This is a genomic window from Actinomadura rubteroloni (assembly GCF_002911665.1).
Classification (GTDB): Bacteria; Actinomycetota; Actinomycetes; order Streptosporangiales; family Streptosporangiaceae; genus Spirillospora; species Spirillospora rubteroloni.
This window is the reverse complement of sequence record NZ_MTBP01000001.1, coordinates 2,403,114-2,459,119: the sequence shown is the minus strand read 5'-3', so window position 1 is coordinate 2,459,119 and position 56,006 is coordinate 2,403,114. Positions and strand designations below refer to the sequence as shown.

At 73.7% G+C, this 56,006-nt stretch carries 53 protein-coding genes and 1 tRNA gene; 18 read left to right on the top strand and 36 right to left on the bottom strand.

Features of this window, described 5'->3' with window-relative positions; all coding sequences use genetic code 11:
* Window positions 1-583 precede the first annotated feature (583 nt).
* The 5 genes from cas3 to BTM25_RS10930 form a co-directional block, all read right to left on the bottom strand.
* Window positions 584-2,794 carry a CRISPR-associated helicase Cas3' gene (cas3, locus tag BTM25_RS10950; RefSeq protein ID WP_168212078.1) on the bottom strand — a complete coding sequence of 737 codons (2,211 nt, stop codon included), beginning with the start codon at window positions 2,792-2,794 and terminating at the stop codon, window positions 584-586.
* Between the two features lie 214 nt (window positions 2,795-3,008).
* Complete coding sequence (locus tag BTM25_RS10945; RefSeq protein WP_103562558.1) at window positions 3,009-3,662, bottom strand: response regulator transcription factor; 654 nt, start codon at window positions 3,660-3,662, stop codon at window positions 3,009-3,011.
* The gene (locus BTM25_RS10940) at window positions 3,659-4,849 is read right to left on the bottom strand and encodes a sensor histidine kinase (protein ID WP_103562893.1); all 1,191 of its coding nucleotides are present in this window, start codon (window positions 4,847-4,849) and stop codon (window positions 3,659-3,661) included. The genes BTM25_RS10945 and BTM25_RS10940 overlap by 4 nt, the downstream gene beginning before the upstream one ends.
* A complete protein-coding gene (locus BTM25_RS10935) occupies window positions 4,846-6,438 on the bottom strand; it encodes a carboxylesterase/lipase family protein (protein ID WP_103562557.1) in 1,593 nt (530 codons plus the stop codon). Before BTM25_RS10935 ends, BTM25_RS10940 begins: the two co-directional genes overlap by 4 nt.
* An 83-nt stretch (window positions 6,439-6,521) precedes the next feature.
* Window positions 6,522-7,742, bottom strand: a complete 1,221-nt coding sequence (locus BTM25_RS10930) for an acyl-CoA dehydrogenase family protein (RefSeq protein WP_103562556.1) — start codon at window positions 7,740-7,742, stop codon at window positions 6,522-6,524.
* A 160-nt stretch (window positions 7,743-7,902) separates the two neighbouring features.
* Here BTM25_RS10930 and BTM25_RS10925 point away from each other — a divergent pair, with 160 nt between their 5' ends.
* Window positions 7,903-8,490 carry a DUF6221 family protein gene (locus BTM25_RS10925; RefSeq protein WP_103562555.1) on the top strand — a complete coding sequence of 196 codons (588 nt, stop codon included), beginning with the start codon at window positions 7,903-7,905 and terminating at the stop codon, window positions 8,488-8,490.
* Here the strand turns inward: BTM25_RS10925 and BTM25_RS10920 are convergent.
* Window positions 8,478-9,317, bottom strand: coding sequence for a helix-turn-helix transcriptional regulator (locus BTM25_RS10920; RefSeq protein ID WP_103562554.1), 840 nt, complete (start codon window positions 9,315-9,317; stop codon window positions 8,478-8,480). The two genes, BTM25_RS10925 and BTM25_RS10920, sit on opposite strands and share 13 nt — an antisense overlap.
* Window positions 9,318-9,405: 88 nt before the next feature.
* Here BTM25_RS10920 and BTM25_RS10915 point away from each other — a divergent pair, with 88 nt between their 5' ends.
* Window positions 9,406-10,104 (top strand): SDR family NAD(P)-dependent oxidoreductase, encoded by a 699-nt coding sequence (locus BTM25_RS10915; protein ID WP_103562892.1) that lies wholly within the window; start codon window positions 9,406-9,408, stop codon window positions 10,102-10,104.
* Between the two features lie 33 nt (window positions 10,105-10,137).
* On the opposite strand, the gene BTM25_RS29615 is transcribed toward BTM25_RS10915, so the two are convergent.
* Window positions 10,138-10,305 (bottom strand): hypothetical protein, encoded by a 168-nt coding sequence (locus BTM25_RS29615; protein ID WP_168212077.1) that lies wholly within the window; start codon window positions 10,303-10,305, stop codon window positions 10,138-10,140.
* Between the two features lie 56 nt (window positions 10,306-10,361).
* Window positions 10,362-11,585, bottom strand: a complete 1,224-nt coding sequence (locus BTM25_RS10910) for an MFS transporter (RefSeq protein ID WP_205648025.1) — start codon at window positions 11,583-11,585, stop codon at window positions 10,362-10,364.
* 108 nt (window positions 11,586-11,693) lie between these two features.
* Here BTM25_RS10910 and BTM25_RS10905 point away from each other — a divergent pair, with 108 nt between their 5' ends.
* Entirely contained in the window at window positions 11,694-11,990 is a 297-nt protein-coding gene (locus BTM25_RS10905; protein ID WP_103562553.1) for a YiaA/YiaB family inner membrane protein, read from the top strand.
* Between the two features lie 4 nt (window positions 11,991-11,994).
* On the opposite strand, the gene BTM25_RS10900 is transcribed toward BTM25_RS10905, so the two are convergent.
* Both BTM25_RS10900 and BTM25_RS10895 read right to left on the bottom strand, forming a co-directional pair.
* Window positions 11,995-12,318, bottom strand: coding sequence for a DUF3140 domain-containing protein (locus BTM25_RS10900; RefSeq protein WP_103562552.1), 324 nt, complete (start codon window positions 12,316-12,318; stop codon window positions 11,995-11,997).
* A gap of 34 nt (window positions 12,319-12,352) precedes the next feature.
* The gene (locus BTM25_RS10895) at window positions 12,353-13,606 is read right to left on the bottom strand and encodes an MFS transporter (protein WP_235828337.1); all 1,254 of its coding nucleotides are present in this window, start codon (window positions 13,604-13,606) and stop codon (window positions 12,353-12,355) included.
* A 141-nt stretch (window positions 13,607-13,747) separates the two neighbouring features.
* Between BTM25_RS10895 and BTM25_RS10890 the strand changes: the two genes are divergently transcribed.
* Window positions 13,748-13,824: transfer RNA gene (locus BTM25_RS10890), tRNA-Pro, on the top strand.
* A gap of 99 nt (window positions 13,825-13,923) precedes the next feature.
* On the top strand, window positions 13,924-14,598 hold the full coding sequence (locus BTM25_RS10885; RefSeq protein ID WP_103562551.1) for a hypothetical protein: 675 nt from the start codon (window positions 13,924-13,926) through the stop codon (window positions 14,596-14,598).
* Window positions 14,599-14,605: 7 nt separating this feature from the next.
* Here the strand turns inward: BTM25_RS10885 and BTM25_RS10880 are convergent, their stop codons facing one another.
* The gene (locus tag BTM25_RS10880) at window positions 14,606-15,751 is read right to left on the bottom strand and encodes an FAD-dependent oxidoreductase (RefSeq protein ID WP_103562550.1); all 1,146 of its coding nucleotides are present in this window, start codon (window positions 15,749-15,751) and stop codon (window positions 14,606-14,608) included.
* 115 nt (window positions 15,752-15,866) lie between these two features.
* Here BTM25_RS10880 and BTM25_RS10875 point away from each other — a divergent pair, with 115 nt between their 5' ends.
* Complete coding sequence (locus tag BTM25_RS10875; protein ID WP_103562889.1) at window positions 15,867-16,418, top strand: TetR/AcrR family transcriptional regulator; 552 nt, start codon at window positions 15,867-15,869, stop codon at window positions 16,416-16,418.
* 318 nt (window positions 16,419-16,736) lie between these two features.
* On the opposite strand, the gene BTM25_RS10870 is transcribed toward BTM25_RS10875, so the two are convergent.
* Window positions 16,737-19,067 carry an ATP-binding cassette domain-containing protein gene (locus BTM25_RS10870; RefSeq protein WP_103562549.1) on the bottom strand — a complete coding sequence of 777 codons (2,331 nt, stop codon included), beginning with the start codon at window positions 19,065-19,067 and terminating at the stop codon, window positions 16,737-16,739.
* A gap of 60 nt (window positions 19,068-19,127) precedes the next feature.
* Between BTM25_RS10870 and BTM25_RS10865 the strand changes: the two genes are divergently transcribed.
* Together BTM25_RS10865 and BTM25_RS10860 are read left to right on the top strand one after the other, a co-directional pair.
* Entirely contained in the window at window positions 19,128-20,111 is a 984-nt protein-coding gene (locus BTM25_RS10865) for an LLM class flavin-dependent oxidoreductase (RefSeq protein WP_103562548.1), read from the top strand.
* Between the two features lie 52 nt (window positions 20,112-20,163).
* Entirely contained in the window at window positions 20,164-21,591 is a 1,428-nt protein-coding gene (locus tag BTM25_RS10860) for an aldehyde dehydrogenase family protein (protein ID WP_103562547.1), read from the top strand.
* On the opposite strand, the gene BTM25_RS30325 is transcribed toward BTM25_RS10860, so the two are convergent.
* From BTM25_RS30325 to BTM25_RS10845, 3 genes are read right to left on the bottom strand one after another with little or no spacing between them, the layout of a single operon-like run.
* On the bottom strand, window positions 21,572-22,738 hold the full coding sequence (locus BTM25_RS30325) for a PP2C family protein-serine/threonine phosphatase (RefSeq protein WP_103562546.1): 1,167 nt from the start codon (window positions 22,736-22,738) through the stop codon (window positions 21,572-21,574). The two genes, BTM25_RS10860 and BTM25_RS30325, sit on opposite strands and share 20 nt — an antisense overlap.
* Window positions 22,739-22,746: 8 nt before the next feature.
* On the bottom strand, window positions 22,747-23,100 hold the full coding sequence (locus tag BTM25_RS10850) for a barstar family protein (protein WP_103562545.1): 354 nt from the start codon (window positions 23,098-23,100) through the stop codon (window positions 22,747-22,749).
* A gap of 15 nt (window positions 23,101-23,115) precedes the next feature.
* Window positions 23,116-23,526, bottom strand: coding sequence for a ribonuclease domain-containing protein (locus tag BTM25_RS10845; RefSeq protein ID WP_103562544.1), 411 nt, complete (start codon window positions 23,524-23,526; stop codon window positions 23,116-23,118).
* Between the two features lie 188 nt (window positions 23,527-23,714).
* Here BTM25_RS10845 and BTM25_RS10840 point away from each other — a divergent pair, with 188 nt between their 5' ends.
* Entirely contained in the window at window positions 23,715-24,158 is a 444-nt protein-coding gene (locus tag BTM25_RS10840) for a MarR family winged helix-turn-helix transcriptional regulator (RefSeq protein ID WP_235828336.1), read from the top strand.
* Here BTM25_RS10840 and BTM25_RS10835 read toward each other — a convergent pair.
* The gene (locus BTM25_RS10835) at window positions 24,155-24,745 is read right to left on the bottom strand and encodes a TetR/AcrR family transcriptional regulator (RefSeq protein WP_103562542.1); all 591 of its coding nucleotides are present in this window, start codon (window positions 24,743-24,745) and stop codon (window positions 24,155-24,157) included. The two genes, BTM25_RS10840 and BTM25_RS10835, sit on opposite strands and share 4 nt — an antisense overlap.
* A 78-nt stretch (window positions 24,746-24,823) precedes the next feature.
* On the opposite strand from BTM25_RS10835, the gene BTM25_RS10830 reads away from it, so the two are divergent.
* Both BTM25_RS10830 and BTM25_RS29610 read left to right on the top strand, forming a co-directional pair.
* Window positions 24,824-25,714 carry an alpha/beta fold hydrolase gene (locus BTM25_RS10830; RefSeq protein WP_103562541.1) on the top strand — a complete coding sequence of 297 codons (891 nt, stop codon included), beginning with the start codon at window positions 24,824-24,826 and terminating at the stop codon, window positions 25,712-25,714.
* The gene (locus tag BTM25_RS29610; RefSeq protein ID WP_168212076.1) at window positions 25,711-26,634 is read left to right on the top strand and encodes an alpha/beta fold hydrolase; all 924 of its coding nucleotides are present in this window, start codon (window positions 25,711-25,713) and stop codon (window positions 26,632-26,634) included. Before BTM25_RS10830 ends, BTM25_RS29610 begins: the two co-directional genes overlap by 4 nt.
* Here BTM25_RS29610 and BTM25_RS10820 read toward each other — a convergent pair.
* The 14 genes from BTM25_RS10820 to BTM25_RS10760 form a co-directional block, all read right to left on the bottom strand.
* Window positions 26,570-30,946, bottom strand: a complete 4,377-nt coding sequence (locus tag BTM25_RS10820) for a hypothetical protein (protein ID WP_103562540.1) — start codon at window positions 30,944-30,946, stop codon at window positions 26,570-26,572. The two genes, BTM25_RS29610 and BTM25_RS10820, sit on opposite strands and share 65 nt — an antisense overlap.
* Window positions 30,947-30,991: 45 nt before the next feature.
* Window positions 30,992-32,503 (bottom strand): carboxyl transferase domain-containing protein, encoded by a 1,512-nt coding sequence (locus BTM25_RS10815; protein ID WP_103562539.1) that lies wholly within the window; start codon window positions 32,501-32,503, stop codon window positions 30,992-30,994.
* Between the two features lie 15 nt (window positions 32,504-32,518).
* Window positions 32,519-33,922, bottom strand: a complete 1,404-nt coding sequence (locus tag BTM25_RS10810; protein WP_103562538.1) for a sensor histidine kinase — start codon at window positions 33,920-33,922, stop codon at window positions 32,519-32,521.
* 110 nt (window positions 33,923-34,032) lie between these two features.
* Complete coding sequence (locus tag BTM25_RS10805; RefSeq protein WP_103562537.1) at window positions 34,033-34,560, bottom strand: flavin reductase family protein; 528 nt, start codon at window positions 34,558-34,560, stop codon at window positions 34,033-34,035.
* Window positions 34,557-35,087 carry an NADPH-dependent FMN reductase gene (locus tag BTM25_RS10800; protein WP_202420714.1) on the bottom strand — a complete coding sequence of 177 codons (531 nt, stop codon included), beginning with the start codon at window positions 35,085-35,087 and terminating at the stop codon, window positions 34,557-34,559. Before BTM25_RS10800 ends, BTM25_RS10805 begins: the two co-directional genes overlap by 4 nt.
* Window positions 35,088-35,323: 236 nt before the next feature.
* A complete protein-coding gene (locus BTM25_RS10795; RefSeq protein WP_103562536.1) occupies window positions 35,324-36,490 on the bottom strand; it encodes a PP2C family protein-serine/threonine phosphatase in 1,167 nt (388 codons plus the stop codon).
* A gap of 195 nt (window positions 36,491-36,685) precedes the next feature.
* Complete coding sequence (locus BTM25_RS10790) at window positions 36,686-37,159, bottom strand: ribose-5-phosphate isomerase (protein WP_103562535.1); 474 nt, start codon at window positions 37,157-37,159, stop codon at window positions 36,686-36,688.
* 43 nt (window positions 37,160-37,202) lie between these two features.
* Window positions 37,203-37,961, bottom strand: coding sequence for a hypothetical protein (locus BTM25_RS10785; RefSeq protein WP_103562534.1), 759 nt, complete (start codon window positions 37,959-37,961; stop codon window positions 37,203-37,205).
* 56 nt (window positions 37,962-38,017) lie between these two features.
* A complete protein-coding gene (locus BTM25_RS10780) occupies window positions 38,018-38,953 on the bottom strand; it encodes an ATP-binding protein (RefSeq protein WP_103562533.1) in 936 nt (311 codons plus the stop codon).
* A gap of 86 nt (window positions 38,954-39,039) precedes the next feature.
* Window positions 39,040-39,795, bottom strand: coding sequence for an energy-coupling factor ABC transporter ATP-binding protein (locus BTM25_RS10775; RefSeq protein WP_103562532.1), 756 nt, complete (start codon window positions 39,793-39,795; stop codon window positions 39,040-39,042).
* Window positions 39,792-40,556 carry a cobalt ECF transporter T component CbiQ gene (gene cbiQ / locus BTM25_RS10770; protein ID WP_103562531.1) on the bottom strand — a complete coding sequence of 255 codons (765 nt, stop codon included), beginning with the start codon at window positions 40,554-40,556 and terminating at the stop codon, window positions 39,792-39,794. The genes BTM25_RS10775 and cbiQ overlap by 4 nt, the downstream gene beginning before the upstream one ends.
* Entirely contained in the window at window positions 40,557-40,862 is a 306-nt protein-coding gene (locus BTM25_RS29940; protein WP_205648024.1) for a PDGLE domain-containing protein, read from the bottom strand.
* Window positions 40,863-40,870: 8 nt separating this feature from the next.
* The gene (locus BTM25_RS10765) at window positions 40,871-41,557 is read right to left on the bottom strand and encodes an energy-coupling factor ABC transporter permease (protein WP_207656997.1); all 687 of its coding nucleotides are present in this window, start codon (window positions 41,555-41,557) and stop codon (window positions 40,871-40,873) included.
* Window positions 41,558-41,659: 102 nt separating this feature from the next.
* Window positions 41,660-42,274, bottom strand: a complete 615-nt coding sequence (locus BTM25_RS10760; protein WP_103562530.1) for a mycothiol-dependent nitroreductase Rv2466c family protein — start codon at window positions 42,272-42,274, stop codon at window positions 41,660-41,662.
* A 148-nt stretch (window positions 42,275-42,422) separates the two neighbouring features.
* Here BTM25_RS10760 and pepN point away from each other — a divergent pair, with 148 nt between their 5' ends.
* Together pepN and BTM25_RS10750 are read left to right on the top strand one after the other, a co-directional pair.
* The gene (gene pepN, locus BTM25_RS10755; protein WP_103562529.1) at window positions 42,423-44,957 is read left to right on the top strand and encodes an aminopeptidase N; all 2,535 of its coding nucleotides are present in this window, start codon (window positions 42,423-42,425) and stop codon (window positions 44,955-44,957) included.
* Window positions 44,958-45,040: 83 nt separating this feature from the next.
* Entirely contained in the window at window positions 45,041-46,015 is a 975-nt protein-coding gene (locus BTM25_RS10750; RefSeq protein ID WP_103562528.1) for a hypothetical protein, read from the top strand.
* Between the two features lie 6 nt (window positions 46,016-46,021).
* On the opposite strand, the gene BTM25_RS10745 is transcribed toward BTM25_RS10750, so the two are convergent.
* Window positions 46,022-47,452 carry an amidase gene (locus BTM25_RS10745; RefSeq protein ID WP_103562527.1) on the bottom strand — a complete coding sequence of 477 codons (1,431 nt, stop codon included), beginning with the start codon at window positions 47,450-47,452 and terminating at the stop codon, window positions 46,022-46,024.
* 207 nt (window positions 47,453-47,659) lie between these two features.
* Between BTM25_RS10745 and BTM25_RS10740 the strand changes: the two genes are divergently transcribed.
* A complete protein-coding gene (locus tag BTM25_RS10740) occupies window positions 47,660-48,457 on the top strand; it encodes a nuclease-related domain-containing protein (RefSeq protein WP_103562526.1) in 798 nt (265 codons plus the stop codon).
* 218 nt (window positions 48,458-48,675) lie between these two features.
* A complete protein-coding gene (locus BTM25_RS10735; protein WP_103562525.1) occupies window positions 48,676-50,277 on the top strand; it encodes a M4 family metallopeptidase in 1,602 nt (533 codons plus the stop codon).
* 66 nt (window positions 50,278-50,343) lie between these two features.
* Here the strand turns inward: BTM25_RS10735 and BTM25_RS10730 are convergent, their stop codons facing one another.
* The gene (locus BTM25_RS10730) at window positions 50,344-50,592 is read right to left on the bottom strand and encodes a DUF397 domain-containing protein (protein ID WP_103562524.1); all 249 of its coding nucleotides are present in this window, start codon (window positions 50,590-50,592) and stop codon (window positions 50,344-50,346) included.
* Window positions 50,589-51,443: a helix-turn-helix domain-containing protein gene (locus tag BTM25_RS10725; protein WP_103562523.1), complete on the bottom strand. Its 855-nt coding sequence runs from the start codon at window positions 51,441-51,443 to the stop codon at window positions 50,589-50,591. Before BTM25_RS10725 ends, BTM25_RS10730 begins: the two co-directional genes overlap by 4 nt.
* Before the next feature lie 218 nt (window positions 51,444-51,661).
* Between BTM25_RS10725 and BTM25_RS10720 the strand changes: the two genes are divergently transcribed.
* From BTM25_RS10720 to BTM25_RS10710, 3 genes are all read left to right on the top strand, one after another.
* A complete protein-coding gene (locus BTM25_RS10720; RefSeq protein WP_103562522.1) occupies window positions 51,662-52,102 on the top strand; it encodes a hypothetical protein in 441 nt (146 codons plus the stop codon).
* A 412-nt stretch (window positions 52,103-52,514) separates the two neighbouring features.
* Window positions 52,515-54,371 (top strand): dihydroxy-acid dehydratase, encoded by a 1,857-nt coding sequence (gene ilvD, locus BTM25_RS10715; protein ID WP_103562521.1) that lies wholly within the window; start codon window positions 52,515-52,517, stop codon window positions 54,369-54,371.
* A 100-nt stretch (window positions 54,372-54,471) separates the two neighbouring features.
* The gene (locus tag BTM25_RS10710) at window positions 54,472-54,819 is read left to right on the top strand and encodes a DUF1330 domain-containing protein (RefSeq protein ID WP_103562520.1); all 348 of its coding nucleotides are present in this window, start codon (window positions 54,472-54,474) and stop codon (window positions 54,817-54,819) included.
* Here BTM25_RS10710 and BTM25_RS10705 read toward each other — a convergent pair.
* Genes BTM25_RS10705 through BTM25_RS10695 form a run of 3 tightly spaced genes read right to left on the bottom strand, consistent with a single transcriptional unit; the run spans window position 54,816 to window position 55,850 of the window.
* Window positions 54,816-55,025 (bottom strand): FmdB family zinc ribbon protein, encoded by a 210-nt coding sequence (locus tag BTM25_RS10705; protein ID WP_103562519.1) that lies wholly within the window; start codon window positions 55,023-55,025, stop codon window positions 54,816-54,818. The genes BTM25_RS10710 and BTM25_RS10705 overlap by 4 nt on opposite strands.
* A gap of 12 nt (window positions 55,026-55,037) precedes the next feature.
* Window positions 55,038-55,334: a VOC family protein gene (locus BTM25_RS10700; RefSeq protein ID WP_103562518.1), complete on the bottom strand. Its 297-nt coding sequence runs from the start codon at window positions 55,332-55,334 to the stop codon at window positions 55,038-55,040.
* Window positions 55,335-55,340: 6 nt separating this feature from the next.
* Window positions 55,341-55,850 carry an HNH endonuclease gene (locus BTM25_RS10695; RefSeq protein ID WP_103562517.1) on the bottom strand — a complete coding sequence of 170 codons (510 nt, stop codon included), beginning with the start codon at window positions 55,848-55,850 and terminating at the stop codon, window positions 55,341-55,343.
* Window positions 55,851-56,006 lie beyond the last annotated feature (156 nt).

Here is a 56,006-nt window from a genome sequence, read left to right as displayed (position 1 = left end):
ACGGCAGTTCGTGGATGCTAGCCAGCTTTGTCCTGATCGGGACTTCGACTTGCGAAAACCCGATCAGGACATACGGCGCCACATGTTGTCAACCGGGCGAAAAGTTGCGACCCTCTCCCGCATGGGCGGAAGCCACATCACTCACTGAACATCTCCCGACCGCCAGTCGATCAACGCCCGCGAGCGATGTAAACAACCACCATACACGGCGGCCATTGCGCAACTATGTGCCAGTTTTGCGGACTTTGAGAAAATCGCCCACAGGCATGCGAGGGTTCTTTTCCCTTGGCTGGTCTCTATGTTGCGCCTACCCAGTGCTACCGTCATTATTAAGCCCCACAAGCGCGTGGGAGAAATACCCAATGCGAAAGGATGGCCCAATGTCCGAAAACGGCGGCTATGGTTGCAGTCGGCGCAGTTCCTGGCGGATCGAGTTTCGGATCCGCATGGGCCGTTGGCACATGTCACTGAGGCGGTCTGTCTAGAACCCTCCGCAACGGAGTAACCGAAGCTCCTCGCGCAGGCAGTGCCAGTGGTGCCACCTGGCAGGGTTGGACGCTCCCCAGCCAGGTGGCTTCAGGCCCTAAAAAATGTAGGTGTTCGAGTCGGCTAGTTCGATGCCGCGCTCGGGGTGGTAGTCGCCGAGCCAGTGGATCAAGTCGCCGATCACGGGCTCGGCGAGGCCGTCGTCGACGGCTTTTCGGGCAGTGCCGCGCGGGATCGCCGCCATGTAGGGGCGAAGTTCTCGGAGCAGGGCGCCCGCGTAGGGGACGCCTCGGCGGATCTCGTGGATGGCCGCCAGGCAGCGGTCCTGGTCGCGTTCGTCTCCCCACGGGACGACGACCGGCGCGGTGTGCTCTTCGATCATCTTGAACCGGCGGGCTACTTCGGGGAAGTCGTACTTCTCGCGGTACTTCTGGATCTCTCGGCCCGTGGTTTCGACGCCCTTCAGCGTGAAACGGTCGGTGTAGTAGGAGTCGAGCGCCTTCAGGTCGTCCGGATCGGCTCGGTCCTCGCCGATGTGGCAGTCGCTGGCGTAGGCCGCCTGTCCGTAGACCTTCGTCTCGCTTTCATCGTCGTTCATCTGGAACACGACGACTTTGCCCACGGCGAGTCGGCCACTTCGGTTACAGCGGCCGGCCGCCTGCTGGAGGGAGTCGGCGGGCGCTTTCGCGCGATAGACGACGGGGAGGTCCAGGTCGACTCCGGCTTCTACGAGCTGTGTGGAGACGACCGCGACCGGCTCGTCGTCGTGCAGCTTCTCCTTGATGTCGTGCAGGACTTGTTTCCTGTGCAGCGCGACCATGCGTGTGGAGAGGTGGAAAACGCTGTTCGGGCCCTGCTCGCGTTCGCTCGTCACGAGTTCATGGAGTTCTTGGGCCTTGCGGGTGGTGTTGACGATGGCGAGGACTTGGCGCTCTTGGGCGATCTCGGCCGCGATTTCTTCGGCGGTGGGCTGTGGGTCTACGCGCCACTGGTACTCGACGCGGCGCAGATCGGTGTAGAGGCGCTCGGGTTCGGCGATGACGTCGCGCAAGGGAACGTCCTTGAACGGGCTGAGCTTCCAGAACGTCGGCTGCGTTGCGGACGCCAGGAGGACGGACGCGCCGAAGTGGTCCGTGAGGCTCCGCAGTGCGGACAGGATCGGGATCAGCATCGCGTCCGGAAGGGCTTGGACCTCGTCCAGGACGATCACCGAGCCCGCCAGCCGGTGCAGGCGGCGCATCGCCGAGGGACGTCGGCCGAAGAGCGACTCGAACAAACGCACCGTGGTCGTCACGACGAACGGGGAGTCCCAGTTCTCGGCCGCCAGCTTCTGCCAGGGAAGTGTCGGCGCTCGGAGGTCCCCTCGCCCTCCCGGAGCGTCGATCTCTACGCCGCTGTGGTGTTCCAGGACGACCGGCTGCTCGCCGTCCCGTTCGAGAACCCTGCGGAACACGCCCGCGTTCTGGTCCGTGATGGAAAGGAACGGCACGGCGACGACCACGCGGCGCAGGCCGTGCGCGCGGGCGTGGTGGAAGGCGAAGCCGCCGGAGGCAAGCGTTTTCCCGGCTCCGGTCGGAGCGGGGAAACGGTAGATCCCGCGTTCGCCCTCCGCTGCGGCGCGGGCCTGTTCGTAGACGGCGCGGCGGATCTCGTCCACCGGGGACGGGTCGTTGCCCGCCAGTAACGCGGCACGGCCCTGCTCGAAACGTTCGGCCATGGCCGCCGCCAGGAGCGGGTGTGGCGGTCTGGAACGTCCGTCGGCGAAGTGCTGTTCGGTGTCGAGGAAGTCCGCGTCCACGACGGTGCTGAAGACCATCCGGACGAGCATTTCGATATCGTCCGATGCCGCGCCCCCGGTCCATGCGGGCCACTCGGGGGCCGGGGACGAGGCGATCTCGGGGACGAGCGCCGACGCGCGTTCGATCGCCTCATCAACCACCGCGCGTTCCCTTCCCGTGGCCCGGCGGAGCGCTTCTTTCAGCGAAGTGAGGGACGGTAGTCCGCCGTGGTGGCCGAGCACGACGGCCGACAGGACGTCGAGACCTCGGGTTGAGGCGAGCAGGGTTCCCGCGCCCTTGTGGTCGATGCCCACCGGGCCGTCGTGTTGCTGTGCCTTTCGCAGGCCGTCCTGCCATGCGCAGGACGCCTTGCCGACGTCGTGGACGAGCGCGAGGTATTCGGCGACCGCGCGGGCTTGAAAGACGTCGGCGAACTTCCCCGCTCGATCCGCCGTTCCCCGGAGATGCTCGGCGAGCCCGTGCCGGCGCCCCGTCTCATTCGCACTGTGCGCCCAGATGTCGTCGTCCACCCGTAACCCCCAGTCTGGTCACGCTTCGTAGCGTTACGTTGCCGTCGGTGAAAACAGGTTCGCATCGAAGGGGTGCACGGCACCGACCGAAGACCGAAGCGTCCACATGCGGACAAGCGCTTTCGCCTTCATGGACGTCTCCGCGGACCACGAATCCTGCGGCGGTATCCGTCCAGGGGACCATGCGCGGCGAGGCCCGATGGCCGGACTCTCGTCAGCGGGCGTCGTGGACGAGGAGGGCGAGTTGGGTGCGGTTGTCGACGTTGAGTTTTGTGAGCATCCGGGCTATGTGCAGTTTCACGGATGCGATGCTCATATAGAGTTCGGCGGCTATTTCGGCGTTGGTCCGGCCGCGGGCGACGATCGCGGCTACGGCCCGTTCGGAGTCGGTGAGGCGGTCCAGGGCGTCGCGGGCTTGTTGGCGTTCGGATTGGCGGGACGGGGCGGTGAGCTGGTCGATGAGGCTGCGTAGCGCGGACGGTGACAGTACTGGTTCGCCGGACGCGGCGCGGCGGATTGCGGTGACGATTTCTGCGGGCGGTGTGTGTTTGACGATAAAGCCGCCTGCCCCGGCGCGTAGGGCGGCTAGGACGTTTTCGTCGGCGTCGAATGTGGTCAGCATGATGATTGCCGGGGGTGCGGGGCGGCGGCGGATTTCGGCGGTGGCGGCTACGCCGTCCAGGACGGGCATGCGCAGGTCCATCAGGATCACGTCGGGGGCGTGTTCGGCGGCGAGCGCGGCGGCTTCGGCGCCGTCCGCGGCCTCGGCGACGACCGTGATGTCGGGGAGGCCGTCCAGCATCGTCGTCAGGCCCAGGCGGACGAGGGCGTCGTCGTCGGCGATGACGACACGGATCGGCGCGGTCACGGTGCCGAGGGTAGCCAGGCCGACAGTGTGAAGGTCCCGTCGGGGCGCGGTCCGTGGTCGAGGCGCCCGCCCGCCAGTTCGACCCGCTCGGCGACGCCGATCAGGCCGAAGCCGCCGCCGGGGATCGGGTTGTCGTCCGGCGCGGCGCGGAGCGGGTTGCGGACGGTGATCCGGACGCCGTCGTCCGCGTGCTCGACCGCGACGGTGACCGGACGGCCCGGCGCGTGCTTGCGGGCGTTCGTCAGGGCCTCCTCGAGGATGCGGCAGACGTCGCGTCCCACGGCGGCGGGCAGTTCGTCGGGGAAGCTCTCGACCTGGACGGACGTGCCGGCGCGGCGCGCGTCGTCGATCAGCGCGCGGGCGGCGGCGAGCGTCGGCGGCGGGCCGGGCGGCTCCCCGGCGCCGTCGTCGCGCAGGACGCCGATCACCTCGCGGAGTTCCACGAGCGCGTCGTGCGCGGCGGCGCGCAGGATCTCGGCGGTGCGGGCGACCTGGTCGGCGGGCGCGCCGGGCCGGAACGCCAGCGCCCCCGCGTGGACGCTCATCACCGAGATCCGGTGGGCCAGCACGTCGTGCATCTCCCGGGCCAGCCGGGCGCGTTCGGCGCGGCGCGCCTCCCCGGCCCGCCGCCGCTGCTCGGACTCCGCGCGGATCGCCCGGTCCCGGAGCGAGACCACGAGGTCGCGCCGGGCGCGTGCGAACAGACCGGCCGCGAGGCCCGCCGCGCACAGCAGGACGGCCGCCGCGAGCAGCGGCCCGCTCGCCAGGCCCGGGTGGCGGACCGTGATGTCGAGGACGTTCGCGCAGGCCAGCAGGGTCGCAACGGCCACGGCCGTCCGGGTGCGGCAGCGCAGCGCGACGCCGAACGCCGCGACGCCCGCCGGGACTCCCGCCGTCCGGGCGACCGCGTACGCCGCCACCAGCGCCAGCGCGACCGCCAGGGGCCACCGCCGCCGGAGCAGCAGCGCGGCCGGGGCCAGCACGCCGACCGCCGCGTCCAGCGCGAACCATGCGGGAGCGGGGCGTTCGGTGGTGAAGTGCTCGCCCGCGAGGACGGCGCCCGCGACGCAGAGCGAGAGCAGCGCCAGGGACAGGTCCGCGCACCAGTCCCGGACCGTCCGGCGGCCGGGCGCGTCGTCGCGCAGGTCCGCCGGGAGCAGCCACGACCGTTCGATCCCCGCGCTCATCGCCGGTCGGCGACCGTGCGCCAGAAGCCGCACCGGTGCTCCGCCGCGCCGTCGACCGTCGCGGTCGCCGCGCCCGGGGCGAGGACGAGTTCCGACGAGCCGCCGCCGCGCCGCCATCCGCCGCCGGGCCGTCCGGTGCGGGCGAAGGACGTCCAGTAGTCGATCATCGTGGTGGCGAGGGCGCGCTGCGCCGGCGTGTACGTCAGCGGACGGCCCGCGAAATCGACGGGCTTGCCCTTGATGTCGAACAGGTAGAGCAGCTCGGCGGCGTGCGTGGCGCCTGCGGGGAAGTCCGTCGGCGTCGGCGAATAGGGCGGCGCCTTCTCGTCGGCGAACTCATAGCTGTAGACGGGGACGCGGCGTGCCAACGCGTCACCGGTCTCGATCTGCGAGCAGACGAACATGCGGTCACCGTAGGCGCGGTACAGCGGCACCCACGCGTCGCCCTTCGCGGGCGGCGGGTAGAGGGCCGCCACGCGCCGCGCTCCCCCGGTCCCGAATCCTTCGGCGAGCCGCGCGAGATACCGCCTCCGGCCCAACGGCAGGCCCTGGACCCGCATCAGCGCGGCCAGGAACGTCAACTCGTCCCGCGTGTGGCCGGAGATCGCCGGGACGGGGTGGAACCGGCCCGCGTGGATCGCTGCGGCGGGCTCCTCCGGCAAAGTGGGCGTGCCGGTCGCGGCGGCGGTGAACTCACCGTTGTGCGCCAGGACCTTCGTCATCGGCACCCGGCGCAGGCACGCCAGGTCGGCGGGCGCGCAGCCGAGCGCACGCGCCGCCGCGCCGCCGCTGCGGGCCACGTCGGCGACGGGCCGGAAGAACGACCCCGCCGGGGTGCCCGTGCCCATGCCGCCGGCCGGCCAGCGCACCGCGCACGACCCGCTCTGCAGGATCACCTTGTCGAACAGGCCCGCCGCGGGGGGCGAGGTGAGCTGCGCGCAGGCGCCCACGGCACCGCCGGACTGGCCGAACAGCGTGACGTTGCGGGGGTCGCCGCCGAACGCGCCGATGTTCGCCCGCACCCACCGCAGCGCCGCCTGCTGGTCCTGGAGGGTGAACGTCCCGGATCCGGGCAGTCCGGGGAGGCCGAACAGGCCGAAGATCCCCAGCCGGAAGTCGACCGAGACGACCGCGACGCCTCCCCGGACAGCCATCCGCGCCGGGTCGATCTCGCTGCCGGTGCCGCCCTGGAAGCCGTCGCCGTGCAACCACACCAGCACCGGCCTGCCGCCCCGCGCCGGACGCGTCCGGGGGACGGTCACGTCGAGGTGCAGGCAGTCCTCGGCGTCACCGGCCCCGGTCCCCTGCGGGCACGGCCTGCCCGGCCGGAGCGCCGGGCGCACGCCCGCCCACGGCGCGACCGGCGCGGGCGGTCGCCACCGCCGCGCGCCCGTGGGCGGCGCGGCGTACGGGACGCCGTAGTAGCGCAGGACCGCGCCGCTCGCGGCGCCCCGGACGAGTCCGCCCGTCGTGCGGACGACGGCGTCCGGGGCTTGTGGCGTCCCGGTGCCGCAGGCGAGCGTCCCCGCGAGCGGCAGGGTCGCGAGGACGATCGCCGGACGGCGCTGTGCCCAGGTGAGTCGGCTCATGCCCGGAAAGCTACGGGCGCGGCCGTTCCCGCAGGCACTGGCCGAACGGCCAATCGACGCGCCGATCGGCCAATCCGGAGCGACTAGCGGAGGGGCAGGCCGGTGATGGTCCGGCCTATGACGAGACGCTGGATCTCGCTGGTGCCCTCGAAAATGGTGAAGATCTTGGCGTCGCGGTGCATGCGTTCGACGGGGTAGTCGCGGGTGTACCCGTTGCCGCCCAGAATCTGGATGGCTTCTTCGGTCACTCGGACGGCCACTTCGGATGCCAGGAGTTTGGCCTGAGAACCTTCGGCGTGAGCGAAGTCCTTGCCGTTGCGGGCCATCCAGGCGGCCCGGTGGACCATCAGGCGTGCCGCGTCGATCTGCATTCTCATGTCGGCCAGTTTGAAGGCCACGGCTTGGAAGTCGCCTATTTTGCGGCCGAACTGCTCGCGTTGCTGGGCGTATTCCAGCGCGTACTCGTAGGCCGCTCGCGCCACGCCGAGGGCCTCGGCGCCCACGCTGGGACGGGTCGACTCGAAGGTGCGCATCGCCGCTTGGCCTCGGCCGCGTTTGCCTTCGCGGACGCGGGCGATGCGCTCGTCGAACTTGTCCTTGCCGCCCACGATGAGGCGGGCGGGGATGCGCACGTCGTCCAGGATGACTTCGGCCGTGTGGGACGCCCGGATGCCGTGCTTCTTGAACTTCTGGCCTTGTTCCAGGCCGGGGGTTCCGGGCGGGATGATGAAGCTGGCCTGGCCTCGGCTGCCCAGGTCGGGATGGACGGAGGCGACCACCACATGGACGTCGGCTATGCCGCCGTTCGTGGCCCACGTTTTGGTGCCGTTCAGAACCCACTCGTCGTTGGACTCGTCGTAGACGGCTCTCGTGCGGATCGATCCCACGTCGGAGCCCGCGTCGGGTTCGGACGCGCAGAAGGCGCCCAGTTTCACGTCGTCGGCCGTCCCGAACATCAGCGGGACCCATTCGGCGATCTGCTCGTGCGTGCCCACCGCCGCGACGGAGGCGGCGGCCAGACCCGTTCCCACGATCGCCAGGCCGATGCCGGCGTCGCCCCAGAAGAGTTCCTCGAAGGCCACCGGGATGCCGAGGCCTGACGGCTCCAGCCATTGGGTGGCGAAGAAGTCCAGGGAGTAGATGCCGATTTTGGCGGCCTCCTGGATGATCGGCCAGGGCGTCTCTTCGCGTTCGTCCCATTCGTGGGCGGCCGGGCGGATGACGTCCCGCGCGAACTCGTGCACCCACTGCTTGACCTCGCGGACGTCCTCGCTCAAATCCAGCGAGTAACCGGTGTTCGTCATTCGGCGACCTTCCCCGACGGCATGGGGTCCGCCGCCCCGACCGGCGGCGGACCGGCACCATGTCTGACCGCCCAAGGATCCCGGAAAGCGCTCGGGGCGGCTGTGCCGCGGACGCGCAACTCCGGTCCCGTGATCCACTCGGGGCTGACAAACTCTGCCCATGACCCGCGTCGTGGAGCGATTCCTGGATCCGTTGCTGGCGCGCGATGCCCGGTTCTCCGAAGACGACCTGGACGACCTCCTCGCCGACGCCGATCCCGTCCCGGACGCGCTGGAACGCCACCTCAGGATGTGCGCGCGGCTCGGCGCGGCGTGGCATCGGACGCGACAGGCCGTCCGGGCGCGGGCGAACGGGGAAGTCCTTCGGCTTCTCGCCTTCAGATATGCCGACGAGCCCGGGTACCGGCCTTCGTGGCGGCCTCCGCAGCGTCAGATCACCGCCGATGATGATGCCGTGCGATTTCTTCGCGAGCGCTGGGACGAAGAACGCTCGGTAGCGGAAGAAGCCGAATGCGTGAGCGGCGCTGATTTCCTTTGGAAGGAAATCGAGGTTCAGGACGGTCAAGGGCTCGTTCTCGACGGCGACGGGCGGAGTGTGTTCGGCTGCGCCGTCTATCCCGAGGTCGGCCGGGGAATCGTCCAGCACGCCCCGGGACGCGTCCTGCGCGACATCGCCGCCCGTGAGGGAATCCTCGCGCGGGCCGATCCCGCGCTCCGCGAGCTGCTCCTCGGAACCTACGCGTCCTGACCGGCGAGGTCCTGCGTGCCGAGGACGCCGAGGAGCGCGAGGCGTTCGGCGTCCTCGGTGCCCGGCTCGGCGGTGTAGACGATCACGTTCAGGTCGCCGTTCTCGACGTGCAGCATGTCGCAGTCCAGCGTGATCGCGCCGGCCAGCGGATGGTGCACGGTCTTCTGCGACACCGCGTACCGTCCGACGGTCCCCGCGTCCCACAGCTCGGCGAACCGCGCGCTGCCCGCGTGCAGGTCGGCGACGAGACGGCGCAGCCGCCGGTCCGCCGGGTAGCGGAGCGTCGCCGTCCGCAGCGCGGAGACCTGGGCGGCCTCCAGCGCGCGGCGCGCGTCCGGCGTGTAGTGGACGCGGCCGACCGCGCCGAGGAACGTCCGCCAGACCGCGTTGCGCTCCCGGCCGCGCCGCTCCCCCATCAGCGCGACGTGCGGCGGGTTGGCCAGCAGCAGGTTCCCCGCCGCGTCGGACACGGCGACGGGCGTCCCGGCGAGCCGGTCCAGCATCCGGTGGACGCCCGGCGTGATGTGGACGGGCACCGTCCCCTCGCCGGGCGGGGCGAGCCTGGCGAGGCGGTAGAGATGCGTGCGCTCCTCGTCGGTCAGCCGCAGCGCGCGGCCGAGCGCCGCCACCACCTGCTCGGACGGACGGGCGGCGCGGCCCTGTTCCAGCCGGGTCAGGTAGTCCACCGAGATCCCGGCCAGCAGGGCGAGTTCCTCGCGGCGCAGGCCGGGCGCGCGGCGGCGTCCGCCGGCGGGCAGGCCGGACGCGGACGGCGTCGTCCGGTCCCGCCAGCGTCGTACCGCCTGCCCGAAATCGGTTCCCGTCATGACTTCCACTGTGCCCGCTCACAGGCGGAAACGTCCTGGTACCGCCAGGGCCAGGCTAACCGGAACGATGTACCGGATGCTGGTGGACATGACGACGACACTGATCACCGGAGCGAACAAGGGCCTCGGCTTCGAGACCGCGCGGCGGCTCGTGGCGGCCGGGCACAGCGTCCTGCTCGGCAGCCGGGACGCCGAGCGCGGGCGGCGCGCGGCCGAGCGGATCGGCGCCCGCCCGATCCGGATCGACGTGACCGACGACGCGTCCGTCCAGGCCGCGGCGGCGGCCGTGGGCGACCTGGACGTCCTGGTCAACAACGCGGGCGCCCAGTGGGAGATGACCGAGGACGGCATCATCGGCGCGCCCGGCCTGACCGCCGACATCATGCGCGACACCTTCGAGACCAACGTGTTCGGCCCCGTCCGCGTCCTCCACGCGTTCCTGCCGCTGCTGCGGCGGTCGGCGGCGCCGGTCGTGGTCAACGTCAGCAGCGGCCTCGCGTCGCTGACCAGCGTCACCACGCCCGGCCACCCGGCGCACGCGTATCCGGGCGTCGCGTACCCGGCGTCGAAGACGGCACTGAACATGGTCACCGTCCAGTACGCCAAGGCGTTCCCCGAGTTCCGGATCAACGCGGTCGAACCGGGCTACACCAGCACGGACCTCAACGGGAACCAGGGGCACCAGAGCGTCGAAGAGGGGGCCGAGATCATCGTCCGAATGGCGTCGATCGGTCGCGACGGCCCCACCGGCGGCTTCTTCGACGCCAACGGGACGCTGCCCTGGTAGACCCGGTCGCCCGGACGAGCCCACGCCCACGGGTCAGCGCGCGACGTCCCCGGCCTGCTGCGGGGCACGTGCGCGGACGCCGAGGACCAGCGCGGCGCGGCGCTCGCCGCCCTGCGCGCACGATCGGCAGGACGTCGGCTCCGCGACGTCGTTCGTGCCCGGCGTGTCCCAGCAACCCGCGCTGGACGACAGGCCGATCAAGCTCCGCGCGGTCGTTCGCCCGGCGTCCCGGCAACCCGCGCTGGACGACAAGCCGATCAGGCTCCGCGCGGTCGTTCGTGCTCGGCGTCCCCCGGACGACCGGGACGCGTTCCGTCCCGGCGCCGGGCTCGCCGGAGCGCGGCCCACGTCGCCGCCGTGACGGCAAGGCCGCCCGCGCCCGCCACGACGAACGCGACGCGCGGGGACGTCGCGTCCAGCAGCAGGCCGCCGCCGATGTAGGAGAGCGCGGCGGCCGCGCTGATCCCGCCGTGGAACGTGCCGAAGACGCGGCCGAGGCGGTCGGCCGGGACGGTCCGCTGGATCAGGGTGTTCGCCGCGACGTCCATGCCCGCGAGGCCCGCGCCCCGGGCGGCCTGCGCGGCGAACACCGCCCCGGCCGCCCACGCGAAGCCCGTCAGCAGGTTCCCGAGGCTGCTCACCGCGAACCCGAAGGCGAGCAGCGCGGCCCCCGCCGAGACACGCGCGACCACCGCGTATCCGACGAACAGCCCGATCCCGACGGCGGACAGCACGACGGCCACCACCGCGTCGCCGCCGTGCAGGTCGTCCTTCACCAGGAAGACGAGCGCGACGTCGTCGATGCCGTTGAACAGCACGACCAGCACGAAACCGAGCACGACCGCGCGCAGGAGCGGGCTCGCCCGGACGTGCCCGAGCCCCGCACGCGCCGCGCGGAACGGGTTAGCGTCCGGCAGCCGCTCACGGGGCGCGGCGGGAAGGAAGGCCAGCAGCACGGCCGAGACCAGGAACGTCGCGACGTCGAGCAGCAGCACGCCCCGGATGCCGAGCAGCGGCAGCAGACCGGCGGCGACCAGGGGTCCGAGCGTCTCGCCGGCGTTCGTGCCGAGCCCCACCAGGGAGTTGGCGCGTTCGAGGTCCCGGTCGTCCACCAGGGCGGGAACCATGGCCCGGGACGCGGGCTGGAACACCTGCCCCGCGAGCGCCCGCACCGCGACGAGCGGCAGCAGCACCGCCAGCGGCGGCAGCCACAGAGCCACGACGAGCATCACGGCGCCCTGCGCCAGCTCGCAGCCGACCATGACCTTCCGCAGGTCGAAACGGTCGCTGACGACCCCGGCCAGCGGCCCGAGCAGCGCGGGCGCCAGCTCGGCGGCGAGCAGCAGCAGCGCGACCGACAGCGCCCGCCCGGTGCCTGACGCGACGAAAAGCAAAAGCGCGACGAGACTCAGCGCGTCGCCGAGGAACGAGCACGTCCTGGCGCACCACAACAGCCGGAAGCCCGGATTCGTCCTCAGCACCCGCCGACCCTGCCGAACACCGGCCCGCGACCGCAACCGGATTTTGAGTAGGTGAATTGAGCACGCGTACTCACGACCGGAAAGCCCCGATCCGCGACACTCGGCGACATGGCGAACTCAGCGCCGGTCAAGCCGGCCAACACCACCGCGTTCCTCGTCCAGGCGGCGATCTCGTTTCTCGTGTCCGCCGTGTCCGTCGCCGCCGGAATCGTCTACCTGCCCGTCAACGGCTGGGTGCGGGCGTTCCTCGCGATCGGCCTCCTCTACGTGATCACCTCGACGTTCACGCTCGCCAAGTGCGTCCGCGACAAGCAGGAGGGCCTGGCGCTCAGCAGCCGCGTCGACCAGGCGCGGCTGGACAAGCTGCTCGCCGAGCACGACGTCTTCGCGACGCCGAAACTGTGACGGCTCACTTCAGCGGGTCGTGGCCCCAGTTCATCAGCGAGTAGCGCCAGCGGGTGTCCCGGACGTCCCCGGACGGCCGCTGCGCGAGGTGCCGGTGCACGTACCCGACGACCTTGTTCATGTGCGCGTAGTCGTCGTCGGTGCGCTCGGCCTTCCGCTTGCGCAGCAGGTCGATGATGCGGCGGCCGGACGCGTGCCCGACCGACTCGCCGCCGCCGTCCTTCTGCCCGACGGCCCGGGATTCGCCGCTGTCGAGCCACCGTTCCAGTTCTTTGGGCGTCATATTGACGGCCTTGCCGAACTCGTCCGTCACCGTGCGTTGGTCCATGGGCCTCGCGATACCCGATGACCTGCACCGATAGTCATGCGGCGGCGGGTTCGGGCGCGGCGGGGACGGCCGGCGCGACCGCGTCCCGCTCGGGCCGGACGGTCAGCGCCGCCACCGCCCCGCCCGCCAGCAGCAACACGGCCGCGAGGTCGAAGGCCCGTGAGAAACCCGACGTGTCCACGATCCGGCCCGTCACGGCGGGCGCGAGGACGCTGGCCGCCGCCGCGACCGCGTAGGACGCGCCGAGCGCCGCGCCCCGCTGCCCCGGCGGGCACACGCGGGCGATCGCGGCGTTCGTCAGCGGCGCCTGCGCGTTGCCCGCCGAGAACGCGACGGCCAGCAGCGGCAGCATCAGCGCGACCGGCCCGACCCGCGTCATGCCGAGCATGCAGACCCCGGCGACGGCCGCGACCGCCCCGCCGAGCAGGCCCTGCGCCGCGCGGTGCGAGACGCCGCGCCGGATGAGCCGCTGCGCGAGCGTTCCGGTCGCGAGGACGAACACGATCCCGGTCACGCTCGGCAGCCCGATCACGCCGCTGACCGCCGCGTCGCCGAACCCGGCGTCGTCCTTGAGGTAGGTGGGGATCCAGGTGAGCCCGAGCGCCAGCGACCACATGACGGTGAACGACGCGAACGTCCCGCCGAGCCACGTCCCGGTCAGCAGGACGCGGCGGTACGGGACGCGCGGGGACGCTTCCGGCTCCTCGCGGGCACTGTAGGGCCCCTCGGCGCCGCGCCGCAGCCACAGCGGCAGCCACAGGACGCCCGCGAGGCCGAGCACGCCGAACGCCGCGCGCCAGCCGAGCGCCCCGGTGACGGCGAGGATCAGCGGCCCGCCGAGGATCGCGCCCGCCGCGCCGCCGACCGAGACCAGCGCGGACGGCAGCGACCGGCGCTCGACCGGGTACCAGGTGAAGACGGTGTGGTTGGCCAGCGGGAACGCCGGGCCCTCGCCCGCGCCGAGCACGACGCGGGTCGCCAGCAGCAGCCCGAACCCGGCGGCGGGCGCGAGGACGGCGAGTTGCGCGGCGGACCACACCACGACCAGCGCGGCCAGCAGCGGACGTGCGCGCAGCCGGTCGCCGAGGAACCCGACGCCGAGCGAGGAGAGGCTGAACAGCAGGTAGAAGGCGCCCGCCATCGTCCCGAACCGGGTCGCCGACAGGTGCAGGTCGTCGCGGATCGGGTCGGCGACCAGCCCGAGGACCGCCTTGTCGGCGAAGTTGACGGCCATGAAGACCATGAGCAGGACGAGCACCGCCCGTCCGCCGCCGCGCGGCTCGTCCACCGGCACGCTCCTCTCGCCCTCGGGTCCGTCGGACGCCACCGTGCCGGGAGCGCCCAAAGCGCGGCTTAGGCCGGGGTCGCCGGACGCCTTCCCTGGTAGGCTCGGCAGCGTTCCGGGCGCCGTGGCGTCCGGGTTCGTCGACGGGCTGTAGCGCAGCTTGGCAGCGCGCCGCGTTTGGGTCGCGGAGGCCGGGAGTTCAAATCTCCCCAGCCCGACCAAAGGAAAGCCCCGGTCACGGGCGGCGTGCCGCGCGGGGCCCGGGCGTCCCCGCCCCCGATCGTGGTCCCCGACGGTTTCCGCGGCTCGGGGAGGAAGCGGTGCGGACGGTCCTGGCGGCGGGGGCCGCGCTGGCGGTCACGGCGACGGCGGGCGCCGCCCCGAAGGATCCGGTGGTCACGGTGGGTCCGCCCGTGGTGCGGCTGGTGCCCGGCACGAGCGCCCCGGTGACGGTCGCGGTCGATTTCGGGACGTGCATGGACGAAACGCTCATCGAAGTCGAGGCCGCCGAAGGCCACGGCTATGACTATGTGTCGTCCGGGGAACGGATCGATGGCCGTGCGACCGCGTCCTTCGCCTTCGACGGCATCGAGACGCGCGGCCGGTGGACGGTCGCGGTCAGCGGCAGCGTCTGCGGCACGTCGGCGCCGGTGCGGCGGGAGGCGGCGGCGAGCTTCGAGATCAAGCGGGACACCCGGATCACGGGGTTCGGCGTCCGGGCGCGCGGCACGGGCGCCGAGGTCGCCGGACGGCTGACGCGGCTGGACCCGTGGGCGAACCGGTACGTCCCCTACGGCGGGGCGCGCGTTCAGATCGAGTCGCGCCCGGACGGGACGAAACCGTGGACCGTCCGCGACACGGCCGTCACCGCGCGGAACGGGGGCTTCGCGGTGCGCGTGCCCGGCGCGGCGGACGGCGCGTGGCGCGCGGTGTTCCCCGGCACCCGGCACCACGCCGACGCGACCGGCGGGGCCGATCGCGTCGCGGCGCGCTGAGCGTCCGTCACCGGTACACCAGCCCCGACAGGCGCAGGGCCAGCCCGCGCCGGACGGCGGGCACGTGCCCGGCGGCCCGGAGCAGCAGGTTGCGGACGGGCCGGACGCGCGGCCCGACGGTCGCGAGCCTGGTCAGCCGGTCCGCCAGCCCGACGACCTGCTCGGCGACCGGACGGCGCGCTGCGGCGTAGGCGTCCAGCGGCGCGTCATCGCCGCTGGTCAGCGCGGTGTGCAGCGCGTCCGCGAGCGCCACGGCGTCCTGGATGCCGGTGTTCATGCCCTGCCCGCCCGCCGGGCTGTGGACGTGCGCGGCGTCGCCCGCGAGCAGGATCCGCCCGCTGCGGTACCGGTCGGCGACGCGGTGGTGGACGCGGAACCGCGAGCTCCACACGACGTCCTCGACGACGGCGCGGACGCGGCGCGGGCCCCGCTCGTCCAGCAGGGCCTGGACGAACGCGGCGTCCGGGTGCTCGGGCGCGGCGTCCACGGTGGCGACGACGCGGTGGGTGCCGCCGGGCAGCGGCGCGACGACGACCATCCCGGCGGTGGCGAAGTAGAGGACGACCTCGTCGGCGGGCAGCGCGCCGCCGCGCAGCCGGACGTCGGCGAGCACGAACGACTCGGCGTAGTCGCCGCCGCCGAACCCGATCCCGGCCTGCTCGCGGACCGTGCTGTGCATCCCGTCGGCGCCGACGACGTACTGCGCGCGGATCGGTTCGCGGCTCTCGAACTCGGCGGTGATCCCGGCGGCGTCCTCGGTGAGCGCGGTGAGCCGGACGGGCCGCAGCACGCGTCCGCCGAGGTCGGTGAAGCGGCGCAGCAGGACGGCCTCGGTCTCGGCCTGCGACAGCATCAGCGTGTACGGGTGGGCGGTCGGCAGCCCGTCGAACGGGACGGGCACGAGGACCCGGTCCCGGTCGCGGACGGTGAACCGGCCCGCCTCGATGCCCCGCGCGACGAGTTCCCCGGTGACGCCGAGCGGCTGGAGGACCTCCAGGCTGCGCGCGTGGACGACGGCGGCGCGGGAGGTGTTGGCGCCCTCGGCGGCGGCGTCCACGACGGTGACGTCGTGTCCGGCGAGGGTGAGCGCGACGGCGGCGGTGAGCCCGGTGGGGCCGGCTCCGACGATGAGGATCCCGGTCTGCTCGGTCATGGCGTCCTCCATGTCAACGTTTGTTGGCCAACGGCCGTTGGCCAACAGCATGGAGCGGCGCCGACCGCAATGTCAACACTTGTTGGCCAACGGATGTTGGCCTACGATGCGGCGCATGAGAAGGACATCCGAGGAGACCCGGGGCGTGATCCTCGCCGCCGCGCGCAGCCGCTTCGCCGCCGACGGCTACGACCGCGCGACGATCCGCGCCATCGCCGCCGACGCGCGCATCGACCCGTCGATGGTCATGCGCTACTTCGGCAGCAAGCAGGGCCTCTTCGCCGCCGCCGCCGACCTGGACCTGCGGCTGCCCGACCTCGCCGCCGCGCCGCGCGCCGACATCGGCCGCGTCCTCGCGGGCCACCTGCTGGACCTGTGGGACGACGACGAGAACCTGCGCATCCTGCTCCGCACCGCCACGACGGACGAGGACGTCGCCGAACGCGTCCGGGGCGTCCTCGCGGCCCAGCTCGTCCCGGCCGTCGCGGCCGTCACCGGCGACCCGTCCACCGCCGCCCCGCGCGCGGGAATGGCCGCGTCACAGGCCCTCGGCTTCGCCCTCTGCCGCCACGTCCTGCGGCTGCCGCCGGTCGTAGCGCTCAGCCGCGACGACGCCGTGGCCTGGCTAGCCCCGACCTTCCAGCGCTACCTCACCGGCCCACTCTGACCGACCCGCGCACCAGGCCACCGCACCCGGCGCCCGCCACCCGACGCCCGGTTCCCGCACGCCGCGCTGCGCCTGGCCGGCTCGATCCGAGCGGGCCCGGTGGCGAGCCACTCGCGCCCGGTTCCCGCACGCCGCGCTGCGCCTGGCCGGCTCAATCCGAGCGGGCCTGGTGGCGAGGCACTCGCGCCCGGTTCCCGCACGCCGGCCGCACGGCCCGCCGCGCTGCTCGGCGTTCCGCACCCGCCCGGCGCCGCGACGGCCGTCGCCCCGGTGTCCACCGCGCGGGAGGTCGTCGCGGTGCTGCTCGACGCGGCGGGCCTAGCCGACCAGCCGGGGGCGCAGATAGGGCGCCGTGCGGCTTTCCGGGGACGCGGCGACCTGTGCCGGGGTGCCGGCCGCGACGATCCGGCCGCCGTCGTCCCCGCCGCCCGGTCCGAGGTCAAGGACGAAGTCGGCGGCGGCCACCGCGTCCATCGCGTGCTCGGCCGCCACGACCGTCGCGCCGCCGTCGACCAGCGCGTGCAGGCGCGCCATGAGCAGGTCGGCGTCGGCGGGGTGCAGGCCGGTCGTCGGCTCGTCCAGCAGGTAGAGGGTGTCGCGGCGGCGGGCGCGGCGCAGTTCGGCGGCCAGCTTGATCCGCTGCGCCTCGCCGCCGGACAGTTCGGTCGCGGGCTGGCCGAGCCGCAGGTAGCCGAGGCCGACGCCGCGCAGCGTCCGCAGCGCGCGGGCGGCGGCGGGGATCTCGGCGAGGACGGTCGCCGCGTCGTCCACAGTCAGGCCGAGGACTTGCGCGATGTCCAGGCCGTTCCACCGGACGTCCAGTGTCTCGGGGTTGTAGCGGGCGCCGTGGCACACCGGGCACGGCGCGTAGGTGGACGGCAGGAACAGCAGCTCCACCGATACGTATCCCTCGCCCTGGCAGTGGGGGCAACGCCCGCCTTCCACGTTGAAGGAGAACCGTCCGGCGTCGTAGCCGCGCGCCTTCGCCGCGTCGGTGGCGGCGAACACGCGGCGCACGGCGTCGAACAGGCCGGTGTAGGTCGCGAGGTTGGAGCGCGGGGTGCGGCCGATGGGTTTCTGGTCGACCCGGACGATCCGCTCGAACTCCGGCGTCTCCGCGAGCACGTCCAGCAGCGTGGACTTCCCCGACCCGGACACGCCCGTGATCGCGGTGAACACGCCGAGCGGGACGTCCACGTCGAGTCCGCGCAGGTTGTGGCGGGCGACGTCGCGCAGCCGCAGCCACCCGGACGGCTCGCGCGGTGTCCGGACCGGTCGTTCTACCTCACCGAACAGATAGCGGCGGGTCACGGACTCGGCCGCCTTGCCGAGGCCGTCCACCGGCCCGCTGTAGAGGACGCGCCCGCCCGCCGCCCCGGCGCCCGGCCCGACGTCCACGATCCAGTCGGCGCGGCGCACGACGTCCAGGTCGTGCTCCACGAAGAACACGCTGTTCCCGGCCGCGCGCAGCCGCCCGAGCACCCCGGTCAGCGCCTCGGTGTCGGCGGGGTGCAGCCCGGCGGACGGCTCGTCCAGCACGTACACCACGCCGAACAGGCCCGACCGCAGTTGCGTCGCGAGCCGCAGCCGTTGCAGTTCCCCCGCCGACAGCGTCGGGCTCGTCCGGTCCACGCTGAGGTAGCCGAGGCCGAGTTCGGTCAGCACCGCGATCCGCGCCACCAGATCACGCGTCAGGACCCCGGCCGGCTCGTCGCCCCCGGTGTGCGGACGCAGCAGATCGGCCAGCTCCGTCAGCGGCAGCGCGGCCAGCTCGGCGATCGAGCGGCCGGCGAACGTCACGGCGAGCGCGTCCAGGCGCAGCCGCCGCCCGCCGCACAGCGGGCAGACGCGCGCGGCGAGGAACGACGCCGCCTTCGCGCGCCGCGCCTCGCTGCGCGACTCGGAGTACGCGCGCAGCACGAGCCGCCGCGCCGACGAGTACGTCCCCTGGTACGGCCGCTGGATCCGGTGCGCCTCGCGCTCGGGATGGACGGTCACGACGGGCTGGTCCTCGGTGAACAGGATCCAGTCCCGCTCGTCCTGCGGCAGGTCCCGCCACGGCCGGTCGATGTCGTACCCGAGCGCCGCGAGGACGTCCCGGAGGTTCTTGCCCTGCCATGCGCCGGGCCAGGACGCGATCGCGCCATCCCGGATGCTCAGCGACGGATCCGGGACGAGCGACTCCTCGGTGACCTCGTGCACCTCGCCGAGCCCGTCGCAGCGCGGGCACGCCCCGACGATCGTGTTGGGCGAGAACGCGTCGGAGTACAGCGTCTCGGCGCCCGGCGGGTAGTCGCCCGCGCGCGACATCAGCATCCGCAGCGAGTTGGACAGCGCGGTGACCGTCCCGACCGACGACCGCGACGACGGCACCGACCGCCGCTGGCCGAGCGCGACCGCCGGGGGCAGCCCGGTCACGTCGCCGACGGCGGGCGTCCCGGCCTGGTCCAGGAGCCGCCGCGCGTACGGCGCGACCGACTCCAGGTAGCGGCGCTGCGCCTCGGCGTAGATCGTCCCGAACGCCAGCGACGACTTGCCCGACCCGGACACGCCGGTGAACGCCACGAGCGCGTCGCGCGGCACGGCGACGTCCACGTTCCGCAGGTTGTGCTCCCGCGCGTCCCGGACCCGGACGAACCCGTCCTCCATGATCGGGACCGTACCCCGGACGGCGGGAAGACCCGCGCGGACGCACGGGTTGCAGAGAACATGACCGTTCCCTTCTCCGTCCTCGACCTCGCTCCCGTGGCGTCCGGCTCCACGTCCGGGCAGGCGCTGCGCAACACGCTGGACCTCGCCCGGCGCACCGAGGCCCTCGGCTACCACCGGTACTGGCTCGCCGAGCACCACGCGATGCCCGGCATCGCCAGCTCCGCGACGGCCGTCCTCATCGGCCAGGTCGCGGCGGCGACGGAGCGGATGCGGATCGGGTCGGGCGGGATCATGCTGCCCAACCACGCGCCGATGGTCGTCGCCGAGCAGTTCGGGACGCTCGAAGCGCTCTATCCCGGCCGCATCGACCTCGGCCTCGGCCGCGCGCCCGGCACCGACCAGGCCACCGCGCGGGCGCTGCGCCGCTCCCCCGAGGCCCTGTCGGCGGACGACTTCCCCGAGCAGGTCGCCGAGCTGAACGGCTACTTCGACGACAAGAGCGTGATCACCCCGGCGGCGGGGAACGGGCCCCCGGTGTGGCTGCTCGGATCCAGCGGGTACAGCGCGCGGCTCGCCGGGCTGCTCGGGCTGCCGTTCGCGTTCGCGCACCATTTCATGGCGCGGAACACCCTGCCCGCTCTCGCTTTGTACCGGGAGTCGTTCCGTCCGTCGTCGGTGCTGAGCGAGCCGTACTCGATGATCGGCGTGTCCGTCATGGCCGCCGAGACGGACGAGAAGGCGCGGGAGATGTCCCGTCCGCAGGCGCTTCAGTTCTTGCGGCTGCGGCAGGGGCTGCCCGGGCCGCTGCCGACGCCGGAGGACGCCGCGGCCCAGGTGTTCTCGCCGGTCGAGGCCCAGATGGTCAAGGACCGGCTCGCCGACCAGGTCATCGGGAGCCCCGCGACCGTCCGGGCGGAGCTGGACGCGCTGCTGGAACGCACCGGCGTGGACGAGGTCATGGTCGTGACGTCGGTGTACCACCACGAGGACCGGGTGCGGTCCTACGAACTGCTCGCCGATCCCTACGACCTCGCCCGATGACGGGCGCGGGCGCCGGGATAGCGTGGATCGACGCGAGAAGGAGTGCAGACGGATGAACGTGACACCTTTCTGGCTGGCCGGGCGTCCGGCGACCGGGGACGAGTCCATCGAGGTCACCAACCCCTTTGACGGGCACGTGGTCGGGGCGGCGTCCGTCCCGACGCCCGCGCAGGTCGAGGAGGCGGTGGCCGCCGCCGACGCGGTGCGCCGCCAGGCCGCCGCCCTGCCGCTGCACGTGCGGGCCGAGGCGCTGCTGCACGTGTCGCGGCGGCTGGCCGAGCGCGCCGACGAGGTCGCCCGGCTGATCACCGCCGAGAACGGCAAGCCGCTGCTGTGGGCGCGCGGCGAGGTGGCGCGGGCGGTCGCGACGTTCCGGTTCGCGGCCGAGGAGACGCGCCGCTGGAGCGGGAACGTGCAGCGGCTCGACACCGAGCCCGCCGCCGCCGGACGTGTCGCCTACGTCACCCGCGTACCGCGCGGCCCGGTGCTCGGGATCTCGCCGTTCAACTTCCCGCTCAACCTGACCGCGCACAAGATCGCTCCGGCGATCGCGGTCGGGACGCCCATCATCGTCAAGCCCGCGCCCGCGACGCCGCTGTCGGCGCTGCTGCTCGGCGAGCTGCTGGCCGAGACCGACCTGCCGGTCGGGATGTTCTCGGTGCTGCCGGTGCCCAACGACCGGGCGGGTGGTCTCGTGGACGACCCGCGCCTGCCGATCGTGTCGTTCACCGGCTCGGTGCCGGTCGGGTGGTCCATCAACGACCAGGTCCCGCGCAAGCACGTCACTCTGGAACTCGGCGGGAACGGCGCGGCGGTCGTGCTGCCCGACGCCGACCTGGACTGGGCCGCGTCCCGGATCGGGCTGTTCGCCAACTACCAGGGCGGGCAGAGCTGCATCGCCGTCCAGCGCGTGTACGTCGACCGTTCGGTCTACGAGGAGTTCCTGCCCAAGCTCATCGACGCCGTCAACGGCCTGGTCACCGGGGACCCGTGGGACGAGCGCACCCAGGTCGGCCCGCTGGTCAGCACCGACGCGGCCGTCCGGGTGGAGACCTGGGTGAACGAGGCCGTGGACGCGGGCGCCAAGGTCCTCGCCGGCGGCTCGCGCGACGGCGCGGTCTACGCCCCGACGATCCTGTCCGAGGTGCCCGCCGACGCCAAGGTCGCGCGCGAGGAGGTCTTCGGGCCCGTCCTGCTCGTCCAGCCGGTGGACGGCGTGGACGACGCGTTCGCCCACGTCAACGACTCCGCCTTCGGCCTCCAGGCGGGCGTGTTCACCCGCAGCCTGGACGTCGCGTTCCGCGCGCACCGCGAACTGGACGTCGGCGGCGTGATCATCGGCGACGTCCCGTCCTACCGCGCCGACCAGATGCCCTACGGCGGCGTGAAGGACTCCGGCGTCGGCCGCGAGGGTCTCCACTCGGCGATGAACGACTACACCGAGGAGAAGGTGATGGTCCTCACGGGCCTCCAGCTCTGATCAGCACGGCCGTGACGTTGTCGTGGCCGCCCGCCGCGAGCGCGTGCCCGACGAGCGCCCGGGCGTCCGCGCGCAGGTCGCCGCCGCCGAGCCGCGCCCGCAGCTCGGCGGCGCCCGGCAGGTAGCGCCAGAGGCCGTCCGTGCACAACAGCAGCCGACCCGGCCCGGACGGGCGCAGGAACCGGATCCGCACGCGCGGCTCGTCCGCGTCCGCGCCGAGCCAGGCGGCGAGCGCCTCGTGCGCGCCGTGGTCGTCCCCGGTCAGGCGCAGCGCGGTCCCGTCGTCGGGGAGCCAGTAGGCGCGGCTGTCGCCGATCCAGCCCGTCCACAGCCCGGACGGCCCGGCGATCGCGGCGACGAACGTGCACGCCGGCGCCGGACCCGCCCCACGACCCGCCTCGCCCAGGGCCGCCGAAACCGTCTCGCACCCGCCCACCGTCAGACCGGCGGCCAGGGACGCGGCGCGGCCGGGCACGACCGGACTGGTGGCCCGTGACGTGGCGCGGGCGACCACAACTGGGGCGGCGGCCGGACGCGTGGCGCGGTCGGCCCCGGCCGGGTCGGCGGCCGGGGACGCGGCGCGGCCGGTCACCCCCATGGCGGCAGCCGGGGACGAGGCGCGGCCGGGCACGGGCGAGGCGGCCGACGGGGACGCGGCGTGAGCCGTCCCGGGCGGAGCGACAGCCGGGAGCGCGGCGCGGGCGGCCTCCGGCGAGGCGGCGGACGGGGTCGCGGCGCGGCCGGGCACGGGCGGGGCGGCAGCAGGAGTGGCGGACGTGGCCAGGGCGGTCACGGCGCGGGCCGCGCGGACGGCGGCGGCGTCGAGGGCGTCCTCGGGTTCGGTGCCGGCGTGCAGGCGGGTCGTCAGTTCGGCGGCGGCCGTCTCGGCGGCGATGCGGGCGGCGCGGTCGGCGCGCGGGGTGAGTGAGACGCCGTCGCAGACGACGGCGATCGTCCAGGCGCCGGCGGTCGCCAGGGCGAGCGCGTCGGCGTTGGCGCCGGGGCGGGTGCCGCGGTCGCTGACGCCGGCGGCGCGGTCGGCGAGGACGGTTTCGAGGTGGGCGCGGAAGGACGGCTGGGGCGTGCCGCAGTCCCAGCAGCGGCCGTCGGGGGCGACCACGCCCCCGCAGGAGGAACAATCGGGCATCGTGCCCGTCAGGTTAGAGCGGCGGCGATGCGGTTCTCCAGCTCGGGTTCGCGGTCGGCGCGGACCAGGAAGGTGGTCGTGAGGCCGTCGGCGGATGCGTCGGCGAGGACGTCCAGCAGGATCGCGAGCTGGCGCGGGTCCTCGTCGGCGAGCAGTTCGTCGGCGTGCGCGACGGTCAGGGACGAGCGGTCCAGGTCGCGGAGGCAGTCGGCGAAGGCGTCCCAGTTGCGGCCGAAGTAGTCGGGGAAGGCCAGCGCCCGCGCCGCCTCGGTGAAGAGGGCGGCGCGGGTCCGGCAGTCCCGTCCGTCGAGGTCGGCCGGAACCGGGTCGCCGGTGACCGTCAACCAGGGCGGCGGCGTCATCGGCGGGACCTCGTTCTAGGAGAGCCGGTAGAAGTTCGCGTAGTGGTCCGGCGAGAAGTAGACCGCGCCGGTGCTGCTGTGGACGATCCGGTACGCGTCCCGCGACGCGCCCTTCGCCCGCGAGTAGACGTCGTACTCGTGGTAGGTCGCGCCGGACGGGAGCTGTCCGTCGTAGTTGTGGTAGACGCCGCCAGTGTAGTTCCACTTGCCGTCCGGCCAGGTGTACCAGCCGGACGTGGACGGCCAGCCCTTGCCCGCCCACACCGACGCGGCGTAGCTGCCGTCGGCGCAGCGCGAGATCGTGCAGGAGCCGTAGACGGTCGCGTTCGCCGGGACGGTCGAGACGGCGCCCGTCACCGACACGGCGGCGACGAGCGCGACGGCGGCGCGCCTGGCCCAGGACGAGCGGGGGCGTTGCTTGGACACGGGGCCTCCCAGAGCGAGGGGGTCGACGCCGCCATCGTCACCGCCCGCGTCCCGACGAGACCATTCCGTATCCCGCTAAATCCTCGTAAACACTTCCTGACGGCCGGTCGCCGTGCCGCGCGACCTGCGCGTCCGGCGCGGGAAAAATGAGTCGGCGCGGCGGGCGGACTTCGCTATCGTTCGGGCGCGTGTCCTCCGCCACCGATCTCGACGTCGCCGATCTGGCCACCGTGCTGGAGGACGTCGCGCGGATGTCCGTGCGGCTCCCGACGTCCCAGCGCCTCAGTTTCACCACGCTCTCGGTGCTCCACACGCTGGCGCGGTGCGGCCCGCGACGGCTCATCGCCCTGGCCGCCGACGAGCACGTCACGCAGTCGGCGGTCACCCAGATCGTCACCCGCCTGGAGCGCGACGGCCTGGTGGAGCGCCAGTCCGACCCGTCCGACGGACGTGCTGTGCTCGTCCACGTGACCGGCGCGGGCGCCGCGATCGTGGACGGCCGCCACGCCGAGCGCATCGCCCGCCTCACCGACGTCACCGGCCGCCTCGCGCCCGCCGAACGCGAAGCCCTCGCCGCCGCGCTCCCCGCGCTCTCCCACCTCGCGGCCCTCCACCGCGCGGCGGAGGGCTAGGCGCGGAGGCCCTCCAGGAAGGCCAGGACGGCGGGGAGGGCTTCGCGGCCGGCGGTCTCGGGGTCGTCGGAGCCGGCGATGAGCAGGCCGGCCTCGGCGAGCGACGCCAGGACCATGTGGGCGAGCGGGCGCAGCGGGAGGTCGGCGCGCAGCACGCCCGCCGCGCGGCCCATCTCCAGCCCGGCGGTGACCAGGCCGAGCGCGTACCGCTCGTCGATCTCGCGCCAGGCCGCCCAGCCGAGGACGGCGGGCGCGTCGACCAGGCCGATGCGCGCCTTGTCGCGTTGGAGGCAGGTGTCGAGGAAGACGCGCAGGCCCGTGTCCAGGGCGGCGGACGGGTCGTCGCCGACGTCCTCCATCGCCGCCGCGACCTGCGCGACGATCTCCTCCTGGACCTGTTCGTAGACGGCCCGGAACAGCTCCTTCTTGTCCTTGAAGTGGTGGTACATGGCGCCCCGGGAGCTTCCGGCGCGGTCCACGATCTCCACGGTGCCGACCCCGGCGTAGCCGCGCTCGGCGAACAGCTCGCGCGCGGCGGCGACCAGGGCCGTCCGGGTCGCCTCCGACCTCTCCGCCTGCCGACTCATCGTCCCCCTCTTAAAAACAGACAGCCTGTTTGTTACTCTCCTGGCACACCCATCCTCTCAAGCAGGGAGCTGGTTCGGATGACCCAGACCACGTACGGGACCTGGCGCGACCCCGCCCTCGGGACGCGCCGCGAGATCGTCCTGCCGGCCGCGCGGCTGCCCGTGTTCGAGACCGGGGACGGCGCGCCGGTCGTGTTCGTCCACGGGCTGCTCGTCAACGCCAACCTCTGGGCCGGGGTCGTGCCGCTCGTCGCGCCCGGCCACCGCTGCGTCACCGTCGACCTGCCGTTCGGGTCGCACACCGTCGCCGCGCCGGACGCCGACCTCACCCCGCCCGGCCTCGCCGCGCTGCTCATCGGCCTGATCGAGGACCTCGGGCTCGGGCCGGTCACGCTCGTCGGCAACGACACCGGCGGCGCGGTGTGCCAGATCGCCGCCGTGACGCGGCCCGACCTCGTCGCGCGGCTCGTCCTCACCTCCTGCGACGCCTACGACCGGTTCCCGCCGAAGGCGTTCGCGTTCCTCAAGGTCGCCGCCGCGCTCCCGGGCGCGCTCACCGCGCTGGCCGCCACGCTGCGGGTCCGCGCGCTGCGCCGGACGCCGCTCGCCTACGGCTGGCTGACGAGCGTCCCGCTGCGCCGCGAGGTCAGCGACTCGTTCGTGACGCCCGCCCGCGTGGACCCGGCCGTCCGCGCCGACCTGCGCCGCGTGCTGCGCGGTCTCGACCCGCGCCACACCCGCGCGGCGGCGGAGCGCTTCGCGGGCTTCGACCGGCCCGTGCTCATCGCCTGGTCGGAGAAGGACCGGTTCTTCCCCGCGTCCGACGCCGAGCGCCTGGCCGGGGACTTCCCCGACGCGCGGCTCACCTGGATCGCCGGCGCCCGCACGTTCTCGCCCGTCGACCGGCCGCTGCCGCTGGCCACCGCGATCACCGGCTTCCTGGACCGGACGTCGGCGGAGGCCCGGTGACGGCGCCGCCGCCGGACGTCCCCGGCGTCGAGCACGCGTTCGTGGACGTCGGCGGCCTGCGCACGCACGTCGCGCTCGCCGGCGCGGGCGACCCGCTCGTCCTGCTGCACGGCTGGCCGCAGCACTGGTGGCAATGGCGGCACGTCCTGCCGCGCCTCGCCGAGCGGCACCGGGTCGTCTGCCCGGACCTGCGCGGCCTCGGCTGGACGGACGCGCCGCGCGACGGCTACCGGCCCGCCGTGATGGCCCGCGACGTGCTCGGCCTGCTCGACCGGCTCGGCGTGCGCGAGTTCGGGCTGGTCGGCCACGACTGGGGCGGCCTCGCCGCCTATCTCATCGCACTCAGGCACCCCGGCCGCGTGCGGGGGCTCGTCGCGATCAACACCGCGAGCCCGTTCACGCGGCCGACGCCGGGGACGCTGCCGGACGGCGCGCGCCTGTGGCACATCCTCGCCAACGCGACGGGACCCCGGCTCGCGGGGTCGGCGATCCCCCGGTGGGCGCTGCGGCACTGGGTCCACCGGACCGGCACCCTGCCGCCCGAGGACCAGGCCGTCTACCTGCGGCAGTTCGAGGACCCCGAGCGGGTCCGCGCGACCGTCCGCTACTACCGGGGGCTGGTCGCGCGGGAGATCCCGGCGATCCTCGCGGGGCGGTACCGGCGGACGCCGCTGACGGTCCCGACGCTCGTCCTCGCGGGCGACCGGGACCCGCTGCTGCCCGTCCGGGGGATGTCCGGCTTCGGGCCACGCGCCGCCGACCTGCGCGTCAAGGTCCTCGGCGGCGTCGGGCACTTCCCCGCCACCGAGGACCCCGACGCGGTGGCGGGGCACGTGCTGGACTTCTTCGCGAAGCTCAGCGGTCCGCCCACGCGCGGTGGAACAGCTCGTGGACGGGCACCGGCGGCAGGACCCGCATGAACGGCCCGCTCACTTCCTTCTTGTAGTTCACCTTCAGCAGGTACGGCTCCAGCTTCCGTTCCTCCATCGGGAGCGCCGGGGACTTGAGATCCGTCCACGGGCCGGGGACGAACGCCGTCCGCCGCGCCCGTGGCCGTTTCTCCACGACGACCGCGCCGAGCGCCGCCAGCTCGTCCTGTGCGGCCGTGTGGCGGGCCGGTTTCCAGCCGTTCCAGCGGCGGACGTTCTTGTCCGTCGGCTGCGCGAGCGTGAGGAGCTGGAGGTAGAGCGCGGCGGCGTCCGGGCTCGCGCCGAGGTCGGCGGCGACCTCGGCGACCAGGCCGGGGACGCTCGCGGACGGGTCGTTCTCGTACCGTCCGGCCGGGACCGGGCTGTTCAGCGCCCGCTCCACCAGCGCCGCCACGTTCAGCCGGGCCGCCTCCCGGCGCAGGTCGAAGGCCAGCGAGTCCAGCTTGTACTCGGCGCAGACCTCCAGTTCCTCGGCGAGCGCGGCGGGGTCGTTCAGCGCGGTCGTGCGCAGCAGCGGGCGCGCCCAGTTGTCGTCGGCGCCGACGATCAGGACGCCGTCGTCGAACGCGTCGACCGGGTCCCCGGCGTCGGACGCGTGCGCCTGGACGGTCAGCGTGCGCGGCCCGAACAGCGCCGCCCGCACCGCGCGCCCGCCCCCGATCCGCTGCGACCCGAGCGGGATGAACCGGTCGGGCGCCGCGACGGTGGCGCGCAACTGGTCGAGCAGGGCCGCGAGGCCGCCGACGGACGGGTCCCCCGCGGGCCGTTCCGAGCACGCCCACGCGAGCACCGACGCGAGCACCACGTACGGGTGGCCGTAGTGGTAGCCGCCGGGCGTGCCGTCCGGTTTGAGGGCGCGCAGCCAGATGTCGCCGCGCCGCGCGGACGGGACCATCGCCGGAACCTCCACCGCGCGCGGCGACGGATCGCCCAGCGCGGCGGCCCAGGACGAGTCCAGCCCGAGGTCGCGGTCCAGCTCGGCGGCGAGGTTCTCGTCCACCGGGCGGCGGGCGCCGAGCAGGGCCGTCCAGGCGTCGGCCATGCGCGCGGCGGCGGCGACGGCGCCGCCGGCCGTCCACAGCTCGGCGGGGTCGGCGGGCACGGCGGCGGCGAGGACGCGGCGGTGCCCGGCGTGCCCGAGCCGCCGCAGCAGGTTCTCGGCCTCCTGCACCGCCGTCTTGGAGCCGGTGTAGGAGCGCAGCGCCTTCTCCTGCTCCTCGATGCTCGTCACGCGGTCGCTGCCGAACTCGGCGCGGCGCGGCAGGCCGTCCAGGACGTAGCGGGCGAGGCCGGGACGGACGCCGGTGCGGCGCGCGAACTCCTCGGCCGCCGCGTCGCCGAACGTCACCGGGCCGTGCTCGGCGAGCAGGTCCAGGACGCGCCCGATCAGGGCCGCGTCGTCGCCGGTGACGGCCGTCTCGACCTTGGTCGCGTCCGCCGGGAGCGGCGCGGACGCCCACTGGACGAAGCGCGGCGGCGCCACCGTGACCGTCCCGTCCCCGGACGCGGCCGAGCGCGCGTACCCGTACCGCCACTCGCCCGGACGCGCGAACGGCGTGTCCGCCCAGGTGCGCAGCAGCGCGACGAGCGCGGCCCGATCGTCGCCGGACGTCGCGGCCGTCACGGCGCGCAGCGCGACCGCGCCGATGGCGCCGAGCAGCACCGGCCAGTCGCAGGGCGCGGCGGGACGGCTCAGCCGCCGGACCTCGTCGGTGACCGCGCCGTCGAGGAAGCGCCCGTCGGCGGCGATCGCGGTGAGCGTGGCGGGCAGCGGGGACGGCGGCCCGTCCGGCGCGCCGGGGCCGCGCAGGGCGACCAGGCCGCGCAGCGCGGGCAGCAGGGCGGTGTCGGCGGCCTCGGCGGGCGGCCGGACGAGCGCGCCCGACGCGACGACCTCCGCGCGCCGCACCAGCCGGTCGCGCGCGTCCGCCAGCCGGGCCGCGAGGTCGGCCGCCGTCGCCGCGATCACCGGATCGGCGACGCCGGGGACGGCGCCGCCGTCGAGCAGGGCGCGGGCGGCGGAGGCGTCGGCGGCCCGCAGCGCCCGCGACGACGCGGGGTCGCGCGGCGCGAGCAGGTGCCAGAACAGCGGCGGCGGGACCGGCGTCCCGGCGCCGTGCGTCGGGGCCTCCCAGAGCACGGTGCCGTCGGCGGGGTCCACGCCGCGCACGATCTGCCACGCGCGCTGGAGCACGGTGTCGGCGGCGCCCCCGGGCATCCGCGCGATGCCGAACGGGTACGGCGCGATGTGCTTGGACGCGATCCTCGCCGAACGCCCGTCCAGCGTCTCCACGATGTAGTGGTCGGGGTCGCGGCCCTCGGGGACGAGCACGCGGGACCCGCTGAGGCCCTCCGCGCCGCCGAGCGGGGAGTCCGGCGCCGGGGCGAGGAACACCAGGCGCGGTTCGATCTCGTACCCGGCGCGCGGCGCGGTGAAGAAGGACGGGAGCGGCGTGCCGTCCTCGGCCGTGTAGTCGTCCAGCGTGCGGGGGCTGCTGTGCGTGGCCCACACGCGGGTGCCGTCGCTGAGCTGGCGCCCCGGGTAGGCGATGCCGGTGAACTCGCCGGGCCGCTGCACGCGCTTCCCGTCGAACCGGCCGCCGGGCACGGCGAACTCGTCGCCGTACTCCCAGTGCGCGCTCTCGCTGACGCCGCGCGCGTCGGCGGACGCGAGCGTGGCGACCGTGCCGGGGTCGCTCGCCCAGAACGCGCGGCGCGGCGCGTACCGGTCGGCCGTCCAGGCGACGAGGAAGTCGCCGTCGGCGTAGTGGACGGTGTGGATCCCGGCGTCGTCCGGCAGCGTGTAGGCGCAGGCGCCGACCCGTCCGGACGGCCCCACGGCGATCGCGCGCCCGCCCCCGAACAGCGTGAGGACGGGCCACGTCGCGGTCGTCCCGGCGATCTCGTCCAGTTCGGCGACCGCCGCGTCGTAGGCGGGCCAGGCCAGCTCGGCGGGGATCCCGGCGCGCAGCGTGCGCAGCAGCGGGGCGGTGAGGTCCAGCGCGGCCAGGGCGGCGGCGGTGCCGTCCAGCGCGGCGAGCGTCGGGGTGTCCAGGACGCCGTCCAGTTCGGCGAGCGCCTGTTCGGCCGCGCGGGCGCCGCCGGACGTGACGGCGGCGAGCAGTTCCTCGATCCGCGCGTGGACGCTCGCCTCGATGCCCGAGCCGGGCCGCAGCCGCGTGACGGCCGTGCCGGGGCCGGACCGCAGCGTGTGTTCGAGCAGCGGCCCGAACTCCGGGTGCGCGGCGACGGCCTTGAGGTCGCGGACCGAGGCCGCGCCCCACTCCGTCAGCCGCTTCAGCTCCGGGACGGTGACCGGCACCCCGGCCGCCAGGCACGCGTCGAGCAGGTCGGCGTCGAGGCTGGACGTGCCGTTGAACCGGGACCGGTGCAACGTCACGGGCGTTGCCGCCAGCCGGGGCGCGACGCGTTCGACGGCCGCGAACAGTTCGGCGGGCATCGGCTGCCGGGTGATGCCGCCGTAGGGCACGCGGACGTACGAGTAGTGGAACGGGAACCCGCCGAGCCACGCCGCGAGCCCGCCCTCGGGCTCGGCGCCGTCGGCGAGGGCGGTGAGCGCGCCCGCCGCGTCCAGCATCCGCAGGAACGCGGCGCCGTCAGTGGCGCCCGTCGGGAACAGGCCCGCGAGCGCGACCGGGTCTTCGGGCGGCGCGGCGGCGAACGTCGCGGCGGACCGGTCGAGCAGGCCGTCCGACAGCTCGGTGCCCGCGCAGGCGGCGAGGACGCGCGCAAGGATCCGCGACTCCTCGGCCGGGCCGTGCCCGGCGGCCCGCGCGGACGCGCGCACGAGCCGGGGCAGCTCGGCGGGCGGCGGCGCCTTGCGCCACGCCAGCACCAGGTTCGCGAACAGCTCGTGCGCGCGGTCGGCCGGGTACGCGGCGGCCAGCCAGTCCCGCAGGGCGCGGACCTCGCCGGCGGGCAGCGCGCCGTGCCGGGCGAACAGCGCGGCGTTGGCGAGCCGGAAGTCCGGGTCGACGGGCAGCGCGCCGTCCCGCTCGGCCCGCCGCGCGGCGACGTAGGCCTCCCCGGCGGCGCGCGGCGCGGCCCTCAGCAGCCGGTGCCCGACCGTGTCCCAGTACCAGGGGACGTGGTCGGGCGGCAGCCCGCGCGTCTCGCGGGCCAGCTCGTCGACGAACCGGCGGGGCTTGCGGTGGACGCGGGCGGCGCCGGTGCGCAGCGTCTCGACCAGGCGTTCGGCGGCGGCGTGGTCGTGGCCGTGCGCCTTCGCCCAGTCGAGGTAGAGGGTGGACGCACGCGGATCGTGCGGCAGGGGGACGGACATGTCGCGGATTATGGCAGCGGCCACCGACAGAGGCGTCCCCTTCGGTCAGCGGCGCCCCGCGCGGTCGTAGCGGGCGGCGCGCAGGCGCGGCGCCGCCGCCAGCCCGGTGAGCGCCCGCTCGACGGCCGCCGCCGCGCGCAGGCAGAACGCGACGGGCTCGTCGGCGGCGTCGGGACGTTCGTCCACCAGGTCGTCCACGATGCCGTCGCGCAGCAGGTCGGCGGCTCCGACGCCCTGCGCTTCGGCCAGCTCGGCCGCGCGGTCCGGCGTCCGGTGGACGATCACCGACGCGCCCTCGGGCGGCAGCGGCGCCAGCCAGGCGTGCCGCGCCGCCAGCACCCGGTCGGCTGGCAGCAGGGCGAGCGCGGCGCCGCCCGTCCCCTCGCCGAGCAGCAGCGCCAGCGTCGGCGCGGGCAGCGTGAGCAGGTCGGCGAGGCAGCGCGCGATCTCGCCCGCGAGCCCGCCCTCCTCGGCCTCGGCCGACAGCACCGCGCCGGGCGTGTCCACGACGGTGACGAGCGGGAGCCCGAGGTCGGCGGCGAGGTTCATGCCGCGCCGCGCGACGCGCAGCCCGGCCGGGCCGAGCGGGTGCCCGGTGCGCTGGCTGCGGCGGTCCTGCGCGACGACGACGCACGGCGCGGACCCGAACCGGGCGAGCGCGAGCAGCAGCCCGGGGTCGGCCTCGCCCTGGCCGGTGCCCGACAGCGGGGTCACGGCCGTCGCGCCGTGCCGCAGCAGGTCCCGCGCGCCGGGCCGGTCCGGGCGCCGCGACCGTTCGATGGCCTCCCACGCGGGCGCGGCGGGCACCGGCGCGGGGTCGGGCGCCGGGGGCACCGCGACGGACGGACGGGCCGCGAGCACGTCCAGCGCGCACGCCGCGACGTCGGCGAGGTCGTCGATCGGGACGACCGCGTCCACGACGCCCTTGGCGGCCAGGTTCTCGGCGGTCTGCACGTCCTGCGGGAACGGCTTGCCGTACAGGCCCTCGTAGACGCGCGGCCCGAGGAACCCGATGAGCGCGCCCGGCTCGGCGGCCGTGACGTGCCCGAGCGACCCCCAGGACGCGAACACCCCGCCCGTCGTCGGGTGCCGCAGGTAGACCAGGTACGGCAGGCCCGCAGCGCGGTGCGCCGTGACGGCGGCCGTGATCCGCGCCATCTGCGCGAACGCGGCCGTGCCCTCCTGCATCCGCGTCCCGCCCGACGACGGCGCGGCCAGCAGCGGGATCCCCTCGGCGGTGGCGCGTTCGACGGCCGCGACGATCCGGTCCGCCGTCGCGATCCCGATGGACCCGGCGAGGAAGCCGAACTCCGACACCACGCACGCCACCCGGTGCTCGCGCAGCAGGCCCTCGCCGGTCAGGACGGCCTCGTCGCAGCCGCTCCTCTCCCGTGCCGCCGCCAGGTCCGCCGCGTACCGGGAGCCGGGCGGGGCGGTCTCGACCGGCGGTTCGTCCCAGGACGTCCATCCGGTGACGACACGGTCCAGCAACGCACGGGCTCCGACCCGTTCGCTCAACGCGGGCTCCCCTCGGCGCCGGGACAGTGCGCCGAGCATAGGCGGACCGTGCGTTCAGTCCGCGCGGCGGGTGTCCGCCAGCGGGATCCGCAGCTCCAGCGCCGCGCCGCGTCCGTCCCCCGACTCCGACGGCAGGCCGTCGCCGGTCACGACGAGCGTCCCGCCGTGCGCCGAAGCGATCTCCCGCGAGATCGGCAGCCCGAGTCCGCTGCCGGTCTTGTCGCGCCGCCGGCTCTCGGCGAGCCGCTGGAACCGCTGGAACACGCGCTCGCGGTCCTCGGGGGCGATGCCCGCGCCGTCGTCGCGGACGGTCAGCACCGCCTCGCCGCCCTCGGCCCGCACGCGGATCTCGATCCGCTCCGCCGCGTGCCGGGCCGCGTTGTCCAGCAGGTTGTTGAGGATGCGCGCGAGCGCGTGCCGCGACCCGTGCACGTGGACGCCGTCGCCGGGGTCCACCTCGACCGGCACCCGCCGCCTGCGCCGCGTCGCCTCCTCCCGCGCGAACGCGCCGAGTTCCAGGTCCTCGCGGTCCAGCGGGACGCCCGCGTCCAGCTTCGCCATGATCAGCAGGTCCGAGACGAGCTGCTGGAGCCGGTCGGCGTCGGCGAGCGTCGCCCGCGCGACGCCGGGCCAGTCCTCGTCCTCGGGGCTCTCCAGCGCCACTTCGAGCTGGGCCTGGAGGCCGGTGAGCGGGTTGCGCAGCTCGTGGGAGATGTCGGCGACGAAGCCGCGCTGGCGTTCCAGCACCCGGTGCAGGCGGTGCAGCGTGACGTTGATGGACGTGGCGAGTTCGGCGACCTCGTCCTCGGTGTCGGGGACGGTCACCAGCCGCTCCTCCCGTCCGCCGGTGATCGCGGCCAGCTCCCGCTGCATCCGTCCCACCGGGCGCACCGCGCGGTGCACGGAGTACCAGACCATCCAGCCGTTGAACACCGCCATCACCGGCACCGAGAGCGGGATCTCGACCGCGATGACCTTCCGCACCAGGTCGAGCACCGGGACGGGCAGCCCAGCGTAGACCATCTGGGGCCGTCCCGCGGCGTCGTGCGTCCACGCGCCGACGACGTACACGCGGTGGTCGTAGCCGGGGATGTGCACGACCTTGTGGACGTGCCCGCCCGGCGTGGAGGGCCGTGCCGTCGTCAGTGCCGGACGTCCGGCGGCCTGGGCGCTCGCCGCGACGACGCGTCCCCGCTCGTCCACGATCTGGAGCAGCGAGAAGCCGAGCTGGCGGGACCGCAGGACGGGAGATCCGGCCGACTGCGCCTCGGCGACGACCTCCCGGACGGCGCGGTCCCCCTGGTGGCGCAGGCTGGTGAACACGACCTGCTTGAGCACGACGAAGAACAGGATGGCGCCGACGACCCCGAACATCAGGAAGACGCCGGTCGCGACGGCGGTCACGCGGGGCCCCAGCGACCACCGCGACGGCCGCCGCCACCGCCCGCGCTCGGGCATCCTCGCCGCCTCCCCGCTCGGACCCGCGCGGGCGCTCGTCCGCGCGACCGTCGCCGGGGGGCCTGCGACCGGTCTTCAAGATCTTTCCGGTGGCCGCCGGGCGGAAACCTCTAGCGGTGCCGCCGGTGCGCCGTGAACCGTCCGAACCGTCCCCGGTGGTAGAGGAGCGGCAGGTCGTCGTCGGCGCCGAGTTCGACGCCGGTGACGTGCCCGACGACGAGCAGGTGGTCGCCGATCTCCCGGACGCTGTGCCAGGCGCAGCGCAGCCGCACCGCGACGCCGTCCAGCAGCGGTTCGCCCTGCGGGCCGGGCCGCCACCGCGTCGGTTCGGCGAACCGGTCCACGTCGCGGCTGGCGAACCGCGCCGCGAGGTCGGCCTGGTCGTGCCGGAGCACGTTGACGGCGAACGTCGCCGCCCGGCGCAGGCGCGGGAACGTCGTGGACGACCCCGCGACGTAGAACGACACGAGCGGCGGGTCGAGGCTGACGGACGTGAAGGACGTCGCGGTCAGCCCTTCGGGCGTGGCCCCGTCGGGGCGGGCGGTGACCACCACCACGCCGGCGGCGTGCCGCGCGAGCGCGTCGCGGAAGGAGTCCCCGGTGACCGGGACGGGCCGTGCCGTCGCCGTCCCGGTCACCGGGACGCCTCCGCGCGCAGAGCGCCCCGCGCTGCGGAGGCCACCCGTCCGGCCCACTCCGCCGTGACGGAGTCGAGCCGGTCGAGGTCGGATTCGAGCAGCGCGAGCCCCGGGGTCGGGACGGTCGCGCCCAGCTCGACGAGCAGGGGCCGCAGATGGACTTCGACGGCCAGTGCGTGCTGCGGGGCACCGAGGACCAGCAGCGGCAGCGCGACCTTGCCGGTCAGCGCGCCGCCGGGCAGCCGGTCCAGGAAGGACTTCAGCAGTCCGGTGTAGGTGCCCTTGTAGGTGGGGCTGGCGATGAGCAGGACGTCCGCCGCCGCGACGCGCTCCAGCGCGGCGGCGACGTCCGGACCGGGGTCGGCGGCCAGGAGCCGCGGGGCCAGGTCCGACAGGTCGATGGTCTCGGGGGCGGAGGACAGGCCCGCCGCGTCCGCGACCGCGCGCGCCGCCGCGACGGCGGCCGTGGCGGTGCGCGAGTGCGGACGGGGGTTGCCGATGATGACCAGGAAGCTCACGTCCCCCATTGAAGGGCAATATCCCTACCAAGTCAATCGGCTATATCGGGATATGGGACGGCCGATGCCCGCGCGGACGGCGCCTCCCACCCCTGGGGTGCCGTTCGCGCGGGCATCTCCTTCGGTGCCGCCAACCGCCCGGGAGCCTCGCGCGCCGAGGAGGATCCGACGAGTCCGGGGCGGTTGCCGAACTGATGACTACTCTGCCGGACCGTTGTTCACAGACGGAAACATCGAGATGACGTTCACGTTTCCAGATGCCCTTGTTTCCCGGCGGCGGGCGACGGCGGCCACGTGCGCCAGATCACGACGAGCGCGCAGTCGTCGTCGCGCGCCGCCGCCACCGTCTCGACGAGTTCCCTGGCGCCCCGCGCGAACCCCTCGGGCACCAGGCGCTCGGCCTGGCCGAGCAGGTGCTCGATGCCCGCGTCCAGGTCGCTGCCGGGCGACTCGACGAGCCCGTCGGTGTAGAGGAGCAGGGCGTCGCCGGGCATCAGCGTGCCGTGGTCGGGGACGCAGTCCATCTCCGGCACCACGCCGAGCACGACGCCCTTGGCCGGGCTGACCTGCCACTCGCCGCTGCTGGCGTCGAACTGCACCGCCGGCGGGTGCCCCGCCGACTCGACGGTGTACGCCCCGGTGGACAGGTCGATCTCCACGTGGACGGCCGTGACGAAGCCCTCGTCCCAGCCCTGACGGTGCAGGTAGCGGTTGCAGGCGGGAAGGAAGCCCTCCGGCTGGACCGATCCAAGAAGACCGCCGAACGCGCCCGACAGCATGAGCGCCCGCGTCCCCGCGTCGGTGCCCTTGCCGGACACGTCCACCAGCGCGACCTCCAGCCGGTCGCCGTCGCGCGCCGACACGACGAAGTCGCCGCCGAACGACGAGCCGCCCGCCTGGAGCAGCACGACCTGCGCGTCCCAGCCCGCCGGGAGGCGCGGCATCTCGCCCTGCCGCCGCAACCGGTCGCGCAGCTCCAGCAGCATCGAGTCGCCGCGCAGGCCCTGCACGCCGAGCTGCTGGCGGGTGCGCGCCAGCGTCAGCGCGAGCAGCGCCGTGATCGAGAGCGTCGCGATGACGCCGAGGCCGAGGCCCCGGCCGTCGTCCCACGCGTCGTAGGCGTTGTAGGCGATCACCGCCGCGACGACGCCGAGCAGCGCGACGACCGTCCGGATCTTCAGCAGCAGCCCGCCGCCGAGGACGATCAGCACCAGCGCGCCGGACGCCGCCCGCTCCTGCGAGTCGCCGCCGAGCCCGACCGCCAGCACCAGGAACGCCAGCGCCACGAAGACGTACCGTTCGCGCGTCAGCTTGCCCTGGCGCGTCCACCGGTAGAGGCGCACCAGTAGCGGGACCCGGCGCAGGAGCGTGCGGATCCGGAGCGGCAGGTGGCGCACCAGTCGTTGCAGCATGACGTGCAGACGATACCGAGCATCCGGCCCGTACGGTGGGGTTCCACGGCACCGATGACCGTCCGTGACGGAACGGTCATCATGCGCGCACGCCCGTCATGGGACCCGTGACCTGCCGGATCGCCCGGCCGGGCGGGGCCGTCCATGATCAGGATCACCTCGGGCGGCCCGCACGGCGGTCACGCGCCGTGACGGTCAGTTACCGGGCAGCGGCGGGAGTTCGCCCGTCTCCTCGTACTCGGCGAGCATCGTGATCCGGCGCGTGTGGCGCGGCTCGTCGGAGTAGGCGGTGCCGAGGAACAGCTCCACGAACCGGGTGGCCGTGCCGAGGTCGTGCTGGCGGGCGCCGAGGCTGATGACGTTGGCGTCGTTGTGCTCGCGCGCGAGGGTCGCGGTCGCGTCGCTCCACACCAGCGCGGCCCGGATGCCCTTGACCTTGTTGGCGGCGATGGCCTCGCCGTTGCCCGAGCCGCCGATGACGATCCCGAGCGCGCCCGGCTCGGCGGCGACCCGCTCGGCGGCGCGCAGCACGAACGGCGGGTAGTCGTCCACCGCGTCGTAGGCGAGGGCGCCGCAGTCCACGGCGTCGTGCCCGTTGGCCTTGAGCCAGGCGAGCAGGTGCTCCTTCAGCTCGAAGCCGGCATGGTCGCATCCCAGATACACGCGCATGCGGGAGATTGTCGCAGGCGGCCCGGCGCGGGCCGTCCCCGGGTCAGGCGGGCGGCGGCGGGCCGTCCCCGCGCGGCGCGGGCGGCGGCTGCGGGCCGCCCCAGCCCGGCTGCGGGTACGGCGGCGGCGTCCCCGGGCCGCCCCACCCGGGCGGCGCGGCGGGCGGCGCGGCGGGCGGCGCGGCGGGCGGGGCGGCGGGCGGCGCGTACGGCGCGGCGGGCGGCGCGTACGGATGGACCGGGGCGCGCGGCGTCCGGCCCCGGCCGACCAGGAACGCCAGCAGCGCGGCGAGGCCGCCGAGCCAGCCGTAGACGAACCCGAACGCCAGCCCCGCCTCGGTGGTGCTCCACAGGAGCCGCGCGGGCGCCGGCATGTCGTCGTACTGGAACGTCGCGAGTCCCTTGACGAATCCGCCGGCGCCGCACGCGACGAGCGCCGCCCACCAGCCCGACGCGAGCGCGCCGAACGCGCCCCGGCGCGGGTCCACCGTCCGCCCGGCGAGCGCGGCCAGCAGGACGGTGAGGCCGAGCGCGACGAGCGTCCCGAAGAGGTCGATGACGACGTAGCCCATGGGCGGCTGGTAGCCGCGCGCGAACCCCCAGTCGAGGAACGACACGAGCCGGATCGGCTGGAGGTAGCCGTTGCCGAGGACGTGCTGGCGGAACCACCAGTCGCGGAACCACGGGTTGCCGAACAGGACGCAGAACACGAGAAGCGGCAGCACCGCCGCGAGCCCGATGAGGAACGCGCGCGGCGCGGCGGGGCCGGGCGCGGGAGCGGGAGCCGGGGGCCGGAACGTCATGGCCGGGAAGCGTAACCCCGCGTCCGCCCCGCCGACAGGGGTGCCCGGATCACGGTTCAGACCGGGTAGCGGAACTCCGGGTCGACCTGCTCGGCCAGGTCCGCGCCGACCGCCCGGTTCGCCCAGCTTTCGGCGTTCTTCAGGTGGAACTGGACGGCCTGGCGCAGGTACCCGTCCCAGTCCTTGCCGCGCGCGTCCACGGCGGTGAGCATCGCGTCGAGCGCGGCGGTGTTGGCGTCCTCCAGGGCGATCCCGGCGCGGCCCTGCTCGAACGCGCGGACGGCGGCCGACTGCCCGACCCAGGTCAGCAGGTCGTCGCCGGTGTTGGCGCGCAGGTACGCGACGTCCTCGTCGTTCTGGACCTTGTTGCCGACGACGGCGATGGCGACGTCGTAGTCCCGCGCGTACTCGACGTACTGCCGGTAGACGCCGACGCCCTTGCGGGTGGGCTCGGCGACCAGGAACATCAGGTCGAAGCGCGTGAACAGGCCGGACGCGAACGTGTCGGCGCCCGCCGTCATGTCCACGACGACGTACTCGCCGGCGCCGTCCACGAGGTGGTTCAGGTACAGCTCGACCGCGCCGGTCTTGGAGTGGTAGCACGCGACGCCGAGGTCGTCGTCGTTGAACGGGCCGGTGGCGAGGAGCGTGACGCCGTCCACGTCCTGCCCGAGCGCGTGGACGGGGTCGTCGCCGCGCAGCCGCAGCAGCCGCGAGCCGGTGCCGGGCGGCGTCGTCTTGACCATCGCGGCGGCGGACGCGACGCGCGGGTTGGCGCCGCGCAGCCAGTCCTTGATCTCGGGCAGGTGGTCGCCGAGCGCGGGGATCTTGGCGGCGCGATCGTCGTCGAGGCCGAGCGCGACGCCGAGGTGCTGGTTGATGTCGGCGTCCACGGCGACGACGGGCCGGCCGAGCGCGGCGAGCCGCCGGATGAACAGCGAGGACAGGGTGGTCTTGCCGCTGCCGCCCTTGCCGACGAACGCGATCTTCATGAGGTGCCCCCTGATGGAATGAAAACCGTTACCGATTACCAGGGGTAAGTCTTGCGAACGCCGCGTGCCGGAGCAAGCGGAACCCGCTAGCGCGCCCGGACCGCCGAAGGATCGAACCCGAACGGCAGCTCCAGCCGGTGCGCGCGCAGCAGCGCGTCGTCGGCGAGCAGTTCGGACGTCGGGGCGTCCGCCGCGATCACTCCGCCGGACAGCACCAGCGAGCGCGGGCACAGCTCGGCCGCGTACGGCAGGTCGTGGGTCACCATGAGAACGGTCACATCCAGGCTCAGCAGGATCTCGGCCAGCTCGCGGCGGCCCGCCGGGTCCAGGTTGGAGGACGGCTCGTCCAGCACGAGGATCTCCGGTTCCATCGCCAGCACGGTCGCGACCGCGACGCGGCGGCGCTGCCCGAAGCTGAGGTGCTGCGGCGGACGGTCGGCGACGTGCGCCATCCCGACCCGCTCCAGCGCCGCCGTGACGCACCGGTCCAGCGCGTCGCCCCGGACGCCGAGGTTGGCGGGGCCGAACGCGACGTCCTCGCGCACGGTCGGCATGAAGAGCTGGTCGTCGGGGTCCTGGAAGACGATCCCGACGCGGCGCCGGATCTCGCGCAGCGCCTTCTTGTCCCCGGCGTCCACGCGCAGCCCGCCGACCTCGACGGTGCCGAGCCCGCCGTGCAGGATCCCGTTGAGGTGCAGGACGAGCGTCGTCTTCCCCGCCCCGTTCGGCCCGAGCAGCGCGACCCGCTCGCCCCGCCCGATCACGACGTCCACGCCGTAGAGCGCCTGGGTGCCGTCGGGATAGGCGTAGGCGAGGCCGCTCACCTTCAGGGACGGGGTCATGCCACGATCCAAGCAGCCGCCGCGACCAGGGCGGCGGCCAGGGGCAGCGCGGCGGCGGCCGTCCACTGCGCCCGCGTCGCGCCCACGTCCGCGAGGACGGGCATCTGGCCCGAGTACCCCCGGCTGAGCATCGCGAGGTGGACGCGCTCGCCCCGCTCGTAGGACCGCAGGAACAGCGCGCCGAGCGACCGGGCGAGGACGCGGGTGGCGCGCAGGTCCCGGGCCTGGAACCCGCGCGCCGCCCGCGCGACCCGCATCCGCTGGAGTTCGGCGGTCACGACGTCCACGTACCGGAGCATGAACGCGGCGATCTGGGTGATGAGGCGCGGCATCCGCAGCCGCTCGACGCCGAGCAGCAGGACGCGGGGTTCGGTCGTCGCGGCCAGCAGCAGGGACGCGACGACGCCGAGCGTGCCCTTGGCGAGGATGTTCCAGGCGCCCCACAGGCCGTCCTCGCTGAGCCGCAGCCCGAGGACGGCGACGCGGTGTCCCTCGGCGACGAACGGCAGCAGGAACGCGAACGCCACGAACGGCGCCTCGATGACGACGCGGCGCAGGACGAGCGTCACCGGCACCCGCGCGGTGACCGCGACCGCGCCGAGCAGCACCGCGTACGCCGCGAACGCCCACACGCGCTCGCGCGGCGTCGCGACGACGGCCAGCACGAACGCCAGGACGGCGACGATCTTGCACTGCGGCGGCAGCCGGTGGACGGGCGACGCCCCCGGCACGTACAGCCGGTGCGCGTGCCCGGCGCCCACCTAGGCGTCCCGCGCGGGCGCGCGGCGGCGCAGGAGCCAGAACGCCCCGCCGCCGACGAGCAGGACGACGCCGACGCCCGCGATCCCGGCGAGGCCGCCCGACAGCCGTCCGTTCCCGACGCCCTTGACGCCGTAGTCGGCGAACGGAGCGTCCTTCAGCGAGTGGTCCTTCTCCTTGGCGGAGATGCCCTTGTCGGCGGCGACCTTCTCCAGGCCGTCCGGGCTGGAGCTGGCGTAGTGGCTGACGATCCCGGCCAGCACGAGCGACACCAGCAGGAAGACGACCAGGAAGCGCTTGTTCTTCACGGTCCCTCTCAGACGGACACGGGCTCGGCGCGCAGTTCGAGCGGCTTGGCCAGCCCCCGTGCGCCGTAGACCAGGTCGGGACGGACGGCCAGCACGCTCGACACCGTGAGCGCCGTGATCAGCGCCTCGCCGATCCCGATGAGGACATGGACGCCGATCATCGCGGCGGCGACCTTGCCGATCGACACGTCCGTGGTGCCGCCGAGCGCGTAGATGCCGGTGAACACGACGGCGGCGGCGGGCACCGACACGACCGCTCCGGCGAACGCGGCTCCGACCGCCGCCGCGCGCGTGCGCGGCAGCACCCGCAGCAGCAGGCGGAACAGGCCGTAGCCGACCAGGACGGTCACGAACGCCATGTTGACGATGTTCACGCCGAGCGCCGTCAGCCCGCCGTCGGCGAACAGAAGGCCCTGGACGAGCAGGACCACCGACACGCACAGCACGCCCGTCCACGGCCCGACGAGGATCGCGGCGAGCGTGCCGCCGAGCAGGTGCCCGCTCGTCCCGGCGGCGACCGGGAAGTTGAGCATCTGCGCCGCGAAGACGAACGCCGCCGTCAGGCCCGCGAGGGGCGCGGTGCGGTCGTCCAGTTCGCGGCGGGCGCCGCGCAGCGCGAGCGCGACGCCCGCGACGGCCACGACGCCCGCTCCGGCCGACACCGGCGCGTCGATGAACCCATCCGGTACGTGCACACCCATCCCCGTCCTGGCAGATCGTTCCAGTTCCCACCAGTTTGACGGCATGGATGCGTAGATGCAAGACAGTCGCAACTACCCCCTAGGGGCAGTAAGCCGTCACTCGAAGATCGGGTCGCGGGTCCGGGAGCGCTTCAGCTCGAAGAAGCCGTCCGTCTCCGACACCGCCAGCACGCCGTCCCAGAGCTTCGCGGCGGCCGCGCCGCGCGGCGCGGGCGACACGACCGGGCCGAAGAACGCGTTCCCGCCGACCGCGATCACCGGGGTGCCGACCTCCTGGCCGACCCGGTCGATGCCGTCGGCGTGCGAGGCGCGCACCGCCGCGTCGTACTCGGTGGACTCGGCCGCGTCCGCCAGCTCGGCGGGCAGCCCGGCCGCCTCCAGCGCCGCGAGGAAGGTCGCGCGCTCGTACGGCGCCTTCTCGTGGTGGTGGCGCGTGCCGAGTTCGGTGTAGAGCTTCCCGAGCACCTCGGGGCCGTACTTCTGCTCGGCCGCGATGCAGATCCGCACCGGACCCCAGCCGGCCTCGATCAGCGCCTTGTACTTCTCGGGGACGTCCTTGTCCTCATTGAGCACCGACAGGCTCATGACGTGCCAGCGGACGTCGATCGGCCGCTGCTTCTCGACCTCCAGAATCCACCGCGACGTCATCCACGCCCACGGGCACAGCGGGTCGAACCAGAAGTCCACCGCCGTGCGGTCGTCCTGCGCCAAGAGAAACCCCTCCAATGGGCCGTTCCACACCAACACCAGCGGCAACCCCGCGCCGCCGCGCCCCATTCCCGCGCCGCGGACCGGCCCCCGGCGCCGCCCGGTTGGTAGATATGGGGGGACCAGGAAACAGACGACTCAAGGAGTCCATGTGGCAGGCAACCTCACGCGCGATGAGGCGCGGGAACGCGCCCGGTCGCTCACCGTCGAGTCCTACGCGGTGGAGCTGGACCTCACGACGGGCGAGGAACGGTTCGGGTCCACGACGGTGATCCGGTTCGCCTGCGCGGACGAGGGCGCCGACAGCTTCGTCGACCTGCACGACGCGGTCGTGCGGGAGGCGACGCTGAACGGCCGCCCGATCGATCCGGCGCGCTACGACGCGGCCAAGGGACGGCTCCCGCTGGACGGGCTCGCGGCGTCCAACGAGCTGCGCGTGGCCGCCGACGTCCTCTACTCGCGGTCCGGCGAGGGCCTGCACCGCTTCGTGGACCCGGTCGACGGCAGCGTGTACCTCTACACGCAGTTCGAGACCGCCGACGCGCACCGCATGTACACCTGCTTCGACCAGCCCGACCTCAAGGCGACGTTCGAGCTGACCGTCCGCGCCCCGCAGGACTGGCAGGTCGTCACCAACGAGGCCGCCGACTCGGCGTCGGGCGGCGTCTGGCACTTCCCGCCGACGCCGAAGGTCTCCACCTACATCACCGCGCTCGTCGCCGGGCCGTACCACGTCGTCACCGACGAGTACCGCCGTCCGGACGGCACCGCGATCCCCCTCGGCGTGTTCTGCCGCGCGTCGCTCGCCGAGCACCTGGACGCCGACGCGATCATCGACGTGACCAAGCAGGGCTTCGCGTTCTTCGAGAAGGTCTTCGACCGTCCGTACCCGTTCGCCAAGTACGACCAGTTGTTCGTCCCCGAGTTCAACGCGGGCGCGATGGAGAACGCCGGGTGCGTCACGTTCCTGGAGGACTACGTCTTCCGGTCCCGCGTGACCGACGCCGCCTACGAGCGCCGCGCCGAGACGATCCTGCACGAGATGGCGCACATGTGGTTCGGCGACCTGGTCACCATGCGCTGGTGGGACGACCTGTGGCTCAACGAGTCGTTCGCGACGTACATGAGCGTCCTGTGCCAGGCCGAGGCCACCAAGTGGACGGGTTCGTGGACCACGTTCGCCAACGTCGAGAAGGCGTGGGCGTACCGGCAGGACCAGTTGCCGTCCACGCACCCGATCTCGGCGGACATCCCCGACATCCGGGCCGTCGAGGTCAACTTCGACGGCATCACCTACGCCAAGGGCGCGAGCGTCCTGAAGCAGCTCGTCGCCTACGTCGGCCGGGACAACTTCCTGGAGGGGGTGCGGCGCTACTTCCAGCGGCACGCGTGGGGCAACACCGTCCTCGCCGACCTGCTGGACGCGCTGGAGGAGACGTCCGGGCGCGACCTGGCGTCCTGGTCGAAGGAGTGGCTGGAGACGGCGGGGGCGAACACGCTGCGCCCGTCCTATGAAGTGGACGGCGACGGCAACTTCACGTCGTTCGCCGTGCTCCAGGAGGCCAAGGCGGACTACCCGACGCTGCGCTCGCACCGCGTGGCGATCGGGCTCTACGACCGCACGGCCGACGGGCTCGTCCGGCGCGACCGGGTGGAGCTGGACGTCGTCGGCGCCCGCACGGACGTCCCCGAGCTGATCGGCACGGCCCGGCCCGATCTCGTGCTCGTCAACGACGACGACCTCACCTACGCCAAGATCCGGCTGGACGACCACTCGCTCCGGACGCTCGTCGCGGGCATCGGGGACATCCGGGACGGCCTGCCGCGCGCCCTGTGCTGGTCGGCGGCGTGGGACATGACGCGCGACGCCGAGATGGCCACGCGCGACTACATCAAGCTGGTCATCAGCGGCATTCGCGGCGTCACGGACATGACCGTCCTCCAGACGCTGCTGCGGCAGGCGCGGACGGCCGTCCAGCAGTACGCGGCGCCCGAGTGGCGTCCCGAGGGCCTGCGGCTGCTCGCCGACGCGCTCTACGACCTCTCCCGCGAGGCCGCGCCCGGCTCGGACTTCCAGCTCGCCTACCTCCAGGCGTTCGCCGGGGTCGCCACGTCGGACGAGCACCTGGCGTGGATCGCGGCGCTGCTGGACGGGTCGTCCGTCCTCGACGGCCTCACCGTCGACACCGACCTGCGCTGGACGCTGCTGCGCCGTCTCGTCGCGACCGGCCGCGCCGGGGCCGCCGCGATCGACGCCGAGGCCGCCCGGGACGCGACCGCCGCCGGCGAGCGGCAGGCCGCGGGCGCCCGCGCGCAGATCCCGACCGCCGAGGCCAAGGCCGCCGCGTGGGCCGCGATCACCGGCGGCGAACTGCCGAACGCGGTGTTCCGCGCGACGATCGGCGGCTTCGTGGACGCCGAGGGCGCCGCGCTGCTGGAGCCCTACGTCGAGCGGTACTTCGCCGAGGTCGGCCGGGTCTGGACGTCCTGGACGAGCGACATGTCGCAGACGTTCGCCGAGGTCGCCTACCCGTTCCTCGTGATCGACCAGGCCACGCTGGACCGCACCGACGCCTACATCGCGGCCGAGAACCCGCCGTCGGCGCTGCGCCGCCTGCTGTCGGAGGGCCGCGACGGCGTGGCCCGCGCGCTGCGCGCCCGCGCCCGGGACGCCGCCGCGTCCTGATCCGGCCGTGACCCCGCGTGCGCCGGTCGCCGCGTCCCCCGGTCCTGCGACGATGGGGGCCGGCGCACGGCGGGGAGGACCATGTGGAGACGGCACGCGACGTGCTGCGGGCGCTCGCCCGGCGGCACGCGTTCGGCGACCTGGAGGCCCTGACCGGCGGCGACCCGGCCGCCGCCGCGCTGTGCGCGTTCGGGCAGCGCGTGCTGGACCTGGACGCCGAGGACTTCGGGATGCCCGAGGCCGTCGGCGACGTCCCGCGCGACCTGCTGGACCGGGCGCGGGCGTCGCGGATGCCGCAGGCGCCCCGGGAGCGTCCGCGCGGCGCGCTCGCGAGCCTGCGCCCCGCCTACGCGCTGCTGCTGGAGGTCGTGGAGATCCGGTGGCGGCGGCGCGAGATGGCGGCGCTGGTGGCCGCCGTGCACATCGCGAGCGAGTACCTGCCGCTGCTGGCGTGGGAGCCGGTGCTCGGGCACGCGGGCGACCCGGCGCTGCTCGGGTCGTCGGTGTCGGTCCCCGGCAGCCGGTTCGGCGTGCCGATCGAGCCCGGCGAGCCGCGCCGCTGCGACCACACGCGTCCGGAACGTTCCGCCTGCGAGCGGACGCTGCGGGTCGCGGCCGAACCGCCGTCGGGCTGGCGCGCCTACCTGGACCGGCAGCACAGCCAGGTCGCGTCGGCGCTCGGGAAGTGCGCGTCCGGCTGCCGGACGCCGTGCGCCGTCATGACGCGGCTGGACGAGCCCGTCCGGACGGACCTGTCGGCGCGGGCGAAGCTGGCCGCCGACTTCGCCGACACGGCCGTGGTCCGGTTGCGGCACGCGGCGCCCGTCGGGCACGGCTTCGGCGTCCCGTCCCCCGAGGAGGTCGAGACGGCCTGGTCCCGCGCCCGCGCGTCGCTGCGCCACCAGCCACTTGCCGCGGCCGCCCTGGCGGGCACCGACGACGAGGACTACCCGCTTCCGGGGCTGGCCGCGCTGTTCTCCGCCGTCGCGGGGGCGCCGATCCGCTCCGACACCCTTCTGCACGACGTGGCCGGCCGCCTTCTCGGCGTGCTCCGCTGACGGGCGTCAGGCCGTCCAGAGGGGCGGGGTGCGGTGGATCCAGGGGGCGGCCTCTTCGAGCTGGGCCGACAGGGCGATGAGGTCTCCCTCGGCGCCGATGCGTCCGGCCAGCATGACGCCGATGGGGAGTCCTTCGTCCGTCCAGTGCAGGGGGACGGTCACGGCGGGCTGGCCCGACACGTTGTAGACGGACGTGAACGGCGTGAAGAGGGTCTGGCGGCGGAAGTTCTCCTCGGGTGCGCAGTCGTGGAAGTAGCCGATCGGGGCGGGCGGCTGGGCGAGCGTCGGCTGGAGGATCGCGTCGTACCGGTTCGTGAGCGGCAGGACGGAGCGCATCGCCGTCTGGAAGGCCGTCAGGGCGTCCATCAGCTCGGGCGCGGTGATCGCCGCGCCGCGTTCGCGCAGCCAGCGCGTCAGGGGTTGGAGGCGGTGCTCCTCGGCGGGGTCGACGGGCGTGCGGGTCGCGATCGCGGCCCAGATCGTCTCGAAGCGGGGCAGCAGGTCCGTGCCGACCAGTTCGGGGAGGTCGACGACCTCATGGCCCAGGTCGACCAGCAGCGCGCTCGCGGACTCGTAGGCCGCCAGGCAGTCGGGGTGGACCTCGGCGCCGGGGACGGGCGGGACGGCGCTGCGGGCGATCGTGAGCCGTCCCGGCGGGCGTCCGGCGTGGCCGAGGAACGTCTCGCCGGGCGCGAGCGGCGGCGCGGCGTAGAGGTCGCCGGGCAGGGAGCCGGTCATGACGTCCAGCAGGAGGGCGGCGTCGCGGACCGTCCGGGCCAGCGGGCCGCCGGTGGACAGGCCGAACAGGTCCGGGACGATCGGTCCCTGCGAGATCCGGCCGCGCGTCGGCTTGATGCCGAACAGGCCGCACGCGCTGCCGGGGATGCGGATCGAGCCGCCGCCGTCGCTGCCCTGCGCGGCCGGGGCGAGGCCCGCCGCGACGGCCGCGGCGGCGCCGCCGCTGGAGCCGCCCGCCGAGCGGGTGAGGTCCCAGGGCGTCCGCGCGGGATCGGACACGCCGTTTTCGGTGTAACAAGGCAGGCCGAATTCGGGAGTGTTGGTCTTACCCAGAAGGATAGATCCGGCTTCCCTCAGCGCGACGACGATATGATCATCAGCGAATCCGGTCAGGTCTGAATAAACCTCCGATCCCAGGGTCATTCGGACACCCTTGACCATCGCGAGGTCCTTCACGGGCACCGGGACGCCCAGCAGCGGCGGCAGGTCCCCCGGGTCAGCGGCGTCCAGCACCGCCTTCTCCGCCCGCTCCGCCTGCCCGCGCGCGACCTCATGGGTGACCGTCACATACGCGCCGACCTGCGGGTTCAGCCGGTCGATCCGGTCCAGGTAGTGGTCGGCGACCTCGGTCGGGGACACTTCGCGGGCGCGGATCGCCGCCGCGAGGTCCAGCGCCGTCAGATCATGCAGTTGCGTCACCCGACCGACGGTAGACGCCCGCGCCGGGCCGTCTCCAGGCGGACCCGCCGGGCCGGTAGCCTTACCCCGGCGGCGCTCGTGCGAATCGCACAGCAACGGGGACAAAAGTCTCCACCCGGCACGGCTAGTCGCCGCACCCCGCACCTGATTACTCTGCGCTCGGAGAATCATGTTCCCGGCGCGCGGAAGGAACACGGAGCGTCATTCATGGCGATCAGCGAGCACGACGAAGCGCAGCAGCCCGCCGACGCGTCCCCCGCGGAGGAGGCCCCGGCGAAGGGCCGGCCCCCCAGGACGTTCCGTGACGTGCTCACCAGCCGCCGGACCATCACGTGGATCCGCCGGGCCGCGATCGGCGTCGTCGTCGCCGTCATCGTGTCGGCGCTCGTCAACGCGCGGATCGGCATCACGGTCGGCGTTCTCTACGTCCTGTGGGACGCCGTCCGGCGCGGCCGGCGGCCGACCAGCAGCGTCGCGGCGTGGCAGAAGTCGTCCGCCGTCGAGCGCAAGACCGAGAAGCAGCTCCGGACGCTGGAGCGCAACGGCTACCGGGTGCTGCACGCCCGCGCCGTCCCGCTGGACGAGGAGGGCGTCAGCGACGGCCGGATCGACCATCTCGTCATCGGGCCGAGCGGCGTCTACGCGATCGACTCCGAGAAGTGGGACTCGCGGCTCCCCATCCGGACGGGCTCGCACCTGAAGCTCTACCACGGCCCCTTCGACAAGAAGGACCGTCTGGACGAGGCCCGCTGGGAGGCCGAGCAGGCCAGCAAGACCCTGAGCGGCCAGGTCGGCTTCGAGGTGCCGGTGCAGCCGTCGGTGGCGATCTACGGGCCGTCCATCCCGTGGAAGGTGATGCGCGTCCGCGACGTGGACGTCTACTCGGGCACGCACGCGCGCCGCTACCTGCGCCGCCGCCCGACGATCCTCACCGAGGCCGACGTCCAGCGCATCTACGCGGCGGCCGAGAACTCCCTGCCGCCGAAGTACCCCGAAGAGTCCTGACCCCCCGAACCCCAGAGGGAAGGCCGCACCGGCCTTCCCTCTTCTTCGCGTCCGGGGCCCGCGCACCGGTCCTGCGGCGCCTCTTTGTCGGCGAGTGCCAACCTCGCCGTCCCGCTTCACCTTTCGCTTCATAGGCACGACCACTCCCATATGGGACTAATAACGCCAAATGTCACGGTCGATCCCCGCGCCGTGACGCTCCGTCGGAGGAGGCGTTCATGAAGCGAGCAGGTCTCGCGGCGACCACCGCGCTGGTCACGGTCGCGGCCACCGTCCAGGTCGCGTACGCGGATCCCGGACCGTCGGCCGCGCCGTCGCCCCGGGTCGCGGCGTCGCGTGCGCTGGCCGCCGCCGCGACGCGCGGCGCCGAGGTCAAGGCGGATCCGGGCACGTCGTTCGCGGTGACCGACGTGATCGTCGACCGGGACGGCAGCACGCACACCCGGATGGCGCGCACCTTCCGCAAGCTCCCGGTGCTCGGCGGCGACGTGGTCGTGCACCAGACGCGGACGGGCGGGTGGAAGGGCAGCAGCCTCGGCCTGGCCAAGGCGCCGACCGCCGCGACGCCGGAGGTGCGCGCGGGCGACGCCGAGAAGAAGGCGAGCGACAAGCGGCACGAGGTGACCGGTGGCGCGCAGCTCGTCTACGAGGCCCGCACGGCCGACCGGGTGCCCCGGCTGGCGTGGCGGTTCGCCGTCGAGGGCTGGCAGGCGGACGGGACCCCGAGCCGGGTGTACGTGTCGGTGGACGCCCGGACCGGCAAGGTGCTGACGCGCGAGGAGACCATCGAGGCCGAGGCCGGGCAGGGCAAGAGCCTCTACAGCGGGACGGTGCCGCTGGAGACGACCGTGCAGGGCGGCGGGTACGGGTACACGCTCACCGACCCGTCCCGGGGCGGCACCTACACCGGCGACGCCAAGAACCAGTCGGACTTCTGCTTCCTGATCTTCTGCTTCTGGCGGGCGCCGTCGCAGGTCCTCACCGACACCGACAACGTGTGGGGCGACGGTACGACCGGCGACCGTGGGACCGTGGCGGTGGACGCCCAGTACGGCACGAGCATGACGTGGGACTTCTACAAGACCGTCTTCGGCCGCAACGGCATCGCCGGCAACGGGAAGGGGTCGTACAACCGTGTGCACTACGGCGACAAGTACGCCAACGCGTTCTGGGACGACTCCTGCTTCTGCATGACGTACGGCGACGGCGACGGCACGAACTTCGGGCCGCTGACCAGCCTGGACGTGACGGCGCACGAGATGAGCCACGGCGCGACGTCCAGCACCGCCAAGCTCGCCTACACGGGTGAGTCCGGCGGCCTGAACGAGGCGACGTCCGACATCTTCGCCGCGGCGGTCGAGTTCTTCGCCAAGAACGGCAAGGACGTCCCGGACTACCTGGTGGGCGAGAAGATCGTCCTGCCGGGCTCGGGCCGGACCGCGCTGCGCTACATGGACAAGCCCAGCCGCGACGGCAAGTCCCTCGACGCCTGGTCGTCGAAGCTCGCGAGCCTCGACGTGCACTACTCCTCGGGCGTGGCCAACCACTTCTTCTACCTGCTGTCGGAGGGCAGCGGGAAGAAGACGCTCAACGGCGTCGAGTACGACAGCCCCACGTCCAACGGCTCGACGCTCAAGGGCATCGGCATCGACGCGGCCACCCGCATCTGGTACAAGGCGCTGACGGCGTACATGACGTCGAACACCAACTACGCGGGCGCCCGCACCGCGACGCTCAACGCGGCGCGCGACCTGTTCGGCGCGGGCAGCGAGCAGTACGCGGCGGTCGCCGCGACCTGGTCCGCGGTGAACGTGGGCTGATCGAAGAAAAGCCGGTGTGCGGACCCGCGTCCGCACACCGGCTTCGTCTTGTCACGGGCTGCGCCGTCAGCCGAAGAAGTCGAACTCCCCGTTGCGCACCCCGGCCACGAACGCCTCCCACTCGGCGCGCGTGTAGACGATCAGCTCGGCGTCGGGGTGCTGACTGTGCCGCACGGCCACGCGCCCGCTGCCGTCCCCGAGCGGGCCAGCCTCCACGCAGTTGGGCCGGCCGCCGTCGCTGAAGGTGCTGATGTGCCAGCCAACCCGGGACCGCTCGTCTGGACTCAGAACGTCGCGCGTCTCGGCCTTGCTCATTCCAGCTCCTCTGCCACGGCCGAGATCAGTTCGACCGAGTCTGCGGGGTTGAGGGACAGCTTGCGCAGACGATCGTATACGTCAACCAGGCGGTCGCACTGCGGGGATTCAATGTAGATCGACCCCTGTGGCGTGTCCGCGTGAGCGATCTGAGGGAAGGGCTCGGGCATCGTGAAGATCTTGAAGCTTCCCGTGTCACTCGGGTGGATGCCCGCCTTGAACGGGAGCACCCTGATCTCGATGTTCGGCCGCTCAGCGCACTCGGCGACGTAGCGAAGCTGGGCCGCGAAGACCTCCGGACTGCCTGCTACGCGGCGCACTACAGCTTCGTCCAGGACCACGGAGAGCTGGGGCGGCTTTGGTTTGGCGAGAATCGCCTTGCGGGTCATCCGCAGCTCCAACATGCGGCGGATGCTCTCGTCGTCGAGATCCCATGCCGTCGTGCGCATGACTGCCTCGCCGTACTCCTCCGTCTGGAGCAGGCCGGGGAGCACGACGTTGTCGAACATCTGGATGCGGTCGGCGCGGGACTCCAGCCAGATGTAGTCGCTGAACCAATCGGCCAGGTCGGGCGAGTAGCCGTCCCACCAACCCTTCTGCCATGCCTCGTCGCCGAGCTTGAGCAAGGTGAAGCGGCGGTGCTCGTCTGAGACGCGGTAGAGGTCGAGCAGCTTCATCAGCTCAGGCGACTGGATCGGGTAGATGCCGCTCTCGTAGCGGCTCAGCGTGGCCGGGTCGCGCTCCAGGTACTCGGCGACCTCCTTGAGCAGGAGTCCGTTCTCTTCGCGCAGGTTGCGCAACTGCTGACCGAGCCACTGCGCCCGCAAGGTGACCCATCGTGAAGGTGCCATGACACGAACCTATCAGATTGCTTAGCGACATCAGCTTGCTTGACCGTTGGTCATGTGCCAGTCTACCGAAGGTGTGGGGCTTCTCACGCGCTGTATCGGAAAAATCAAGCCGTGCGGCCTCTGGGGCGTCGCACCGGCGACAAAAGAGAAGGGCCGGGACGGTCAGTGCTTGGCGGCAGGCCGTCCCGGCCCGGGGTGCTCGGAAGGGAGCGCATCACATGGACGGCATCCACGAGTCCGAACGCCAGCCTGTCTACCACGTCGGGGCGTCCGGGACGAACGAGCCCGAAACGTCCGCCGAGAGCGACGCCATCGTCAAGGCGCTGCTCGACCCGGAGCTGACCCCCGAGGAGCAGGCGGCGGACGCCGAGCTGGCCGCGCGGCTGCTCGGCGGGGAGCGGCTGCGGCTGTTCCTGCTCGTCCGCGTGATCTTCCCGGAGCGGGACGGCGAGAACGTCCACGGCCCCGGCGAATCCGACGACGACGCCGACGACGCCGACGACGCCCCGAACGCCCAGCTCGCGGTCGTCGCGTACGGCGTCGCGCTCCCCCGGGGGTCGGCGACCACGCTCACGCTGGAGGGCCGCGCCTTCGGGCACTGGCAGAGCCCCGAAAGTGCCGCCCGGCGCCTGCACGCCGAGATGGTGTGGGTCGCCTGACACGTCCGCCAGACCATCCTCTCCCCCACAGCGAAGGCCCGCGCCCCCCGCGCGGGCCTTCGCCCGTCCCGGCCCCCGGCCGCCCCCGCTCCCCGCCGGCCGCCCGGCCCCGCGTCCCCTGGCCGCCCGGCCGGCACCGCGTCCCCTGGCCGCCGGGTCGCCCGGATCGCCTCGGGGCGGCTCGGGCGGCCCGCTTCCGGCGGGGCTCGGCTCGCCTCCGGCGACCTCCGGTGCGGCGAGTAGACTGCGAGGACGGTCGGTCGGCCCCACATGACCTCTGCGTCGCCGACGGGCAGCGCCGCGATCCGCCGCTGCGACCGCCACCCCGCCGGCCCGTGCGGGACGGCCCGCCGCCGCCCGCGACGCGCTCCGGCGGCAGTCCGAGCACGAACATCAGAGGTTGGAGAGGCCCATGCCCCCGCTCAGGTCACGTACGGTCACGCACGGCAGGAACATGGTGGGCGCCCGCGCGCTCATGCGGGCCACCGGCGTCGCCCGGGAGGACTTCGGCAAGCCCATCGTGGCCGTCGCCAACAGCTTCACCCAGTTCGTGCCCGGCCACGTCCATCTCCGCGAGGTCGCCGACGTCGTCGCCAAGTCCGTCACCGCGGCGGGCGGGGTGCCGCGCGAGTTCAACACGATCGCCGTGGACGACGGCATCGCGATGGGCCACGACGGGATGCTGTACTCGCTGCCGTCCCGCGAGCTGATCGCCGACGCCGTCGAGTACATGGTCAACGCGCACTGCGCCGACGCCCTGGTCTGCGTCTCCAACTGCGACAAGATCACCCCGGGCATGCTGCTGGCCGCGATGCGCCTCAACATCCCGACCGTGTTCGTGTCCGGCGGGCCGATGGAGGCGGGCAAGCCCGTCGAGGGCGTCTCGAACGGCAACAAGCTGGACCTCATCGACCCGATGATCGCGGCGGCGAACGAGTCCATCAGCGACGCCAAGCTCGCCGAGATGGAGGAGGCCGCCTGCCCGACGTGCGGCTCCTGCTCGGGCATGTTCACCGCCAACTCCATGAACTGCCTCACCGAGGCGATCGGCCTGGCGCTGCCCGGCAACGGCACGACGCTCGCGACCCACACCGCGCGCCGCCGCCTCTACGAGGACGCGGGACGCACCGTCGTGGAGATCGCGCGGCGGTACTACGAGGACGACGACGCGTCCGTCCTGCCGCTGAACATCGCCACCAAGGAGGCGTTCGAGAACGCCATGGTGCTGGACGTCGCGATGGGCGGCTCCACGAACACGATCCTGCACCTGCTCGCGGCGGCGTTCGAGGGACGGGTCGACTTCGGCCTCAAGGAGATCGACGAGCTGTCCCGGCGCGTCCCGTGCGTCTGCAAGCTCGCCCCCGCGACCGGCAAGTACCACGTCGAGGACTGCCACCGGGCGGGCGGCATCCCCGCGCTGCTCGGCGAGCTGGACCGGGCGGGCCTGCTGCACCGGACGACGGCGTCCGTCCACGCGTCGTCGCTGACCGAGTTCCTCGCCAAGTGGGACGTGCGGTCGCCGGACGTCCTGCCCGAGGCGGTCGAGCTGTTCCACGCCGCTCCCGGCGGCGTCCGCACGACGTCGGCGTTCAGCCAGAGCGCCCGGTGGGACGAGCTGGACCTCGACCGCGTGAACGGCTGCATCCGCGACGTCGAGCACGCCTACACCCGCGACGGCGGCCTGGCCGTGCTGCGCGGCAACCTCGCCGAGGACGGCGCCATCGTCAAGACGGCCGGCGTCGAAGAGGAACTGTGGCGCTTCGAGGGCCCGGCGGTGGTCTTCGAGAGCCAGGACGACGCCGTGCAGGGCATCCTCGGCGGCGCGGTGAAGGAGGGCGACGTCGTCGTCATCCGCTACGAGGGACCCAAGGGCGGCCCCGGGATGCAGGAGATGCTGTACCCGACGAGCTTCCTCAAGGGGCGCGGCCTCGGCAAGGCGTGCGCGCTGATCACCGACGGCCGGTTCTCCGGCGGGACGAGCGGCCTGTCGATCGGGCACGCCTCCCCCGAGGCGGCCGGCGGCGGGATCATCGCGCTGGTGCAGGACGGCGACCGCATCGTCATCGACATCCCCGAGCGCCGCCTGGACCTGGACGTCCCGGCCGCCGAGCTGGAGGCCCGCCGCGCCCGGCTGCTGGACGAGCTGGGCCGCTACCGCCCGCGCGACCGCCAGCGCACGGTCAGCGCGGCGCTCCAGGCGTACGCGGCGCTCGCGACGTCGGCGTCGACCGGCGCGTCCCGCGACGTGACGCTCCTCGACCGCGGCTGACGGTTACCCCGGAGGTCATCGCCACGCCTCCCCCGGAGGGAAAAGACTGGGGCCGTCGCCGGATCCGGCGACGGCCCGGTTCTCTCCCCGGAGGTTCGCGATGACCGCCTACGCGCTGGCCCACCTGCGTCCCGTCCCGCCGCTGGACGACGGCGTGTTCACCTACCTGGAGCGCATCCAGGGCACGCTGGACCCGTTCGGCGGCCGGTTCCTCGTCCACGGCGCGGACGCCGAGGTGGTCGAGGGGCCGTTCGAGGGCGCGGTCGTCGTGATCGAGTTCCCCGACCTGGACCGCGCCCGCGCCTGGTACGCCTCGGACGCCTACCAGGAGATCCTGCCGCTGCGCACCGAGAACATCCCCGGCGAGGCGATCCTCGTCCAGGGCGCGAGCCCCGACCACGACGCGGCGGCGCTCGGCCGGCGGATGCGCGCGCTCCAGGCGGGCTAGGAGCAGCAGCCCCCGCCGCAACAGCCTCCGCCGCCGCCGCGCGGGGCGGGGGCCGCGGCGCCGCCCGTCACGGCGACCGTGGACAGCAGCTTGACCGTGTCGTCGTGGCCGTCCGGGCACGGCGCGGGGTCGGACGCCTCCGTCATCGGACGCGACACCTCGAACGTGGCGCCGCACGAGCGGCAGCGGAAGTCGTAACGTGGCACGGTCTTTTCCTATCAGCCTTCACCGGTATCGGGAACCCGGAGTTCGACCGTCCGGCCGTCCGGGTCGCGCAGCAGATGGCGTCCGGGCGCGAACCCCTCGGCCGGGGCGGTGAAGCCGAGCCGCAGCTTCCCGGTGTCGCCGCCGCCGGACGCCGGGTAGATCTCGAACACCGGGCCGTCCGGCAGCACGGCCGCGTGGTGCGGCGGCCCGTCGCCGTGGCGCTCGGGCACGAAGTCCAGCCCGAGCGCGGTGTAGAACGCCACGCATTCGGCGGCCCGCGCCGTGTAGAGGACGATCAGGGACAGCACGCCCGGCTACGCGGCCGGTTCTTTGACGTACGGAGCCCACTGCGGATCACCGTCGTTGATGACGCCGATCAGCCGCCAGTGCGCGCCGCGCGGCACGCAGGGCGCGGTGGGGAGCGTCCAGCCGAGTTCCTCCAGCAGCCGGTCCGCCTTGTTGTGGTTGCAGGTCATGCAGGACGCGACGCAGTTCTCCCACACGTGCTTGCCGCCCCGGCTGCGCGGCTGGACGTGGTCGATGGTCTCGGCGCGACGCCCGCAGTAGACGCAGCGGAAGTTGTCGCGCCGCATGAGCGCCGCGCGGGTGAGCGGGACGCGGCTGCGGTACGGGATCCGGACGTAGCGGCGCAGCCGGATCACCGACGGGACGTCCACGCGCATCGTCGCCGAGTGCAGGGCCGCGCCCGACGAGTCGTGGTGGACGATCTCCGCCTTCTCCCGCAGGACGAGGCAGACGGCGCGCCGCAGCGGCAGCGTGGTCAGGGGTTCATAGGTGGCGTTGAGCAGCAGGACCTGTCGCATCACAGGACCTCCCGCCGGCACGCCGTCGGCATCGCCCCGGCGGGCAGTGCTCTCCGCCGAGGCCCGCATATCGCTTCCGGTATGTGTGCACCCGCCATGTAGGGACCTCCCCAGGGGCGAACGGACCCGAAATCAGTGTGGCCTCAGAGGGAGGTC

Excerpts from the sequence above, each read along its gene's own strand:
- BTM25_RS10740 (WP_103562526.1), top strand. The coding sequence starts at position 47,660 with ATGGCGATCAGCGAGCACGACGAAGCGCAGCAGCCCGCCGACGCGTCC.
- BTM25_RS10860 (WP_103562547.1), top strand. The coding sequence starts at position 20,164 with ATGAACGTGACACCTTTCTGGCTGGCCGGGCGTCCGGCGACCGGGGAC.
- BTM25_RS10790 (WP_103562535.1), bottom strand. The coding sequence starts at position 37,159 with ATGCGCGTGTATCTGGGATGCGACCATGCCGGCTTCGAGCTGAAGGAG.
- BTM25_RS10915 (WP_103562892.1), top strand. The coding sequence starts at position 9,406 with ATGACGACGACACTGATCACCGGAGCGAACAAGGGCCTCGGCTTCGAG.
- BTM25_RS10900 (WP_103562552.1), bottom strand. The coding sequence starts at position 12,318 with ATGGACCAACGCACGGTGACGGACGAGTTCGGCAAGGCCGTCAATATG.
- BTM25_RS10695 (WP_103562517.1), bottom strand. The coding sequence starts at position 55,850 with ATGCGACAGGTCCTGCTGCTCAACGCCACCTATGAACCCCTGACCACG.
- BTM25_RS10785 (WP_103562534.1), bottom strand. The coding sequence starts at position 37,961 with ATGACGTTCCGGCCCCCGGCTCCCGCTCCCGCGCCCGGCCCCGCCGCG.
- BTM25_RS10730 (WP_103562524.1), bottom strand. The coding sequence starts at position 50,592 with ATGAGCAAGGCCGAGACGCGCGACGTTCTGAGTCCAGACGAGCGGTCC.
- BTM25_RS10835 (WP_103562542.1), bottom strand. The coding sequence starts at position 24,745 with ATGAGTCGGCAGGCGGAGAGGTCGGAGGCGACCCGGACGGCCCTGGTC.
- BTM25_RS10780 (WP_103562533.1), bottom strand. The coding sequence starts at position 38,953 with ATGAAGATCGCGTTCGTCGGCAAGGGCGGCAGCGGCAAGACCACCCTG.
- BTM25_RS30325 (WP_103562546.1), bottom strand. The coding sequence starts at position 22,738 with ATGCCCGATTGTTCCTCCTGCGGGGGCGTGGTCGCCCCCGACGGCCGC.
- BTM25_RS10940 (WP_103562893.1), bottom strand. The coding sequence starts at position 4,849 with ATGAGCGCGGGGATCGAACGGTCGTGGCTGCTCCCGGCGGACCTGCGC.
- BTM25_RS10725 (WP_103562523.1), bottom strand. The coding sequence starts at position 51,443 with ATGGCACCTTCACGATGGGTCACCTTGCGGGCGCAGTGGCTCGGTCAG.
- BTM25_RS10720 (WP_103562522.1), top strand. The coding sequence starts at position 51,662 with ATGGACGGCATCCACGAGTCCGAACGCCAGCCTGTCTACCACGTCGGG.
- BTM25_RS10710 (WP_103562520.1), top strand. The coding sequence starts at position 54,472 with ATGACCGCCTACGCGCTGGCCCACCTGCGTCCCGTCCCGCCGCTGGAC.
- BTM25_RS10775 (WP_103562532.1), bottom strand. The coding sequence starts at position 39,795 with ATGACCCCGTCCCTGAAGGTGAGCGGCCTCGCCTACGCCTATCCCGAC.
- BTM25_RS10875 (WP_103562889.1), top strand. The coding sequence starts at position 15,867 with ATGAGAAGGACATCCGAGGAGACCCGGGGCGTGATCCTCGCCGCCGCG.
- BTM25_RS10930 (WP_103562556.1), bottom strand. The coding sequence starts at position 7,742 with ATGACGAACACCGGTTACTCGCTGGATTTGAGCGAGGACGTCCGCGAG.
- BTM25_RS10795 (WP_103562536.1), bottom strand. The coding sequence starts at position 36,490 with ATGCTGCAACGACTGGTGCGCCACCTGCCGCTCCGGATCCGCACGCTC.
- BTM25_RS10925 (WP_103562555.1), top strand. The coding sequence starts at position 7,903 with ATGACCCGCGTCGTGGAGCGATTCCTGGATCCGTTGCTGGCGCGCGAT.
- BTM25_RS10850 (WP_103562545.1), bottom strand. The coding sequence starts at position 23,100 with ATGACGCCGCCGCCCTGGTTGACGGTCACCGGCGACCCGGTTCCGGCC.
- BTM25_RS10815 (WP_103562539.1), bottom strand. The coding sequence starts at position 32,503 with ATGCTCGGCGCACTGTCCCGGCGCCGAGGGGAGCCCGCGTTGAGCGAA.
- BTM25_RS10830 (WP_103562541.1), top strand. The coding sequence starts at position 24,824 with ATGACCCAGACCACGTACGGGACCTGGCGCGACCCCGCCCTCGGGACG.
- BTM25_RS10820 (WP_103562540.1), bottom strand. The coding sequence starts at position 30,946 with ATGTCCGTCCCCCTGCCGCACGATCCGCGTGCGTCCACCCTCTACCTC.
- ilvD (WP_103562521.1), top strand. The coding sequence starts at position 52,515 with ATGCCCCCGCTCAGGTCACGTACGGTCACGCACGGCAGGAACATGGTG.
- BTM25_RS10865 (WP_103562548.1), top strand. The coding sequence starts at position 19,128 with ATGACCGTTCCCTTCTCCGTCCTCGACCTCGCTCCCGTGGCGTCCGGC.
- BTM25_RS10905 (WP_103562553.1), top strand. The coding sequence starts at position 11,694 with ATGGCGAACTCAGCGCCGGTCAAGCCGGCCAACACCACCGCGTTCCTC.
- BTM25_RS10800 (WP_202420714.1), bottom strand. The coding sequence starts at position 35,087 with ATGGGGGACGTGAGCTTCCTGGTCATCATCGGCAACCCCCGTCCGCAC.
- BTM25_RS10880 (WP_103562550.1), bottom strand. The coding sequence starts at position 15,751 with ATGACCGAGCAGACCGGGATCCTCATCGTCGGAGCCGGCCCCACCGGG.
- BTM25_RS10870 (WP_103562549.1), bottom strand. The coding sequence starts at position 19,067 with ATGGAGGACGGGTTCGTCCGGGTCCGGGACGCGCGGGAGCACAACCTG.
- BTM25_RS10735 (WP_103562525.1), top strand. The coding sequence starts at position 48,676 with ATGAAGCGAGCAGGTCTCGCGGCGACCACCGCGCTGGTCACGGTCGCG.
- BTM25_RS10935 (WP_103562557.1), bottom strand. The coding sequence starts at position 6,438 with ATGAGCCGACTCACCTGGGCACAGCGCCGTCCGGCGATCGTCCTCGCG.
- BTM25_RS10920 (WP_103562554.1), bottom strand. The coding sequence starts at position 9,317 with ATGACGGGAACCGATTTCGGGCAGGCGGTACGACGCTGGCGGGACCGG.
- BTM25_RS10810 (WP_103562538.1), bottom strand. The coding sequence starts at position 33,922 with ATGCCCGAGCGCGGGCGGTGGCGGCGGCCGTCGCGGTGGTCGCTGGGG.